The organism is Gemmobacter denitrificans, from assembly GCF_036964905.1.
GTDB classification, from domain to species: Bacteria; Pseudomonadota; Alphaproteobacteria; order Rhodobacterales; family Rhodobacteraceae; genus Gemmobacter; species Gemmobacter denitrificans.
On sequence record NZ_JBALHR010000011.1, the window covers coordinates 1 to 57,156 of the forward strand.

At 62.3% G+C, this 57,156-nt stretch carries 53 protein-coding genes and 1 tRNA gene (1 of these 54 only partly in view); 19 read left to right on the plus strand and 35 right to left on the minus strand.

The window, feature by feature from the left end; translation table 11 throughout:
• Window positions 1-162: 162 nt before the first annotated feature.
• The 13 genes from fusA to secE all read right to left on the minus strand — a co-directional run bounded on the left by fusA (window position 163) and on the right by secE (window position 17,428).
• Window positions 163-2,289 (minus strand): elongation factor G, encoded by a 2,127-nt coding sequence (gene fusA / locus V6590_RS15505; protein WP_335424593.1) that lies wholly within the window; start codon window positions 2,287-2,289, stop codon window positions 163-165.
• Between the two features lie 9 nt (window positions 2,290-2,298).
• Window positions 2,299-2,769, minus strand: coding sequence for a 30S ribosomal protein S7 (gene rpsG, locus V6590_RS15510; RefSeq protein ID WP_335424594.1), 471 nt, complete (start codon window positions 2,767-2,769; stop codon window positions 2,299-2,301).
• A gap of 11 nt (window positions 2,770-2,780) precedes the next feature.
• Window positions 2,781-3,152, minus strand: a complete 372-nt coding sequence (gene rpsL, locus V6590_RS15515) for a 30S ribosomal protein S12 (RefSeq protein ID WP_091303734.1) — start codon at window positions 3,150-3,152, stop codon at window positions 2,781-2,783.
• 303 nt (window positions 3,153-3,455) lie between these two features.
• A complete protein-coding gene (locus V6590_RS15520; RefSeq protein ID WP_335424596.1) occupies window positions 3,456-4,331 on the minus strand; it encodes a DMT family transporter in 876 nt (291 codons plus the stop codon).
• Window positions 4,332-4,390: 59 nt separating this feature from the next.
• Entirely contained in the window at window positions 4,391-5,203 is an 813-nt protein-coding gene (locus tag V6590_RS15525; RefSeq protein ID WP_335424597.1) for a glycosyltransferase, read from the minus strand.
• A 104-nt stretch (window positions 5,204-5,307) separates the two neighbouring features.
• Window positions 5,308-9,549 (minus strand): DNA-directed RNA polymerase subunit beta', encoded by a 4,242-nt coding sequence (gene rpoC, locus V6590_RS15530; RefSeq protein WP_335424598.1) that lies wholly within the window; start codon window positions 9,547-9,549, stop codon window positions 5,308-5,310.
• An 85-nt stretch (window positions 9,550-9,634) separates the two neighbouring features.
• Complete coding sequence (gene rpoB, locus V6590_RS15535; protein ID WP_335424599.1) at window positions 9,635-13,768, minus strand: DNA-directed RNA polymerase subunit beta; 4,134 nt, start codon at window positions 13,766-13,768, stop codon at window positions 9,635-9,637.
• Between the two features lie 253 nt (window positions 13,769-14,021).
• The gene (gene rplL / locus V6590_RS15540) at window positions 14,022-14,396 is read right to left on the minus strand and encodes a 50S ribosomal protein L7/L12 (protein WP_151718384.1); all 375 of its coding nucleotides are present in this window, start codon (window positions 14,394-14,396) and stop codon (window positions 14,022-14,024) included.
• Between the two features lie 83 nt (window positions 14,397-14,479).
• Window positions 14,480-14,995: a 50S ribosomal protein L10 gene (gene rplJ / locus V6590_RS15545; protein ID WP_335424600.1), complete on the minus strand. Its 516-nt coding sequence runs from the start codon at window positions 14,993-14,995 to the stop codon at window positions 14,480-14,482.
• Window positions 14,996-15,248: 253 nt separating this feature from the next.
• Window positions 15,249-15,944: a 50S ribosomal protein L1 gene (rplA, locus tag V6590_RS15550; RefSeq protein ID WP_335424601.1), complete on the minus strand. Its 696-nt coding sequence runs from the start codon at window positions 15,942-15,944 to the stop codon at window positions 15,249-15,251.
• A 5-nt stretch (window positions 15,945-15,949) separates the two neighbouring features.
• A complete protein-coding gene (gene rplK / locus V6590_RS15555) occupies window positions 15,950-16,402 on the minus strand; it encodes a 50S ribosomal protein L11 (protein WP_335424602.1) in 453 nt (150 codons plus the stop codon).
• Between the two features lie 95 nt (window positions 16,403-16,497).
• Entirely contained in the window at window positions 16,498-17,031 is a 534-nt protein-coding gene (gene nusG / locus V6590_RS15560; protein WP_335424603.1) for a transcription termination/antitermination protein NusG, read from the minus strand.
• A gap of 196 nt (window positions 17,032-17,227) precedes the next feature.
• Entirely contained in the window at window positions 17,228-17,428 is a 201-nt protein-coding gene (gene secE, locus V6590_RS15565) for a preprotein translocase subunit SecE (RefSeq protein WP_335424604.1), read from the minus strand.
• 279 nt (window positions 17,429-17,707) lie between these two features.
• Here secE and V6590_RS15570 point away from each other — a divergent pair, with 279 nt between their 5' ends.
• A complete protein-coding gene (locus V6590_RS15570) occupies window positions 17,708-18,367 on the plus strand; it encodes a hypothetical protein (protein WP_335424605.1) in 660 nt (219 codons plus the stop codon).
• Between the two features lie 5 nt (window positions 18,368-18,372).
• Here V6590_RS15570 and V6590_RS15575 read toward each other — a convergent pair.
• Window positions 18,373-18,448 (minus strand) — tRNA-Trp (locus tag V6590_RS15575).
• Between the two features lie 105 nt (window positions 18,449-18,553).
• Window positions 18,554-19,285: an N-formylglutamate amidohydrolase gene (locus V6590_RS15580; RefSeq protein WP_335424606.1), complete on the minus strand. Its 732-nt coding sequence runs from the start codon at window positions 19,283-19,285 to the stop codon at window positions 18,554-18,556.
• A 436-nt stretch (window positions 19,286-19,721) separates the two neighbouring features.
• Between V6590_RS15580 and pyk the strand changes: the two genes are divergently transcribed.
• The 4 genes from pyk to rplT all read left to right on the plus strand — a co-directional run bounded on the left by pyk (window position 19,722) and on the right by rplT (window position 22,162).
• Window positions 19,722-21,167: a pyruvate kinase gene (gene pyk / locus V6590_RS15585; protein ID WP_335424607.1), complete on the plus strand. Its 1,446-nt coding sequence runs from the start codon at window positions 19,722-19,724 to the stop codon at window positions 21,165-21,167.
• A 33-nt stretch (window positions 21,168-21,200) separates the two neighbouring features.
• On the plus strand, window positions 21,201-21,422 hold the full coding sequence (locus tag V6590_RS15590) for a hypothetical protein (RefSeq protein ID WP_335424608.1): 222 nt from the start codon (window positions 21,201-21,203) through the stop codon (window positions 21,420-21,422).
• Between the two features lie 164 nt (window positions 21,423-21,586).
• Window positions 21,587-21,787, plus strand: a complete 201-nt coding sequence (gene rpmI / locus V6590_RS15595) for a 50S ribosomal protein L35 (RefSeq protein WP_197642512.1) — start codon at window positions 21,587-21,589, stop codon at window positions 21,785-21,787.
• A 12-nt stretch (window positions 21,788-21,799) separates the two neighbouring features.
• Complete coding sequence (rplT, locus tag V6590_RS15600) at window positions 21,800-22,162, plus strand: 50S ribosomal protein L20 (protein ID WP_335424610.1); 363 nt, start codon at window positions 21,800-21,802, stop codon at window positions 22,160-22,162.
• 32 nt (window positions 22,163-22,194) lie between these two features.
• On the opposite strand, the gene V6590_RS15605 is transcribed toward rplT, so the two are convergent.
• Window positions 22,195-23,214: a helix-turn-helix domain-containing protein gene (locus tag V6590_RS15605; RefSeq protein WP_335424611.1), complete on the minus strand. Its 1,020-nt coding sequence runs from the start codon at window positions 23,212-23,214 to the stop codon at window positions 22,195-22,197.
• 124 nt (window positions 23,215-23,338) lie between these two features.
• Here V6590_RS15605 and V6590_RS15610 point away from each other — a divergent pair, with 124 nt between their 5' ends.
• The 6 genes from V6590_RS15610 (at window position 23,339) to V6590_RS15635 (ending at window position 27,444) form a co-directional block, all read left to right on the plus strand.
• Window positions 23,339-24,364 (plus strand): alpha/beta hydrolase family protein, encoded by a 1,026-nt coding sequence (locus V6590_RS15610; protein ID WP_335424612.1) that lies wholly within the window; start codon window positions 23,339-23,341, stop codon window positions 24,362-24,364.
• A 31-nt stretch (window positions 24,365-24,395) separates the two neighbouring features.
• On the plus strand, window positions 24,396-25,229 hold the full coding sequence (locus V6590_RS15615; protein ID WP_335424613.1) for a GNAT family N-acetyltransferase: 834 nt from the start codon (window positions 24,396-24,398) through the stop codon (window positions 25,227-25,229).
• Window positions 25,230-25,232: 3 nt separating this feature from the next.
• Window positions 25,233-25,817, plus strand: a complete 585-nt coding sequence (locus tag V6590_RS15620; protein ID WP_335424614.1) for an MOSC domain-containing protein — start codon at window positions 25,233-25,235, stop codon at window positions 25,815-25,817.
• A 3-nt stretch (window positions 25,818-25,820) separates the two neighbouring features.
• Window positions 25,821-26,303 carry a GNAT family N-acetyltransferase gene (locus V6590_RS15625; protein WP_335424615.1) on the plus strand — a complete coding sequence of 161 codons (483 nt, stop codon included), beginning with the start codon at window positions 25,821-25,823 and terminating at the stop codon, window positions 26,301-26,303.
• 71 nt (window positions 26,304-26,374) lie between these two features.
• Window positions 26,375-26,731 (plus strand): CidA/LrgA family protein, encoded by a 357-nt coding sequence (locus V6590_RS15630; RefSeq protein WP_335424616.1) that lies wholly within the window; start codon window positions 26,375-26,377, stop codon window positions 26,729-26,731.
• A complete protein-coding gene (locus V6590_RS15635; RefSeq protein ID WP_335424617.1) occupies window positions 26,728-27,444 on the plus strand; it encodes an LrgB family protein in 717 nt (238 codons plus the stop codon). Before V6590_RS15630 ends, V6590_RS15635 begins: the two co-directional genes overlap by 4 nt.
• Here the strand turns inward: V6590_RS15635 and V6590_RS15640 are convergent.
• Window positions 27,438-29,687: a PBP1A family penicillin-binding protein gene (locus V6590_RS15640; RefSeq protein ID WP_335424618.1), complete on the minus strand. Its 2,250-nt coding sequence runs from the start codon at window positions 29,685-29,687 to the stop codon at window positions 27,438-27,440. The genes V6590_RS15635 and V6590_RS15640 overlap by 7 nt on opposite strands.
• 263 nt (window positions 29,688-29,950) lie before the next feature.
• Between V6590_RS15640 and V6590_RS15645 the strand changes: the two genes are divergently transcribed.
• Both V6590_RS15645 and V6590_RS15650 read left to right on the plus strand, forming a co-directional pair.
• On the plus strand, window positions 29,951-30,289 hold the full coding sequence (locus V6590_RS15645; RefSeq protein WP_335424619.1) for a P-II family nitrogen regulator: 339 nt from the start codon (window positions 29,951-29,953) through the stop codon (window positions 30,287-30,289).
• Between the two features lie 28 nt (window positions 30,290-30,317).
• Window positions 30,318-31,679, plus strand: coding sequence for an ammonium transporter (locus V6590_RS15650; RefSeq protein ID WP_335424620.1), 1,362 nt, complete (start codon window positions 30,318-30,320; stop codon window positions 31,677-31,679).
• Between the two features lie 77 nt (window positions 31,680-31,756).
• Here the strand turns inward: V6590_RS15650 and V6590_RS15655 are convergent, their stop codons facing one another.
• The 8 genes from V6590_RS15655 to dapA form a co-directional block, all read right to left on the minus strand.
• The gene (locus tag V6590_RS15655; RefSeq protein ID WP_335424621.1) at window positions 31,757-32,839 is read right to left on the minus strand and encodes a Hint domain-containing protein; all 1,083 of its coding nucleotides are present in this window, start codon (window positions 32,837-32,839) and stop codon (window positions 31,757-31,759) included.
• A 229-nt stretch (window positions 32,840-33,068) separates the two neighbouring features.
• Window positions 33,069-34,253, minus strand: a complete 1,185-nt coding sequence (locus V6590_RS15660; RefSeq protein ID WP_335424622.1) for an amino acid aminotransferase — start codon at window positions 34,251-34,253, stop codon at window positions 33,069-33,071.
• 4 nt (window positions 34,254-34,257) lie between these two features.
• On the minus strand, window positions 34,258-35,118 hold the full coding sequence (sseA, locus tag V6590_RS15665) for a 3-mercaptopyruvate sulfurtransferase (RefSeq protein ID WP_335424623.1): 861 nt from the start codon (window positions 35,116-35,118) through the stop codon (window positions 34,258-34,260).
• Window positions 35,119-35,253: 135 nt separating this feature from the next.
• Entirely contained in the window at window positions 35,254-35,538 is a 285-nt protein-coding gene (locus V6590_RS15670) for a hypothetical protein (protein ID WP_335424624.1), read from the minus strand.
• A 142-nt stretch (window positions 35,539-35,680) separates the two neighbouring features.
• On the minus strand, window positions 35,681-36,151 hold the full coding sequence (smpB, locus tag V6590_RS15675; RefSeq protein WP_335424625.1) for an SsrA-binding protein SmpB: 471 nt from the start codon (window positions 36,149-36,151) through the stop codon (window positions 35,681-35,683).
• 53 nt (window positions 36,152-36,204) lie between these two features.
• The gene (locus tag V6590_RS15680; protein WP_335424626.1) at window positions 36,205-36,765 is read right to left on the minus strand and encodes a Hint domain-containing protein; all 561 of its coding nucleotides are present in this window, start codon (window positions 36,763-36,765) and stop codon (window positions 36,205-36,207) included.
• Window positions 36,766-36,945: 180 nt separating this feature from the next.
• Window positions 36,946-37,821: a DMT family transporter gene (locus tag V6590_RS15685; protein ID WP_335424627.1), complete on the minus strand. Its 876-nt coding sequence runs from the start codon at window positions 37,819-37,821 to the stop codon at window positions 36,946-36,948.
• A 109-nt stretch (window positions 37,822-37,930) separates the two neighbouring features.
• Complete coding sequence (gene dapA, locus V6590_RS15690) at window positions 37,931-38,803, minus strand: 4-hydroxy-tetrahydrodipicolinate synthase (RefSeq protein WP_335424628.1); 873 nt, start codon at window positions 38,801-38,803, stop codon at window positions 37,931-37,933.
• 150 nt (window positions 38,804-38,953) lie between these two features.
• Here dapA and V6590_RS15695 point away from each other — a divergent pair, with 150 nt between their 5' ends.
• Window positions 38,954-40,885 (plus strand): lytic transglycosylase domain-containing protein, encoded by a 1,932-nt coding sequence (locus V6590_RS15695; RefSeq protein ID WP_335424629.1) that lies wholly within the window; start codon window positions 38,954-38,956, stop codon window positions 40,883-40,885.
• Here V6590_RS15695 and V6590_RS15700 read toward each other — a convergent pair.
• From V6590_RS15700 to V6590_RS15740, 9 genes are all read right to left on the minus strand, one after another.
• Window positions 40,882-41,079 carry a hypothetical protein gene (locus V6590_RS15700; protein WP_335424630.1) on the minus strand — a complete coding sequence of 66 codons (198 nt, stop codon included), beginning with the start codon at window positions 41,077-41,079 and terminating at the stop codon, window positions 40,882-40,884. The two genes, V6590_RS15695 and V6590_RS15700, sit on opposite strands and share 4 nt — an antisense overlap.
• 207 nt (window positions 41,080-41,286) lie before the next feature.
• Entirely contained in the window at window positions 41,287-42,501 is a 1,215-nt protein-coding gene (locus V6590_RS15705; RefSeq protein WP_335424631.1) for a phenylacetate--CoA ligase family protein, read from the minus strand.
• Between the two features lie 14 nt (window positions 42,502-42,515).
• Entirely contained in the window at window positions 42,516-43,364 is an 849-nt protein-coding gene (locus V6590_RS15710) for an ABC transporter ATP-binding protein (protein ID WP_335424632.1), read from the minus strand.
• A 55-nt stretch (window positions 43,365-43,419) separates the two neighbouring features.
• Entirely contained in the window at window positions 43,420-44,715 is a 1,296-nt protein-coding gene (locus V6590_RS15715) for an ABC transporter substrate-binding protein (protein WP_335424633.1), read from the minus strand.
• Between the two features lie 103 nt (window positions 44,716-44,818).
• Window positions 44,819-45,895, minus strand: a complete 1,077-nt coding sequence (locus V6590_RS15720; RefSeq protein WP_335424634.1) for a branched-chain amino acid ABC transporter permease — start codon at window positions 45,893-45,895, stop codon at window positions 44,819-44,821.
• Window positions 45,896-45,898: 3 nt separating this feature from the next.
• Window positions 45,899-46,885: a branched-chain amino acid ABC transporter permease gene (locus tag V6590_RS15725; protein WP_335424635.1), complete on the minus strand. Its 987-nt coding sequence runs from the start codon at window positions 46,883-46,885 to the stop codon at window positions 45,899-45,901.
• The gene (locus V6590_RS15730) at window positions 46,878-47,699 is read right to left on the minus strand and encodes an ABC transporter ATP-binding protein (RefSeq protein ID WP_335424636.1); all 822 of its coding nucleotides are present in this window, start codon (window positions 47,697-47,699) and stop codon (window positions 46,878-46,880) included. The genes V6590_RS15725 and V6590_RS15730 overlap by 8 nt, the downstream gene beginning before the upstream one ends.
• Window positions 47,696-47,998, minus strand: coding sequence for a hypothetical protein (locus V6590_RS15735; RefSeq protein WP_335424637.1), 303 nt, complete (start codon window positions 47,996-47,998; stop codon window positions 47,696-47,698). The genes V6590_RS15730 and V6590_RS15735 overlap by 4 nt, the downstream gene beginning before the upstream one ends.
• Before the next feature lie 23 nt (window positions 47,999-48,021).
• Window positions 48,022-49,986 carry a long-chain fatty acid--CoA ligase gene (locus V6590_RS15740; protein ID WP_335424638.1) on the minus strand — a complete coding sequence of 655 codons (1,965 nt, stop codon included), beginning with the start codon at window positions 49,984-49,986 and terminating at the stop codon, window positions 48,022-48,024.
• Between the two features lie 242 nt (window positions 49,987-50,228).
• On the opposite strand from V6590_RS15740, the gene ctaA reads away from it, so the two are divergent.
• Both ctaA and V6590_RS15750 read left to right on the plus strand, forming a co-directional pair.
• A complete protein-coding gene (gene ctaA / locus V6590_RS15745) occupies window positions 50,229-51,377 on the plus strand; it encodes a heme A synthase (protein WP_335424639.1) in 1,149 nt (382 codons plus the stop codon).
• Between the two features lie 4 nt (window positions 51,378-51,381).
• Window positions 51,382-52,863, plus strand: a complete 1,482-nt coding sequence (locus tag V6590_RS15750; RefSeq protein WP_335424640.1) for a carboxypeptidase M32 — start codon at window positions 51,382-51,384, stop codon at window positions 52,861-52,863.
• Window positions 52,864-52,911: 48 nt separating this feature from the next.
• On the opposite strand, the gene V6590_RS15755 is transcribed toward V6590_RS15750, so the two are convergent.
• On the minus strand, window positions 52,912-53,952 hold the full coding sequence (locus V6590_RS15755; RefSeq protein WP_335424641.1) for a dipeptidase: 1,041 nt from the start codon (window positions 53,950-53,952) through the stop codon (window positions 52,912-52,914).
• 166 nt (window positions 53,953-54,118) lie between these two features.
• On the opposite strand from V6590_RS15755, the gene V6590_RS15760 reads away from it, so the two are divergent.
• The 3 genes in view from V6590_RS15760 to nikC are tightly spaced (at most 43 nt apart) and all read left to right on the plus strand, a layout consistent with a single transcriptional unit that may run on beyond the window.
• Complete coding sequence (locus V6590_RS15760; RefSeq protein ID WP_335424642.1) at window positions 54,119-55,717, plus strand: ABC transporter substrate-binding protein; 1,599 nt, start codon at window positions 54,119-54,121, stop codon at window positions 55,715-55,717.
• 43 nt (window positions 55,718-55,760) lie between these two features.
• Window positions 55,761-56,822, plus strand: a complete 1,062-nt coding sequence (locus V6590_RS15765; protein ID WP_335424643.1) for an ABC transporter permease — start codon at window positions 55,761-55,763, stop codon at window positions 56,820-56,822.
• Between the two features lie 4 nt (window positions 56,823-56,826).
• A protein-coding gene (nikC, locus tag V6590_RS15770) for a nickel transporter permease (RefSeq protein WP_335424644.1) crosses the window boundary here: on the plus strand, window positions 56,827-57,156 show its 5' portion. The gene runs 576 nt beyond the window's last position; only the first 330 of its 906 coding nucleotides appear in the window; the start codon lies at window positions 56,827-56,829; its stop codon lies beyond the right edge, outside the window.

The following is a 57,156-nucleotide window of genomic DNA, read 5'->3' on the forward strand; positions in this document are numbered from 1 at the left end:
TTTTGCCGTGGTCAACGTGGCCGATCGTGCCGATGTTGACGTGCGGTTTCGTCCGTTCAAACTTTGCCTTTGCCATTTGGCAAACTCCTCAATTCGTTGCGATGCACCGGGAGGGTTCCCGGCCTACGGGGTGGTAGGGCGGGGTTCCCCCCGCCGCACCGATCAGGCGTATTTCTTCTGGATCTCTTGCGAGATGTTTTCCGGCACGGCGTCGTAATGGTCGAATTCCATCGAGAACACGGCACGGCCCGAGGTCATCGAGCGCAGCGTGTTGATGTAACCGAACATATTGGCCAGCGGCACCATCGAAGAGATGACGTTCGCGTTGCCGCGGCTGTCCTGGCCCGTCACCATGCCCCGACGCGAGGTCAGGTCGCCGATCACGCCACCGGTATATTCTTCCGGGGTCACGACTTCGACTTTCATGATCGGTTCCAGCAGCTTTGCGCCGGCCTTTTTCAGACCTTCGCGCATGGCGGCGCGCGATGCGATTTCGAAGGCCAGCACGCTCGAGTCGACGTCGTGGAACGCACCGTCGATCAGCTGAACCTTGAAGTCGATCACCGGGAAGCCAGCGAGCGGGCCCGAATCCATGACGGACTTGATGCCTTTTTCGACGCCGGGGATGTATTCCTTCGGCACCGCACCGCCCACAATCTTGGATTCGAACGAATAGCCTTCGCCCGGCTCCGTCGGCGAGATGATCAGCTTCACGCGCGCGAACTGGCCGGTACCACCGGTCTGTTTCTTGTGCGTGTAGTCGATCTCATGCTCGCGCGAAATGGTTTCGCGGTAAGCCACCTGCGGCGCACCGATATTCGCCTCGACCTTGAACTCGCGGCGCATACGGTCCACGAGGATGTCGAGGTGAAGTTCGCCCATGCCCTTCATGATGGTCTGGCCGCTTTCGAGGTCAGTTTCCACACGGAAGGACGGGTCTTCGGCAGCCAGACGGGCCAAAGCGATGCCCATCTTTTCCTGGTCGGCCTTGGTTTTCGGCTCCACCGCGATCTCGATCACCGGGACCGGGAAGGTCATGGTTTCGAGAACGACGGGCGCGTTCGGATCACACAGGGTGTCCCCGGTGGTGGTCTCTTTCAGACCGCCAAGCGCGATGATGTCGCCCGAGAAGGCTTCGGTGATTTCCTCACGCTCGATGGCGTGCATCATCATCATGCGGCCAACGCGCTCGCGGCGCTGCTTGGTCGCGTTCATCATCGCGTCGCCCTTGGCCAGCTTGCCCGAATAGATCCGGGTGAAGGTCAGCGAGCCTACGAAGGGGTCGTTCATGATCTTGAACGCCAGCGCCGAGAAGGGCTGTTCGTCATCGGCCGAACGGGCGATGTTGCGGGTCTCGGTCTCGTCGCCCGGTGCGAAGCCCATATAGGGCGGCACGTCCAGCGGCGAGGGCAGATAGTCGATCACGGCGTTCAGAAGGGGCTGCACGCCCTTGTTCTTGAACGCGGAACCGGCCATCACCGGGATGAAGTCGATGGCGAGCGTGCCCTTGCGGATCAGCGCGCGCAGCTCTTCAGCCGACGGCTCATTGCCTTCGAGATAGGCTTCCATCGCGGCATCATCCTGGCCGACGGCGGTTTCCAGCAGGTTCAGGCGCCATTCATCGGCCTGATCCTTCAGCTCCGCACGGATCGGCTGACGCTTCCAGGAAGCGCCCAGATCTTCGCCCTCATAGACCCATTCTTCCATGGTCACGAGGTCGATGATGCCTTCCAGCTTGTCTTCCGCACCGATCGGCAGGGCGATCGGCATTGCATTCGCGCCGGTCCGGTCCTTGATCATCTTCACGCAGTTGAAGAAGTCAGCGCCGGTCTTGTCCATCTTGTTGACGAACACGATGCGCGGAACCTTGTAGCGGTCAGCCTGACGCCACACGGTTTCGGTCTGGGGCTCCACGCCGGCGTTGCCGTCGAGCAGAACCACAGCGCCGTCCAGAACGGCCAGCGAGCGTTCGACTTCGATGGTGAAGTCCACGTGGCCGGGGGTGTCGATGATGTTGAAGCGGAACTTGGTCGCCTTGTCACCAACGCCCGACGTGGGGTCGATCTGACGGTTCCAGAACGTGGTCGTGGCAGCCGAAGTGATGGTAATGCCGCGCTCTTGTTCCTGCTCCATCCAGTCCATCGTGGCGGCGCCGTCATGGACTTCGCCGATCTTGTGGGACTTGCCGGTGTAGTAAAGGATACGTTCCGAAGTCGTGGTCTTGCCCGCGTCGATATGGGCAATGATCCCGAAGTTCCGGTAACGCTCAAGCGGATAGTCGCGTGCCATGGCGCCCTCTTACCAGCGGTAATGGCTGAACGCTTTGTTCGCGTCGGCCATCTTGTGGGTGTCTTCCCGCTTCTTCACTGCGGTGCCGCGGTTGTTCACGGCATCGGCCAGTTCGGCGGCCAGACGTTCTTCCATGGTATTCTCGTTGCGCTTGCGGGCAGCGATGATCAGCCAGCGGATCGCCAGAGCCTCGCGGCGCTCTTGACGCACTTCGACCGGAACCTGGTAGGTTGCACCACCGACGCGGCGCGAACGCACTTCGACGGAGGGCTTCACATTGTCCAGTGCCTCATGGAAAGCCTGAACCGGCTCGCGCTTCAGGCGGGCCTGAACGCGGTCAAGGGCGCCATAAACGATCGATTCCGCGATGGACTTTTTGCCATCCAGCATCAGGTTGTTCATGAACTTGGTCAGAACCCGATCGCCGAACTTGGCATCGGGAAGGATTTCGCGCTTTTCGGCGGCGTGACGACGGGACATCTCTCAGTTCCTCACTTCGGACGCTTCGCGCCGTATTTCGAACGACGCTGACGACGGTCTTTGACGCCCTGGGTATCCAGAACGCCGCGCAGGATGTGGTAACGCACACCGGGAAGGTCTTTCACGCGGCCGCCACGGATCAGCACGACCGAGTGCTCTTGCAGGTTGTGCTTTTCACCGGGAATGTAGCTGATGACCTCGAAGCCGTTGGTCAGGCGCACCTTGGCGACTTTCCGCATAGCGGAGTTCGGCTTTTTCGGGGTCGTGGTGTACACACGGGTGCACACGCCACGCTTCTGGGGGCAGGATTCCAAGTGCTGCGACTTGGACCGCGTCTTCCGTGCTTCCCGCGGCTTGCGGATCAGCTGTTGGATCGTCGGCATTAAACTAGCCTCTGTCTTGCAACCCGTTCAATCACCGCTCGTCAACGGCGTTTCCGGGGGCATGTCTTCATCTGGTGCCCTGCGCGTCCGCAAAACACAAAAACCGCACGCACCCCCATGCCGGAGGCCGCCGCGGTGGAATCTCAGAGGATCGAGGCTGTCGCCCGGATCTTGTCCACATCCATACGAATAACCCGCCCTGCGCCGGGCGCAGATCGAGGTAGGCGCGCTATAGGGGGAGTCGCGGGGCTTGTCAACAGCGGCGGGGGTGGGGCCAGGTCCGGCCTGCAATCGCCCGTCCGGTCAGGCTGTCCGGCGCTGACGCCGCAGCCGGTCAGCCAGCAAGGTAAACAGGCCCGAAGCCACGACGATGGCCGAACCGATCAGGGTCAGCCCGTCAGGCCAGGCACCAAAGACCCCTGCCCCGATCAGGATTGCCCAGAGAAGGGCCATATAGCGGAAGGGCGCGACGACGCCAATATCCCCCACCCGCATCACCATCACCACGGTGAGATAGCCGATGATAAGATTGACCGTTGCCCCGGCCAAAAGCGCAGCTTGTGTCAGACTGACCGTTTGCCACCCCTGCTGCAAGGTCACCACGCCCCCCATCACTGCCACCGCCAGAGCCGCCCAGACCGCAACCGCGCTGGAAGGCACGGACCGGCTCAGCCCCCGCGTCATCAGGTCGCGCAGGGTCACAAAGGCCATCGAGGCCAGCCCCAGCAGGGCCCAGCGATCAAAGCCTTCGGTGCCGGGGCGGATGATCAGCAACACGCCGGCAAAGCCGATCATGATTGCCAGCAGACGTGCGGCATCCAGCCTTTCGCCAAACCATAGTGCCGCGCCCAGGGTCACAGCCAGTGGCAGGGCCTGCATGATGGCCGAGAGATTGGCAATCGGCATATGGGTCAGCGCCAGCAGAAATGTCGCGGTTGAGACAACCTCGGCCAGAGTGCGCCAACCGATGCGCGCACGGTCCCCCGGTCCCGGAACAAAGCGCAGTTGCCCCTGCATCGCCGCCAGACCCAGCAGGGCCAGCGTGGTCGCCACCCCGCGCAGGAAGATCGCCTGAAACAGGGGCAGGGTCTCGCTGACAGCCTTCATGCACGCATCGTTCAGCGTGAAGGCAAGCATCGCCACATTCATCAAGAGGATCGCGCGCGTGTTGTCGGTCATTCCCGGGATCCCCTGTTGCCCGAACCGATCTAGCAGGGCTGGTCAGCACCTTCCAGCCGTCAAAGCGCCTGCAACTGCGCTGCCGTAAACGGGAAATGTTCGGCAATCAGCGGTGCGGCCGTTTCCCAATCCGCCGTCTCGATCTGACCCGAGGCATGGGGGTCGCTGTCATTATCGGTATGGATGGTGCGGATATAGGCAGGGATATTGGCATCGGTATAGGTATTGTAGAACTGGGTCACAAAGCGGTGGTTGCGGCGGAAGATGTTCTCGCTGCTTCCGGCAGGGCGTGTCATGGCCAGCCCCTGCGCCCCCGGAGCCTTTTCAATCACATGAAACAGGGCGTGGCCCTCGGGCTTGAATTCCAGAAAATATCCGCGATGGCAGCCAGTCACCAAAGGCGTGTCCAGCCCCGCCACCGGCAGCAAGGCGTTCACCGTTGCCCGCATCCGGGCGACGTGATTGATATCCAGCGCGTCATCATCATCCAGACGGAACCCCGTTACATGTGTGGCAGCATCCGGCGTGGCGAAATTGAAGGCGCGCCGCACCGCCATGTAATGCGGAAGCGAAGCCAAAGCGACCACCCGCGCGCCCTTCAAAGGAGCAATCACATCATTCAAACGGTCGCGCCATTGTGACGGAAGGCTCTGACCGACCAGAAAAACCATGCGGAAATCCTGATCCGACTGTGCCAGCAGCGATGGCAGGGCGAGATTTTCGAACAAATGGAACCGGCGTTCCAGCCGGGCATCCTCATAAAGCCGCGCCTCGATCTGGTCCGCGCTTTCGTTCTTCGTCACAAATCCCCCAAGCGAAGGATAGGAAAACCGCATCAGCCCGATGATCTGGTTCTTGTACCTGCTACCCATGGTCCACCTGCCCTTTCGGGAAAGGTTTGCCGCGTCGGGGGCGTGCTGTCAAAATGAAAAGCCCCCCGGTTTCCCGGGGGGCCATTCCTGCATGTCAGGAAAGATCAATCGCGGCTTTCGACCGTATCGACCAGACCGGAATCTTCCGCACCGTCCATCACGTCAAAGCTCGGCGCGGCCAGACGGGCCGCCCCTTCCGCTTCGGTGCGGCGGGCTTCGATCACGACGCTGTCGCGGTCATGCGCGATCTTCTTAACGCGGCTGGTGGCACCACCGGTACCGGCCGGGATCAGACGACCCACGATGACGTTCTCCTTCAGGCCGACCAGCTTGTCGCGCTTGCCCTGAACCGAAGCTTCGGTCAGAACACGGGTCGTTTCCTGGAACGAGGCCGCCGAGATGAAGCTGCGGGTCTGCAGCGACGCCTTGGTGATCCCGAGCAGGATCGGCTCGCCCACGGCCACGCGCTGACCGCGCGCTTCCGCCTTGGCGTTTTCTTCGTCCAGTTCGGCCTTGTCGACAGTTTCGCCCTTCAGAAGCGTCGTTTCGCCCGAGTCCAGAATTTCGTATTTCTGGAGCATCTGGCGAACGATCACCTCGATGTGCTTGTCGTTGATCTTCACGCCCTGCAGGCGATAGACGTCCTGCACTTCGTCGATCATGTAGTTGGCCAGCGCCTCGACACCCATGATGCGCAGGATGTCATGCGGTGCCGGGTTGCCGTCCATGATGTAATCACCCTTCTGGACGAAGTCACCTTCCTGAACCGGAATGTGCTTGCCCTTGGGGATCATGTATTCCATCGGCTGCAGCGTTTCATCGACGGGTTCAACCGTGATGCGGCGCTTGGACTTGTAGTCCTTGCCGAAGCGTACATAACCATCGGCCTCGGCGATGATCGCGTGATCTTTCGGACGACGGGCTTCGAACAGTTCCGCCACGCGGGGAAGACCCCCGGTGATGTCCTTGGTCTTGGCACCTTCGCGCGGAATACGCGCCACCACGTCACCGGCCTTCAGCTCCTGCCCGTCTTCGACCGACAGAATGGCATCGACCGACATCGGATAGGTGATCGGATTGCCCTGATCGTTGCGCATCGGTTCGCCCGTTTCCGGGTTCACGATGACAACCTCCGGCTTCAGATCGCCGCCCTTCGGCGCCGACCGCCAGTCGGACACGATCTTCTGGGTCATGCCGGTTGCGTCATCGGTTTCGTCACGCACCGAGATACCCGAGATCAGGTCAAGGAAGCGTGCGACACCGGCCTTTTCGGCGATGATCGGCAGGGTATAGGGGTCCCATTCGAACAGCTTGACGCCGCGTTTGACCATTTCGCCTTCCTTGACGTGCAGCTTTGAGCCGTAGGTCAGCTTGTGGACAGCGCGCTCGGCACCGGCTTCGTCGATGATGGCGATCGACATGCTCCGCCCCATGACGATCTGTTCGCCACGGTCATTGGCCAGCACATTGCCATTGCGGAACTCGATCTTGCCTTCCTGGCTTGCTTCCAGGAAGGACTGCTGGCCACCCTGGGCCACGCCGCCGATGTGGAAGGTCCGCATCGTCAGCTGGGTTCCCGGTTCGCCGATCGACTGCGCCGCGATGATGCCCACCGCTTCGCCCTGGTTCACCAGCGTGCCGCGTGCAAGGTCGCGGCCATAGCACATGGCGCAGACGCCCTCTTCAGCCTCGCAGGTCAGCGGGCTGCGGATGCGGCAGTGCTGCACGCCATTGACCGCGATCAGATCGGCACGACGTTCGTCGATCAATTCGCCCTTGCGCACCAGAACCTGTTCGGTTCCCGGCACAAGGATGTCATCGGCAGCCACACGGCCCAGCACGCGTTCAGCCAGCGATGCAACCACTTCGCCATCATTGACCGCTGCTTCGGCATTGATCGCCCGCTCGGTGCCGCAATCATGGCTCCGCACGATGCAATCCTGCGCCACGTCCACCAGACGACGGGTCAGGTAACCCGAGTTCGCCGTCTTCAACGCGGTATCCGACAGACCCTTCCGGGCACCGTGGGTCGAGTTGAAGTATTCAAGAACGGTCAGACCTTCCTTGAAGTTCGAGATGATCGGCGTCTCGATGATCTCGCCATTCGGCTTGGCCATCAGGCCGCGCATCGCGCCCAGCTGCTTCATCTGCGTGACCGAACCCCGGGCCCCGGAGTGCGCCATCATGTAAACCGAGTTTGGTTCTTTCTCGGCGCCGTTCTCATCGAACTTGGCAGCCGAGATGGTGGCCATCATCGACTCGGTCACCTTGTCGTTGCACTTCGACCAGGCGTCCACGACCTTGTTGTACTTCTCGCCCTGGGTGATCAGACCGTCCAGATATTGCTGTTCGAAATCAGCAACCTGCGCCTTCACCTCGTTGACGATTTCCCACTTGTTCTCGGCGATCACCATGTCGTCCTTGCCGAAGGAAATCCCGGCGCGGAAGGCTTCGCGGAAGCCCAGACCCATGATCTGATCGCAGAAGATGACCGACTCTTTCTGACCGCAATAGCGATAGACAGTGTCGATGACGGTCTGCACGTCTTTCTTCCGCAGCAGGCGGTTCACCAGTTCGAACGGTGCCTTGGCGTTCAGCGGCAGCAGGTTGCCAAGACGCAGACGGCCGGGCGTGGTTTCAAACCGCTTCCAGACGATATTGCCTTCGCCATCGACCTGACGCAGACGCGCCTGGATCTTGGCGTGCAGATGCACCGCACCGGCGGCCAGCGCATGTTCGACTTCCTCGATATCGCGGAAGACCATGCCTTCGCCAACCATGCCCTTGCGTTCCATGGTGACGTAGTACAGGCCCAACACCATGTCCTGCGACGGCACGATGATCGGCGCGCCGTTGGCGGGCGACAGCACGTTGTTCGTGGACATCATCAGCACGCGGGCTTCCAGCTGGGCTTCCAGCGAGAGGGGCACGTGCACAGCCATCTGGTCGCCGTCAAAGTCGGCGTTGAAGGCCGAGCAGACCAGCGGGTGCAGCTGAATGGCCTTGCCTTCGATCAGGATCGGCTCAAACGCCTGAATGCCCAGACGGTGCAGCGTTGGCGCGCGGTTCAGCAGCACCGGATGTTCGCGGATCACCTCATCAAGGATATCCCAAACTTCCGGGCGCTCTTTCTCGACCAGCTTCTTCGCCTGTTTCACGGTGCTGGACAGGCCCTTGGCCTCAAGCCGCGAATAGATGAAGGGCTTGAACAGTTCGAGCGCCATCTTCTTCGGCAGACCGCATTGGTGCAGCTTCAGCTCCGGACCGGTCACGATGACCGAACGACCCGAGAAGTCGACGCGCTTACCCAGCAAGTTCTGACGGAAGCGGCCCTGCTTGCCTTTCAGCATGTCGGACAGCGATTTCAGCGGGCGCTTGTTGGTGCCCGTGATCACGCGGCCCCGACGGCCGTTGTCGAACAGCGCGTCCACCGCTTCTTGCAGCATCCGCTTTTCGTTGCGCACGATGATATCGGGCGCACGCAGTTCGATCAGCCGCTTCAGGCGGTTGTTCCGGTTGATGACGCGACGATACAGGTCGTTCAGGTCAGAGGTCGCAAAACGACCGCCATCCAGCGGCACCAGCGGGCGCAGTTCCGGCGGGATCACCGGCAGCACGGTCAGGATCATCCATTCCGGCCGGTTGCCCGATTCCAGGAAGGATTCAACGATTTTCAGCCGCTTGATGATCTTCTTCGGCTTCAGCTCGCCCGTGGCTTCCTTCAGCTCTTCCCGCAGCTGTTCTGCCGTCTGATCCAGATCAATGGCCGCCAGCATTTCGCGGATCGCCTCGGCACCGATATTGGCGGTGAAGGCGTCAGCGCCATATTGGTCCTGCGCGTCGAGGAATTCTTCCTCGGTCATCAGCTGGCCATAGGTCAGGTCGGTCAGACCGGGTTCGATCACGACGTAGTTTTCGAAATACAGGATGCGTTCCAGATCGCGCAGCGTCATGTCCAGCATCAGGCCGATGCGGCTGGGCAGCGATTTCAGGAACCAGATATGCGCCACCGGCGCGGCCAGTTCGATATGGCCCATGCGCTCGCGGCGCACCTTCTGCAAGGTGACTTCCACGCCGCATTTTTCGCAGACGACGCCGCGATATTTCATGCGCTTGTATTTGCCGCAAAGGCATTCGTAATCCTTGATCGGGCCAAAGATACGGGCGCAGAACAGACCGTCACGCTCTGGCTTGAACGTGCGGTAGTTGATGGTTTCCGGCTTCTTGATCTCGCCGTAAGACCACGAGAGGATCCGCTCGGGCGAAGCCAGCGAGATCTTGATCTCGTCAAAGGTCTTCACCGGCGCAACCGGGTTGAACGGGTTGGTGCTGAGTTCCTGGTTCATTTCCAAATCCTTGAAAGGGGGCGGGGCGAAGTGGGGGGCGGGAAGACCCCGCCCCACGTCGATCGGGGGTTAACCCGACCGCCGCTCACTCCTCCTCCGCATCCAGGAGTTCCATGTTCAGGCCGAGGCCGCGGACTTCCTTCACGAGCACGTTGAAGCTCTCGGGAACGCCCGCTTCGAAATTGTCCTCGCCCTTGACGATCGACTCGTAGACCTTGGTCCGGCCTGCCACGTCGTCCGACTTCACCGTCAGCATCTCTTGCAGGGTATAGGCGGCGCCGTAAGCTTCCAGAGCCCAGACCTCCATCTCCCCCAGACGCTGACCGCCGAACTGCGCTTTACCGCCCAGCGGCTGCTGGGTGACAAGGCTGTAAGGCCCGGTCGAGCGGGCGTGCAGCTTGTCGTCGACAAGGTGGTGCAGCTTGAGCATGTATTTCACGCCCACGGTGACACGACGCTGGAACTTCTCGCCGGTGCGGCCGTCAAAGACTTCCGACTGGCCGGACTTGTCAAAGCCCGCCCGGATAAGTGCGTCATTCACGTCCGCCTCTTTGGCCCCGTCAAAGACCGGGGTGGCAATCGGCACGCCGCGCGTCACGAAACCGGCCTTTTCGACCAGGTCGCCTTCGTCCAGATCGCCGAAGGCACCTTCATACGTCTCGTCGCCATAGGCGAAGCGCATCGCCTCACGCACCGGGGTCAGGTCACCCGACCGGCGATACTCTTGCAGAGCCTCGTCAATCTTCAGGCCCAGACCGCGCGCGGCCCAGCCCATATGGGTTTCCAGAATCTGCCCGACGTTCATCCGCGACGGCACGCCCAGCGGGTTCAGCACAAGGTCAACCGGGGTGCCATCCGCGAGGAACGGCATGTCCTCCATCGGCACAACCTTGGAGATAACCCCCTTGTTGCCGTGACGACCGGCCATCTTGTCGCCCGGCTGCAGCTTGCGCTTCACCGCGACAAAGACCTTGACCATCTTCATCACGCCCGGAGGCAGATCGTCGCCACGACGCACCTTTTCGACCTTGTCGTCGAACCGGTGATCGAGCGCGCGCTTCTGCGCTTCGAACTGGTCATGCAGCGCCTCGACTTCCTTGGCCTCGGCTTCTTCGCCAAGGGCAAGCTGCCACCACTGGCCGCGCGACAGCGTGCCCAGCAGTTCGTCATCGATGGTCGAACCGGCCTTGATGCCCTTCGGGCCCTTGACCGCCACCTTGCCCATGATGAGCGATTTCAGACGCGCATAGATGTTGCGTTCCAGAATGGCGAATTCGTCGTCGCGGTCCCGCGCCAGACGCTCGACTTCTTCCCGCTCGATCTGCAGGGCGCGTTCATCCTTGTCCACGCCGTGACGGTTGAACACGCGCACTTCCACCACGGTGCCATAGGCCCCCGGCGGCAGACGCAAGCTCGTATCGCGCACGTCGCTGGCCTTTTCACCAAAGATGGCGCGCAGAAGCTTTTCTTCCGGCGTCATCGGGCTTTCGCCCTTCGGGGTGATCTTGCCGACCAGAATGTCGCCCGGCTGCACTTCGGCGCCGATATAGACGATCCCGGCCTCGTCGAGGTTGCGCAGCGCTTCCTCACCGACGTTCGGAATGTCGCGGGTAATCTCTTCCGGCCCCAGCTTGGTGTCGCGGGCCGCGACTTCGTATTCCTCGATATGGATCGAGGTGAACACGTCATCGCGCAGGATGCGTTCCGAAATCAGGATCGAGTCTTCGTAGTTGTAGCCGTTCCACGGCATGAAGGCCACGATCACGTTCCGGCCAAGCGCCAGTTCGCCCATGTCGGTGCAAGGGCCATCGGCCACCACCTCGCCACGCGCGACCGTATCGCCCACCTTCACCAGCGGGCGCTGGTTGATGCAGGACGACTGGTTCGACCGTTTGAACTTGCGCAGACGATAGATGTCCACGCCCGGCTCGCCGGGTTCCAACAGTTCGGTGGCCCGGATCACGATACGGGTCGCATCGACCTGATCGATGATGCCAGCCCGGCGTGCCATGATCGCTGCGCCGGAATCGCGGGCCACGACGGCTTCGATCCCGGTGCCCACGAAAGGCGCATCCGATTGCAGCAGCGGCACGGCCTGACGCTGCATGTTCGACCCCATCAGCGCGCGGTTGGCGTCGTCATTCTCCAGGAAGGGAATGAGCGAGGCGGCAACCGACACCAGCTGCTTGGGCGACACGTCGATCAGGTCGATCGCATCCGGCGGATTGAGCATGAATTCCCCGGCCTTGCGGCTGGAAATCAGGTCATCCTGGAAGCGGCCTTCTTCGTCCTGCGCGGCGTTGGCCTGTGCCACCGTGTGGCGCATTTCCTCGGTCGCGGACATATAGACCACGTCGTCGGAAACCTTGCCATCGATGACCTTCCGGTAGGGGGTCTCGATGAAGCCATACTTGTTCACGCGGGCAAAGGTGGCCAGCGAGTTGATCAGACCGATGTTCTGACCTTCCGGCGTCTCAATGGGGCACATCCGGCCATAGTGGGTCGGGTGAACGTCGCGCACCTCAAAGCCCGCACGCTCGCGGGTCAGACCGCCCGGCCCAAGGGCCGAAAGGCGGCGCTTGTGGGTGACTTCCGACAGCGGGTTGGTCTGGTCCATGAACTGCGACAGCTGCGAAGAGCCGAAGAATTCACGCACCGCAGCGGCGGCGGGTTTGGCGTTGATCAGGTCTTGCGGCATGATCGTGTCGATTTCCACCGACGACATGCGCTCCTTGATCGCGCGCTCCATGCGCAGCAGGCCGACGCGATACTGATTTTCCATCAGCTCGCCCACCGAACGCACCCGACGGTTGCCAAGGTGGTCGATATCGTCGATCTCGCCCTTGCCATCACGCAGTTCCACCAGCGCCTTGATGCAGGCGACGATGTCGTCACGGTCCAGCGTCCGCTGGGTATCAGGCTTGCCCAGGTCAAGGCGCATGTTCATCTTCACCCGGCCCACGGCGGACAGGTCATAGCGTTCGCTATCGAAGAACAGGGTGTCAAACAGCTGGCTTGCGGCCTCGACGGTCGGCGGCTCACCCGGGCGCATGACGCGGTAGATATCCATGAGCGCGGTGTCGCGGCCCATGTTCTTGTCGGCAGCCATGGTCGAACGAATGTAGGGGCCGACATTGACATTGTCGATGTCCAGCACCGGAATATCGGTGATGCCCTGATCCAGCAGCAGCTTCAGCGTGCCGCCCTTCACTTCGCCATCGCGGTCGTAATCCATGGTCAGCTCGTCGCCGGCTTCGACCCAGATTTCACCCGTCTGCTCGTTGATGATGTCCTTGGCGACATAGCGGCCGATGATATGGTCGAAAGGCACCAGAAGCTCGGTGACCTTGCCTTCATCCTTCCACTTTTTCACCATGCGCGGCGTGGCCTTGTCGCCCGCCTTGAGGATCACCTCGCCGGTTGCGGCATCCACCAGATCATAGCTCGGCCGCGTGCCCGACACGCGGCTCGGGAAGAAGCGGGTGACCCAGCCCTTGTTCTTCACATGGCGGAAATTGATCGTCTCGTAATAGGCATCCATGATGCCTTCCTGATCCATGCCAAGCGCATAAAGCAGGGTCGTGACCGGCAGCTTGCGGCGGCGGTCGATACGGGCAAAGACGATGTCCTTGGCGTCGAATTCGAAATCGAGCCAGCTGCCGCGATACGGGATGATGCGGCAGGCAAACAGCAGCTTGCCCGACGAATGGGTCTTGCCCTTGTCATGGTCGAAGAACACGCCCGGGCTGCGGTGCATCTGGGACACGATCACCCGTTCGGTGCCGTTCACGATGAACGTCCCGTTCGGCGTCATCAGGGGCATGTCGCCCATGTAGACGTCCTGTTCCTTGATGTCCTTGACCGACCGGCTGCCGGTGGTTTCATCGACATCGAACACGATCAGGCGCAGCGTCACCTTCAGCGGTGCCGCATAGGTCAGATCGCGCTGCATGCATTCTTCAACGTCGAACTTCGGCTTTTCCAGTTCGTATTTCACGAATTCCAGAACGGCGGTTTCGTTGAAGTCCTTGATCGGAAATACCGACTGGAAGACGCCCTGAATGCCCTCGCCATCACGGGCCTTCGGGCCATCGCCCGATTTCAGGAACAGGTCATACGAGGATTTTTGAACCTCGATGAGGTTCGGCATTTCAAGGACTTCACGGATCTTGCCATAATAGCGGCGGATCCGCTTCTGGCCAACGTAGCTCTGAGCCATGCTCATCGTCACCTTTCTGTTTCGCCGATATGCGGTCCGTCGGGTCGCGGGCGCATAGCGTTTGCGATCAGGGGGGAGGCTCCATTCATGCGGCCCCTCCCGAAGGGCCGCTCCCGAACCTCGAACCACGCCTGGGAAGGGGCTGCACGCAGCCACTTCCAAGCCGGGGTCACAGACGGCGCAAGCTGGGCCTGACACAAGGTCAGACCCAGCCCGGTCCGTCAATCCTTTTGGTGCGATTGCACCAACAAGATTACTTCAGCTCGACCTTGGCGCCAGCCTCTTCGAGCTTCTTCTTCATCGCTTCGGCGTCAGCCTTCGAAGCGCCTTCCTTCACCTTGCCGCCAGCTTCGACCAGGTCCTTGGCTTCTTTCAGGCCAAGACCGGTGATCGCGCGCACTTCCTTGATCACGTTGATCTTGTTGGCGCCGGCATCGGTCAGGACGACGTCGAATTCGGTCTTTTCTTCTTCAGCCGGGGCAGCAGCTGCTGCCGGGCCAGCAACCATCACAGCGCCGCCAGCAGCGGGCTCGATGCCATACTCATCCTTCAGGATGGTTTTCAGTTCCTGCGCTTGCAGCAGGGTCAGACCGACGATTTGTTCGGCAAGAGCTTTGAGATCAGCCATTTTACACTTCCGTTCAGTTAAGATGGGGTTCCAACGAGATTGGGTCAACCCACGCGAGTATCCCGAAGATCAAACCGCAGCGATCAGGCTGCGGCTTTTTCCTCGATGGTTTTGAGGATGCCAGCGATGTTCGAAGCAGGCGCGCCAATGGCACCGGCGATGCTGGAAGCAGGCGCACCGATCATCGACACGATCTGAGCAATAAGCTCTTCGCGCGACGGCATCGAGGCGACGGCTTTCACACCGGCCGTGTCCAGAACCGTGTCGCCCATTGCCCCGCCCAGCAGAACGAACTTGTCGTTCTTCTTGGCATAGGCATCGCAGACCTTCGCCGCAGCGACTGGGTCTTCCGAATAGGCCATCACGGTCATGCCCGTCAGCAGGTCACCCATCTTTGCAGCGGGCTTCCCTTCCAGGGCGATCTTGGCGAGCTTGTTCTTGGCAACGCGTACGGAACCGCCGACGGCGCGCATTTGCGCCCGCAGGTCCTGCATCTCAGCAACCGTGATACCCGCGTAGTGTGCAACCACAACCACGCCAGAGCTTGCGAAGATCTGGCCGAGTTCCTCGACCACTTTCTCTTTCTGGGCTCTATCCACAGTTTCACTCCAAGTTTGGGGGTTTCCCCCCGGCTCGTATGTGCCCCCGTTGCCGGGGGCGTTCGGGTCCGCTTTGGGTCCCGAGGCCAAGATCGCCGCAAGCGGCGCCTCAAATCTCGATCACCCATCTCAGGCAGGACATTAAGGCGTTTGCGCGCCACCCACCGTCTCGGACAGGACGGGGCATTTCCGCCCCATCATCCCCTTGTTTCCAAGAGGAATTTCGTTTGGCCGGGCAGACCCGGCCCTAAGATCAGGCCGAGGTCGATGCCAGATCGACCGCCACGCCCGGGCCCATGGTGGAGCTGAGCGAGACCTTCTTCACATAGGTGCCCTTTGCACCGGCCGGACGGGCCTTGGTCACAGCTTCCACAAAGGCGCGGACGTTCTGCGCCAGTGCTTCTTCAGTGAACGAAACCTTGCCGATGCCGCCATGAATGACGCCGGCCTTTTCGACCTTGAACTGCACTTCGCCGCCCTTCGCCGCAGCCACAGCCGTTTTCACGTCCATGGTCACGGTGCCGACCTTCGGGTTCGGCATCAGGTTGCGCGGGCCGAGGATCTTGCCCAGACGGCCGACCAGCGGCATCATGTCCGGGGTGGCGATGCAGCGATCGAATTCGATCTTGCCCGACTGGATGGTTTCCATCAGGTCTTCCGCACCCACGATATCCGCACCGGCGGCCTTGGCTTCATCAGCCTTGGCGCCACGGGCGAACACGGCCACGCGCACGGTTTTACCGGTGCCGTTCGGCAGTTGTACCACGCCGCGGACCATCTGGTCTGCGTGGCGCGGGTCAACGCCCAGGTTCATCGCGATTTCCAGCGTCTCGTCGAACTTGGCCGAAGCAGCCGACTTGATCAGGGCCACGGCGGCCTCGACCGAAATCAGGTCCTTGCCTTCGAAGGCCGCGCGGGCAGCTTTGCTGCGCTTACCGATTTTCGCCATGGTTCTCAGCCCTTCACTTCGATGCCGCAGGACTTGGCCGAGCCAAGGATGATCTGCATCGCGGCCTCGATCGAGTTCGCGTTCAGGTCTTTCATCTTGGCCTCGGCGATCGCACGGATCTGTGCGGCCGACACCTTGCCAGCGACTTCACGGCCCGGCTTGGGCGAACCCTTGGCGCGGTTGCGCTTGCCGACCGGCGGCAGACCGGCAGCCTGCTTGAGCAGGAACGAGGCCGGCGGGGTCTTCAGTTCAAGGCTGAACGACTTGTCCTGATAGTAGGTGATGATCACGGGCGTCGGGGTGCCCGGGGTCAGATCGGCGGTCTTCGCGTTGAATTCCTTCACGAAGGCCATGATGTTCAGACCGCGCTGACCGAGCGCGGGACCGACCGGCGGCGACGGGTTGGCCTGACCGGCCTTCACTTGCAGCTTGAGGCTGCCGATAATCTTCTTGGCCATGGGCCATCTCCTTTGTCACCGTGCCCGACACAGGGGCACATGGTTTAGTGGTCCGGTCCGGGGCGCGAACACCCCTCGCCTCCCACGTGATGCACTCAGATCTCTTTCGAGACCTGCGTGAATTCCAGTTCAACCGGGGTGGCGCGACCAAAGATCGACACAGTCACCTTCAGGCGGCTGTGGTCGGCATCCACGTCCTCGACCATCCCGTCAAAGCCTTCGAACGGCCCGTCGGTCACCTTGACCTTTTCACCAATGTCGAAGCGGATCAGATTGCGCGGCGCTTCCTGACCTTCTTCGACCCGGTTCAGGATCGCATTCACCTCGGCATCGCGCATCGGCATAGGCTTGCCTTGCGGGCCAAGAAACCCCGTCACGCGGTTAATCGACGAAATCAGGTGATAGCCCCGATTCGACATCTCCATCCGCACCAGCACATAGCCCGGCATGAAGCGGCGCTCCGACGACACTTTCTTGCCGCGGCGCACTTCGATCACTTCCTCGGTCGGGACGAGAACTTCCTCGATCTCATCCTCGAGACCGTTTTCCGTCACGGCCTGCCGGATCTGCTCGGCGACTTTCTTCTCGAAGTTCGAGAGCACGCTCACCGAATACCAACGCTTGGCCATCTTGCCGCCTTCACCTTTGCCACCGGGCGCGCACACCCGGATCATCCTGCCATTTCAAGGACTTGAACGTCCTCGCCGGGAACAAAAAACAGCGCGCAACACGAATCGCTGCGCGCCGGTTTGCCCTTGTTGCGATGGGCAATAGCCCCAGATACCCGCAAATACAAGGAAATTCGGCACTGCGCGGCGCAGTGGATCAGCCGCCAAACCCGTTGATGACGGCGCTCAGCCCGCTGCGGATGCCCAGATCGACCAGACTGAAGAAGGTTGCGGCCAGCGCGGCAAGGATGAACACCATGACCGTGGTCAGCACGACTTCGCGGCGCGACGGCCATACGACCTTGCCCACCTCGGTGCGCACCTGCTGGATGAACTGGAGGGGGGAGACCTTCGCCATGACTTCAACTTCCCATGAAGGCGCCCTGCGCCCTGCGTCCTTGCCCGGGGGCATTATGTGGCCTGCCCCGCAGGCACGCCGTCCGCACAGGCAGATACGCCTTCCGGGGAACAGATTCAAGCGCCCTGCCCCAGGCTCCGCCCGGCCCCTTCCCAAATGCGGGCGGGCGGCACCGCCCGAACGACCACTGTCGCGCGGGGCTCCCACCCGCACCGCCCATTTCTGACACTCTTGGCTGGCACATGCACGGGCGGGAATGACCGTACCGAAGGACAAGCCATGTCGGACAGTTGCAGCTTCGAGGAACGCGCCCAACAGGTTCTCGCGCGGCGGGGCCGAGGCGAATTGCTGATCGGCCCTGATGAACGCCTTGTGCTGCCTGCAACCAACTTCGGCGTCAGGCGCAAGCCGTCACAGGCGGGCCAAGGCAGCATTGTTGTTCGTCTGTTGGCCGTTTTCGCGATTGGCGCCCTTTCGGCGGCGCTCGGTCACTATGCGCTGTTTCTGACCCTGGACGGGCGGGCCGATGCAGCGCTTGACCCGCCCGCACTTGGGCTTGTCACGGGCGGCGGGCTTGTGCTCGGCCTCCTTGGAATACGGATTATCAGGATGAAGGGCATGGCTTGCCAGGCGATGCTTGGCCTTGCGGTCGTGGCGGCAACCTGCACCTTTCACAATCTGTTCCATTGGATGCCGGGTCCGACGGCCATGGCGTTCTCGCCGGACCATGTCGCGCAGATGCAGCAGTTGGCCCCCGCAAACTCGATCCGCCTTTATGGAACGTTGATCGCGCTTGGCGCGACGTCGTCCGAAACGGCTCTGCTCCAGCTCCCGATCGCCGGGCAATCGGCCTGCGATCCGGCTGTGCTGATGACAGAAGGCAAAACAGCAGAGGGCGCGCGCTGGCTGGCTGCGCCTGAACGGCAAAACTGTGAATGAGGATTTGGCAGGGGCAGCAGGGTTCGAACCCGCGACCTACGGTTTTGGAGACCGTCGCTCTACCAGCTGAGCTATACCCCTAGGCCTGCGGCGGGAGTTACGGCACCCGTCGGGGGAAATCAAGGGGCTACCTGAAAGAGCTGCGCAGAATTTCTGCCCCCGCCCCGGCCCCTCCCCGCAGACAGGTCAGGTCTCCAGCCCAGACAGCACCTCGGTCAGGATCGGCGCCAAGCGTGCTGCCCATGCCTGCTGTTCGTCTGCTGTGCCGATCAGATCATTGCGCAACTCGATCAGCGTATTGTGGCGTCCGGTCTGCAAGGCATGGCGATCCACAGCATCCCCCGGCAAATGGCCGGAATAGGGCTGGTTGTCGCCAATGCAAAGATCGGGCTCGGCCCGCAAGCGGGCAATCAATGGCCGCGACAGCCGATCATCCAGATGGCTGTACAAAACGCCCACATGCCAGGGCCGCGGTTCGCGCCCGCGCAGGCACGGTGTGAAACTGTGGATGGCCAGGATCACCGTATCGGGCCGCCGCGCCGCCAGACAGGCCAAGGCCGCATGATAGGGCCGGTAAAGCGTCTGCAGCCGGTGTTCGATTTCTGCCTCGGGCAGGTGCCGGTTGGCCGGGATGATCGTTCCGTCATACAACCGCATCACCAGGGTCGGGTCATCCTCGCCCCGGTTTGGGTCAATCACCAGACGCGAGAAATCCGAGCAGATCACCGGGCTGTCTAGGGCGACACCAAGGGCCTGCGCCACCCCCGCCGCACCGACATCATAGGCGATATGGCGTTCCATATCCTCGGCCGCGATGCCAAGCCCGCCGATCATCGTATCCGGCACCCGGTTGCTTGCATGGTCGCAAGTCACCAGCCAACGGCCGGGCCGGTCCTCACCTGAAATCTGGAACGCCATTCTGAACTGATCCCTTACCGCAGTGGTGGTTCAGGTTTAGAAAATCCACCGGCTTAAGGGAATCGGCAAAACGTGGATCTTTGCTGTTTCACTGGGGAAAGGGCCGGCAACCAGTCCCACGAGATCAGCGGAGCGAGAACGCGGCCCCGCGCAAGAGCGGTTGCCATATACGCGTAGGCAATAACGTGACAGGTCTGCCTGCCACTGCCCCGACCAAAGGACTGTCGCATTGCGCAAAAATTCAGCGCCCTGCGCAACGCGATCGTTACCAAGATGCGGCATTCCTGCATGAAAGGCCTGTCCGACTGCGGGAATCATCCCATTTTCGAACAGGTCATGTTATCGCTAACAAATGCAGCGTTGCCGCGACGGTCAATTTCCGCCATAAGGTCGGCGGCCCGTGGAAACCGACATGACAGATCAAGGAACCGGCAGCATGAGACGGATGCGCAATGTGAAAATCGTGGCCACCCTGGGGCCCGCCTCGTCCGATTACGCGATGATCCGGGCTTTGTTCGAGGCTGGGGCCGACGTGTTCCGCCTGAACATGAGCCACGGCACCCATGAAGACATCCGCGCCCGGCATGAGATCATCCGCAAGGTCGAGGCCGATCTCTCCCGCCCCATCGCGATCCTTGCCGATTTGCAGGGTCCCAAGCTGCGGGTCGGAACTTTTGCAGATGGTTCCGCCGAGCTGGTCGAAGGCGCAGCCTTCCGCTTTGATCTTGATGCCGAACCGGGCACAGCGCAGCGCGTGAACCTGCCCCATCCCGAGATTTTCGCCGCGCTCGAGGCAGGATCGACCCTGCTGGTGAATGACGGCAAGCTGCGGCTGCGGGTGGAAACCTGCGGCAAGGATTTTGCCGATTGCATCGTCGAAGTCGGCGGCACGATTTCCAATCGCAAAGGCGTGAACGTGCCGGATGTCTTGTTGCCGCTGGCCGCGCTGTCGCAGAAGGACAGGGTCGATCTTGAATTCGCCTGCCAACTGGGCGTGGACTGGCTGGCTCTTTCCTTTGTGCAGCGCCCCGAAGACGTGATCGAGGCCCGCGCGCTCGCCAATGGCCGCGCCGCGATTCTGGCCAAGATCGAAAAGCCTGCCGCCGTGAAATCCTATGACGCCATCCTTGCCGTTGCCGATGGCATCATGGTGGCGCGCGGTGATCTGGGCGTGGAATTGCCAGTCCATGCCGTGCCGCCGATCCAGAAACAACTGGTCCGCAAGGCCCGCGCCGCCGCCAAGCCGGTGATCGTTGCCACCCAGATGCTGGAATCCATGATCGAAAGCCCGGTGCCGACCCGTGCCGAGGTGTCGGATGTCGCCACCGCCATCTATGAAGGTGCGGATGCGGTGATGCTTTCAGCCGAAAGCGCCGCAGGCAAATTCCCGATCGAGGCCGTGACCACCATGAACAATGTGGCGATCAGCGTTGAAAGCGACGCCACCTATCGCGACATCATCGAAGCCAGCCGCCGCGTCACCCGCACCACGGTCGCCGACGGGATCGTGGCCGCGGCCCGCGAGATCGCCGAAGCGACCGACATCAAGGCGATCTGCTGCTTCAGCCAGACCGGCACCACGATCAGCCTTGTGGCGCGCGAACGGCCCCGGGTGCCGATTGTCGGCCTCACCCCGCTGGTTGGCACCGCGCGCAGGCTCTGCCTGACCTGGGGGGCGCATTGCGCGATCACCGAAGAGCAGGATCGCTTCAAGGGCGCGGTTCTCGCTGCCGTCAAGGTGGCCCGCGAAGGCGGGTTTGCCACTGAAAAGGACCAGATCGTCGTTACGGCGGGTGTACCTTTCAATGTGACCGGCACCACCAACATCCTGCGGGTTGCGCCTTGTGATGAACGGTTGATTCATCGCGCCGACCCCGAGTAAGCTTGCCCCAAGGTCATTGTCGAGGAGGCGGGGTTGAATTCGGATCTTTATCTGGTGATCGGGATCACCCTCGTCATTCTGGCCATCCCCTCGATGTTTTCGGCCTTTGTGGATGGCCGCGCCCCGCGCGCGGCCGCCATCATTCTCCTGATCGGGGGTGGCCTGATGGTCACCGGCTTCAGCATGAAACCCGGCGGCTATGAAGTGCAGGATATCCCGAACGCCTTTTTCCGGGTGATCGGGCGTTTCTTCTGACTGGCTGAATTTGCGCCGGGCGGCGGAAAACCCGCGCGTAACCGTTGGATTCGGGTTGCATCGCCGCCAGACCCGGCCTATACGCCCCCCTCTATACCCCGCGCGGCCGGCCGATGTGGCATTGCCGAGTCGTGCGTTCACCCTCAAGACAGAGGAGACAAAATATGCCCAAGATGAAGACCAAGTCGGCGGCCAAGAAGCGGTTCAGCTTCACCGCCTCGGGTCGTGTGAAGGCTGGCCCGGCGGGCAAGCGCCACGGCATGATCAAGCGCACGGCGAAATTCGTCCGCGACGCATCGGGAGCCATGATCCTGTGCGACAGCGATGCGAAGATCGTCAAGAAATACATGCCCTACGACCGCTGAGGAGCCTGAACAATGTCCCGCGTCAAATCCGGCAAGGTCACCCACGCCCGCCACCGCAAGGTCATCAAGCAGGCTGCTGGCTACTACGCCGCCCGCTCGACCAATTTCCGCACCGCCACTCAGGCTGTGGACAAGGCGAACCAGTACGCCACCCGCGACCGCAAGACCCGCAAGCGCAACTTCCGCGCCCTGTGGATCCAGCGCATCAACGCGGCCGTGCGTCTGTTCGACATCGAGATGACCTATTCGCGTTTCATCAACGGTCTGGCGAAAGCCGGGATCGAGGTGGACCGCAAGGTTCTGGCCGATCTGGCCGTGCATGAGCCCGAGGCGTTCAACGCCATCGCCGCTCAGGCCAAGGCCGCTCTGGTCTGATTTCAGGCCTCTTGTCTTGTGAAAGGCCCCGCCTAGGCGGGGCCTTTTGCGCTTTCGCGACGCAGCCAGTCGCTGGGGGCAAGGCCGGTTACCCGCAGGAATTCGCGGTTGAAGTTCGATTTCGTGTTGAAGCCGGAGTCCAGCATGGCCTGGGTGACACTGGCGCCGCCCAGCAGCAGACCGCAGGCATGGGCGATGCGCATCCCGTTCACCACCCGGCTGACATTTTCGCCTTTCACCCGGTTGATCGCTGCAGACAGGGCCTTCACCGGCACGCGCAGCCGACAGGCGATCTGGGACAAAGTCAGGCTTGGGTCAAGAAACAGTTGCCGTTCCGCCAGCAATGCTTCCATCTGCGCAACCAGCGCTGCATCGCTTTCCGACGGACCAGCACTGGCAATCTCGGGCGCAGCTTCATCTGGCGGCGTATCGTCACCCGGGGCCAGCACATCGGACAAGGCCAGCCCGGCAATGGCCAGCAAGGTGCCCCCCCACATCAGGCTGACGACATGGCCACGCCAGCCGCCCAATCCCGCCATTTCCATCGCGACAAGTATCACATCACTGCAACCTGACAGGATCAGGGCCACCCCGATCCAACGCCAGATCCGCACCGGGGCCTCACCACTGTCCAGCCGGGTTCGCTCCAGCATGTCGCGCCCGCCCCGCAAGGCCAGCAGCAGCGCCGTGCCATAACCAAAAAAACTGGCCAATACCGCATGATCCAGCATGGGCGGGGCCTGAACCACGCAAAACACCGCAAAGGCCGGCCCTGCCAGATGCCACAGATCACCCGAAACCAGATGGCCGCGCCGCGCCACGATCTGAAAGGCCAGCCAGGCCAGCGGAGGTATCGCCATGGCCAGCACCGGCTGAACCGGAGCCAACCAGCCGATTCCATAATGCTGCCGCCCCGAGATCACCATGCCCTGCACCGCCTCTGCGGCGATCAGCACCAGAAGCGGCCAGCGCACAGTCTGGCGCAAGGCGGCGCGTGCCACCAGAAAGATCAGGATCAAGCTGGCCACCAAAGGCACGGGCAGGGTCAACATCAGGGCACCTCCTGCGCTTCGCATAGGCCGAAATCCGGTTCCTGGCGACCTGAAACCGGAAAAAGGACGCCAGCCGCCCCCCGATTGGCTCAGATCGGCCTATCACAACGCCATGGAGGCCAAGATGTTGAAACCGCTGATCCTTGCCACGATGACCCTGCTGCCAATGATGGCGGCTGCCGACAGTCTGCCCGGATATGACCATATCCAGGTCGATGCCCCCCACCGCCCCCGGGTGATGGAGGCAGCCGTCTGGTATCCGGCCGGAGGCGAAAGCTATACCATCCCGCTCGGGGCCAACCCGGTGTTTACCGGCACCCGCGTCAGTTTTGCGCCTCGCATTGCCGAAGGTCGGTATCCGCTGATCGTTGTGTCGCATGGATCGGGCGGCAATATTGATGGTCTGGGCTGGCTGGCCGGGCCGCTCGCAGTGAAAGGTGCCATCGTCATCGGCGTAAACCATCCCGGCACCACATCACGCGACAGCTCTCCCCGTCGCACTGTGCAGGTGACCGAACGCGCCCGCGATATTCCGGCCATCATCGACGCAGCGCTTGCGCATCCCGATTTCGGCCCGATGATCGACCCGGATCAAATCACCGTTCTGGGGTTCTCGCTGGGCGGGGCCACCGCATTGCATGTTGCCGGGGCGCAGATGGACCGCGCTGCCTATGGGGCCTATTGCGACCGATTTGCCGATGCGTCGGATTGCCGGTTTCTGCAGCGCGGCGGCGTCGACCCGCATGATCTGCCCGCGGAATGGGAGGCAACAGACATGGCCGATCCGCGTGTGTCAGCAATGGTCGCGGTCGATCCGGGCTTTGGCTATGCCATGACCGATGACAGCCTGTCGCGCATCACGGCCCGCAGCCTGATCATCAATCTGGGCGATGAGAAAACCCAATGGGATGCAACAGAGGCCGGTCCCGCAGGCGCCAATCTTGTGGGGCGCATTCCGGCAGCAACGCTGACCCGCCTCGCACCGGCCTGGCATTTCTCGTTCCTTGGGGAATGTACCGCCGAAGGCCCTGCCTTCCTTGAGGCAGAGAAGGACGATCCGATCTGCGGCGAACCGGAAGGCGGCAATCGCAAGTCGCTGCATGACAAGGCGATTGCCGAGATTGCGGGCTTTCTGTCCCTGGGCGATTGACCTTGTCTGGGGCGGGGTGCAGGCTGGTTGCATGACCCTGACCCCACCCTTTTCCGGCCACTGCCTGTGTGGCGCAACACGCTGGCGCGCCGAGGCCCTGCCGCTCTGGCAGGGTCATTGCCATTGCGACAGTTGCCGCCGGGCGACCGGCGCGGCGATGGCCAGCTATGTCGGGCTCGATCCGAATTCCGTGGTCTGGCAGGGTCCACCCCCCGTTGTGCATCAGTCCAGCCCAGGCACGCGTTGGCACCGCTGCGCCACTTGTGGCAGTCCGCTGGCCTATTTTGCTGACCGCTTTCCGAATGAAATCCATCTTCATGCGGCCACGCTGGATGAGCCTGCCGCCTTTGCACCCGAACAGCATTTTCACGCGGGCGACCGCTTGGGCTGGCTGCATCTGGCCGATCACCTGCCCTATCGCATCGGCCCCAAGGACGATCTGGCACAGGTGCTGGCGCTGATCCGCGACACCTTTGCCTATATGGAAGGGCGGATTGATCCGCCCTCGTCGCTCAACCGACTGGATCTTGCAGCGCTGCGCAATCTGGCCGCGCAGGCCGAAATCTGGGGGATCGGGGGGCCGCTTTTGGGCTGCGTGGTGCTGACACCGGGCGCGGATCACCTTTATCTTGGCAAGGCGGCGGTGGCCCGATCAGCCCGCGGGCAGGGCATTGGCCGCGCTTTGGTCAGCCATGCGGAAACCCGCGCCCGCGCCCTTGGCCTGCCGGAATTGCGCTTGCAAGTCCGCGTCGAACTGACCGAGACACAGGCCATCTGGGAAAGGTTGGGCTTTCTGCGCACCGGTGCCACGGCGCATGACGGCTATGATCGCCCCACAAGCTACAGCTATGCAAAGAAGGTCTGATCCATGCCTGCCCTGATCCCGACCGAATATGCCGGCACGATCACCTGGCTTGGGGTAGTGGCGGATCGTGACGCCGCGCTGGAAAGTCAGCCGCGCGACAGCCTGATTGCCAGTTTCGCCGGGCCTGAGGGCGAGGCGCATGGCGGATTGACCCGGCCTGCCTGCAGCAGGGTGCAGGCGCAATATCCGCGTGGCACCAAGATCCGCAATGCCCGGCAGTTCAGCCTGCTGGGCGCCGAAGAGCTGGCAGCGATTGCTGCCGAAATGGGGCTGGAACTGCTTGATCCGGCCTTGCTGGGGGCGACCATGGTGATTTCCGGCATCCCCGATTTCAGCCACCTTCCGCCTTCGTCGCGGCTGCAGGGGGCGGGCGGCGCAACGCTGGTTGTGGATATGCAGAACCGCCCCTGCACCCTGCCTGCCCGTCCGATCGAAACCCGCCACCCAGGGCATGGCCGCGCCTTCAAACCTGCGGCCCATGCGCGGCGTGGTGTCTCCGCATGGGTCGAACGCGAGGGCATCTTCACCTTGGGGGAAACGATCCGCCTGCATATTCCAGACCAGCGGCCCTGGGCCCCCTTGGCCTGAGGGATGCCGGATACCCGCATCGACATCAGGCCATTGGCCGCAGACGATTACCCCGCCGTCGGGCGCATCTTCTTCTGTGCAATCCACGAAGGCACCCGGGCTGCCTATGACGCCGCACAGCGGCTGGCCTGGGCCGGGGAAACCATCGACCTTGACCGCTGGAAAGCCCGGGTTGCCGCACTGACCGGATTTGTCGCCGAATGCAAAGGGGAGCCGGTCGGTTTCATCACAATAGACCGATCCGGCTATGTGGATCTTGCCTTCGTGCTGCCTTCGACAGGTCGGTCCGGGATTGGCGGAAGGCTGCTTGGTGCAGCCGCGGATTGGGCCAACGCACATGGTGCCCGCCAGATGACGACCGAGGCCAGCCTTGTTGCCCGGCCTTTCTTTGAAAAGCATGGCTGGCATGTCGTGGAAGAGGAAACCGTACTGCGGATGGGTGTGGCGCTGCGCCGGTTCCGCATGCGCAGGGATCTGATCATTTAGTCTGTGCCGGGCTTCCGTCTGGCACGGGCAGGGCGCATGGTGCGCCAAACGATCCTGCAGCCGGAGGCCCCATGATCCCCGCCCTTCTGACCTTGCTTCTGTCACAGCTTGCCGGTGAGGTATTGACCCGCGCGACCGGTCTTCCGCTGCCCGGACCGGTGGCGGGGATGCTGATCCTGCTGGCAGGTTTCGCTGTGCTGCCTGCGCTGGTCGATGTGGTGCGCCCCCTGGCCAGCGGGATACTCGGCCATCTGTCGCTTCTTTTCGTCCCGGCAGGAACCGGGGTGATCGGGCATCTGGACAAGTTGGCGGCGCAAGGGCCTGCGCTGGCGGTGGTACTGATCCTGTCGACTCTGCTGGCCATCGCAGCGGGGGCCCTGGCCTTTGCCGCCGTTGCGCGACTGATGGGCACGGAGCCGGAAGCATGACCGATTTCACCGAGATCTGGTCCTACCTTGCAGAAGGCCCCCTGCTCTGGCTGACGGCGACGCTGGCCGCCTATGCGATCGGCAATGCCTGCTTTCTGGCTGCGGGGCGGCGGCCTTGGGTGAATGCCGTGCTGATTGCCGTTGTGCTGTTGGCCGGGCTGCTCTGGGCGACGGGCACCAGCTATGCGACCTATTTCGAAGGCGCACAATTTGTGCACTTCCTGCTGGGCCCTGCGACAGTGGCGCTGGCTCTGCCGCTGTGGGACAATCTGGGCCATGTGCGGCGCGCGGCTTTGCCATTGCTGGCAGCCTTGCTGGCCGGATCGGTTACTGCGGCAGGATCGGCCCTTGGCATAGCCTGGGCGCTTGGCCTGCGGGGCGAGGTGCTGGCTTCGCTGGCCCCCAAATCGGCCACCGCGCCGGTGGCCCTTGGCATTTCCGGCAGTCTGGGCGGATCGCCGACACTGACCGCCGTTCTGGTGATCCTGACCGGCATCATCGGCGCCATCTGCACCACACCACTGCTCAATGCCCTGCGCATCCGTGACTGGCGGGCCCGTGGCTTTGCCACCGGGGTCGCAGCCCATGGGATCGGCACGGCCAGGGCCTTTCAGGTGCATCCGACTGCCGGGGCTTTTGCCGGGCTGGGCATGGGGCTGAATGCGGTATTGACCGCCTTTCTGGCCCCCGCCCTGCTGCGGCTGTTTCAGTAAAGCCCCGAAGAAACCCCAAGTGCGTCGCGCAGTGCGTCCTGAATCGGGTCACCCGTCGAAGGCTGGGGCTGCGCCGGAGTTGCGCCGGGGCTTGCGGGCTGTTCTGCCGCCGGAACACCCGGCACTTCCAGCGACGAGGCCGAAACGCCCGAAGCCGGTGGCTGACGTGGCGCAGGTACGACCATGGGCAGCGGCGTGACCGGAATCCCCTTATGAACCCGCGCCATCACCTCTTGCCAGATCTGGGCCGGCAGCCCCCCGCCCGTCACCTCTTTCAACGGGGTGTTGTCGTCATAGCCCATCCAGACGCCGCTGACGTAATGGGCAGAAAAACCGATGAACCAGGCATCGCGGGCGGCGCTGGTGGTGCCGGTCTTGCCCGCCACCGGATGATCGCCGAGCCGCGCCCGTTTCCCCGTGCCGCGTTCGATGACCTGCGACATCATGTAGATCAGCTCTTGCGCCGCTTCCTGCCGGATGACCCTTTCGCCGATCCCGCCGGTCTGGCCGATCAACTCCCCCTCTTCGCCCTGCAGTTTCAGCTCGATCAACCCATAGGGTTGCACCGATGATCCGCCATTGAGGATGCCCGCATAGGCCCCGGTCATTTCCAGAAGCGTGCTTTCGCTGGCCCCAAGTGCAAGCGCCGGGCCAGCCGCCAGATCGGATTTCACCCCGAACTGTTCGGCCACCTGCCGCACTGCATCGCGCCCCACCGCCTCGGACACCCGCACGGCCGGGATGTTCCGGCTTTCGGCCAGCGCCTGGGTCAGCGTGATCATTCCCTTGAATTCCTTGTCGTAATTCGCGGGGGTCCAGGGGCCGGAGCCCTTGATGTTGATGGTCAGCGGCGTGTCTTCGACATAATCTGACGGGCTGTAACCCAAATCCAGCGCCGCGGCATAGACAAAGGGCTTGAACACCGAACCGGTCTGACGCAGCGCCTGGGTCGCACGGTTGAAACTGCCTGCCGCCTCGATCTTGCGCCCGCCCACCATGGCGCGCACTGCGCCATCCGCGCTCATCACCACGATCGCAGCCTGCGCCTTTGACCCTTTGGATACCTTGGTTGCGAACACATCTTCCAACGCAGCCTCGGCCTGGCGCTGGATGGTCTGGTCCAGCGTGGTGCGGATGATGACATCCTCGGTCGTGTCCTTGGTCAGGAAGGCCGGGCCGGATTCCATCACCCAATCGGCAAAGAATCCCCCCGCATTGCGGGCTGCCGCTTCGGACAATTGCGCCGGATTGGCCCGCGCCTCATCGGCGGTGGCCTTGTCCAGATAACCTTGTTCTTCCATCAGCCCGATGATGACATTTGCCCGATCCTGCGCCCGTTTCAGATTGGCGGTCGGCGCATAGCGTGACGGGGCCTTCAAGAGCCCTGCCAGCATCGCGGCTTCGGCGGCCGTGACATTGGCGGCCGATTTTCCGAAATAGCGCTGCGCTGCGGCTTCGAACCCGCGCGCACCCGCCCCCAGATAGGCCCGGTTGAAATAGATCGTCAGGATATCGGCCTTGGAATACTTCCATTCCATCGCCATGGCGAAAGGGATTTCCTTCACCTTGCGCCAGATGCCCCCGCTGCGGCAGTCTTCCTCATATTCCGCCTCGGTCTTCCACTTCGTCGCGTCATATTGCACGCCGAGGCACAGCAACTTGGCCACCTGCTGCGTGATGGTGGACCCGCCATTGCCCTCCAGCGGGCCGCGTCCTTCGGACAGGTTGATGCGGATGGCGCTGGCAATCCCGCGCGGGCTGACCCCGAAATGGCCGTAAAAACGCTTGTCCTCGGTCGCCACCACGGCATTGCGCAAATGATCCGACACATGATCCGAGGTGATCATGCCGCCGAAGGTTTCGCCACGCCAGGCAAAGACCTGACCGTCACGATCCAGCATGGTGACCGATCCGCGCGCGCGCGCGTCCACCAGATCGGTGACCGAGGGCAATTGTTGGTGGAAATAGAAGACCACCCCAAACAGCACCAGCGCCGACACAACGCCAAGCCGCCAGCCCACGCCCCAGATCACCCGCCAGATCAGGCCAAGAAGCCCAAGGATCAGCCCGACAATCAGCCCATGCTTCCGGGCAGGTTTGCGCGATGCGGGCTTTCGGGGGGAAGCCGGTTTTTTCGGCGGTTCGGGCTTCTTCGGCGGTCCGCCGCGCCCAGATCCCCCGCCCGAAGACGGATAGCGGCGATCCGCCACCAGCGGTGCCCCCCGTTTGCCCGATCCACTCATTGCCCGATACGCCCGTCTTCTGGTCTTTGTTCTGCCGGAATCTTACCCTGACATGCCGCTCTTGTGGAGTGGGTGCGGACACGATTCGCAGACCGGTTTCGCACAATAATTCGGCACATGGCGCAATTCGTGCAAAAAATGTGCAACAAGCCCTGAAATCCCCCCCGACGAAGCCGCGCATTTCTTGTGCAGCTGCAGCATTCGCCGCCTTCTTGACCGGCAAGCCCGCGACAGGGGCGAATGGCAAGAAAAAGGGGACGCATGTGAAACTGATCATTGCAGCAATCAAGCCGTTCAAGCTTGAGGAGGTCCGTGAAGCCCTGACCACCATCGGCGTGCGCGGCATGATGGTGACCGAGATCAAGGGCTTCGGGTCGCAGTCCGGCCATACCGAGATTTATCGCGGTGCCGAATATGCCGTGAACTTCGTACCGAAGGTGCGGCTGGAAATCGTTGTTGCTGACGCGCTGGCCGAACAGGTGGTGGAGACGATCCGCACCACGGCACGTACCGACAAGATCGGTGACGGCAAGATCTTCGTTCTGGATGTGGAACATGCGGTGCGCGTCCGTACGGGCGAAACCAATGACGACGCGCTGTGAGACAAGGGTGGAAGGGGAACACGACACCATGAAAACAATGAACAAACTCTCCGGCCTTGCGGCGATTTCGGCGCTGACGGCCCTGCCCGCATGGGCGCAGGAAGCCACGGCCGAGGCCGCCGCTGCCACCACCGAAACCGTTGCCGAAGTCGTCCCCGTGATGGACAAGGGCGATGTGTCCTGGATGATGACCTCCACCGTGCTGGTGCTGTTCATGACGCTGCCGGGTCTGGCGCTGTTCTATGGCGGCCTGGTGCGCAGCAAGAACATGCTGTCGATCCTGATGCAAACCACGCTGATTGCCTGCGTGATGATGCTGATCTGGGTGATCTATGGTTACTCCTTCTCCTTCGGCGGCAGCGACTCGCCCTATTGGGGCGGCCTGGGCAAGCTGTTCCTGGCTGGCGTGACGGCTGACAGCATGTCGGCCACCTTCTCGGCTGGCTATGTCATCCCGGAATATCTGTTCATCGCCTTCCAGATGACCTTCGCGGCGATCACACCTGCGCTGATCATCGGGGCCTTTGCCGAACGCATCAAGTTTTCGGCGGCGCTGCTGTTCTCGGTCCTGTGGGGCACTTTCTGCTACTTCCCGATGGCCCATATGGTCTGGGATGCGAACGGCCTGCTGTTCAAGCACGGCGCGATCGACTTTGCCGGCGGCACTGTGGTGCATATCAATGCCGGTGTAGCGGCCCTGATCGGCGCCATCGTGATCGGCAAGCGTGTGGGTTACGGCAAGGAAAACATGGCGCCGCATTCGATGGTGATGACCATGATCGGCGCTTCGATGCTGTGGGTCGGCTGGTTCGGCTTCAACGTCGGGTCCAACCTGGAAGCCAATGGCGGCGCGACGCTGGCCATGATCAATACCTTCATCGCCACCGCTGCTGCCGCAGTTGTCTGGTCGGCGCTGGAAGGCGCACTGCGGGGCAAGGCTTCGATGCTGGGGGCTGTTTCGGGCATGGTCGCCGGTCTGGTGGCAATCACCCCCGCTTGCGGCACGGTCGGCCCGATGGGCGCCATCCTGCTGGGGGCGATTGCTGCGGCCGCCTGCTACTTCTTCGTCACCGTGGTGAAGATCAAGGCCGGCTATGACGACAGCCTTGACGTGTTCGGCATCCATGGCGTGGGCGGCATCATCGGCGCCATTCTGGTCGGTCCCTTCTCGGCGGCCTCCTTCGGTGGCGTGAAGGGCGAAGACTATGCGATCGGCGCGCAGACCTGGATTCAGATCGAATCCGTTGCGCTGACCGTGGTCTGGACCGGCGTGCTGTCCTTCCTGCTCTTCAAGCTGGTGGATATGGTGATCGGCCTGCGGGTGGATACCGACAGCGAACGTCAGGGCCTGGATCAGGTCTCGCATGGTGAAAGCGCCTATCACGGCTGATCGACCACTTCCCCACAAACAGCAAAGGCCCGCGATCCCTGCGCGGGCCTTTTCGCATGATGGGTCTCCAATGCCGTTCAGGCGACCAAAGCCAGCCCGTTCTTGCGGTGGCGTTGCAGCAAACGATCCAGCCGGGCGTTGCGGATACAGGGCCGGGCGGGCAGCACCGGATGCGCAATGAGTTCGGGAAAAAGCAGAGCCAGTTCCGACGCAGCTTCGGCACCGACGGCACGCATGGCCTCGGCTCCGGTCAGCAGGGTTTCGCTTGGCGCACCTTCGGCAAAGATGATCTGATGCGGTTCGGTCAGCAGGTGAAACCAAGTGACCTGCGTCGGCACCTCGGTCACCGCGATACCGGGCAATCCGATCAGCTTGATTGCGGGCACCAGGATTTCAGGCGAACCAAACATCCGCTCGGCCACGCGCGAGCGCAGCAACATCCGATGCTGCCGGGAAACATACAGGTCGCGCAGGGGCAGGCCCTGCCCAAGCGCCCCCCGGGCGATACGCACCGGGGCCAACCGTCCCTGCCCCATAACGGTGCTGGCTCCGATCCACAGGATCGGCTGCGGCCCATTGTCCCTGGTCATGACAAGATCGCCCGGTTGCAGGGTCTCGATCAGCTTTTCTCCCTGCGGGGTCAGAATACGGGTGCCGCGCAGATAACAGGTGACCACGTTCCATGTCTGCCGGTCCCCCGTCATCCCCGAGAAGGTGGCACTGTTGAGACTGTCAAGCGTCAGGCTGCGGATCGGTTGCGCCTGCATTGCTGCCTGATCGGCATTTGCGGCGAATTCAGGGGCCCAATAGGTATTGCCCGCCGTATCCTGAAAGATGACAGCCGTGACCGTGGCGGTCGTGCCATCGGTATATGTAATGGTCGCATTGTACACGACCGAGGAATCGAAGGTCTGTTCCGCCCCGCCATTGATGAGGAAGGTTTCGGCAGGTGCGTTGGTCTGATCATAAGCATTCGTGGTGCCACCGGCGAAACCGGTCGAACCGGGCGAGAACGTCTGCTGATTGTTGAGCAAGGCATTCTGCACCCCGCCGAAGGTCAAACCGACCAGGGCACCAGCATTCTCTGCCAGTGTATTGCCTTCGGTCGTATCAATATCCGCCTGATTCCCCAGCGAAAACACATTGAAGGTTGTTGGCATTCTGCCTCTCCGCAATCAAGGCGCAGGGCAGGAACTGCCCAATTCACCTCATGAGAGAGTGCCGGACCGACCGGGCGAAAGCGTGGCACCTTCATGAAGAATACGGGTCAGATGGCCAGATTGATCCGTGCCACAGAACAAAGAGACTGCGATTTTCCCGCAATCGAGCCTGCATGCAGGCAAAAGGATGGCGCGGCGGTGTCAGGGCCCGCCGCGCCAGAAAACGTGATTAACGGATCACCTCGGCAACCGCCCGGGCCAGAACCGGCACGGTGGCCGCGTTCAACCCGGCAATGTTGATGCGCGAGTCGCTGACCATGTAGATGCCGAATTCTTCACGCAGCCGCATGACCTGCGCTTCGGTCAGGCCCAGCAATGAAAACATGCCGCGATGCCGGGCCACGAAATCGAAGCGGTCGGTATTGGTGGCCCTGCGCAGTTCCTCGGCCAGTTGGGCGCGCAGACCCAGCATCCCGCTGCGGGTTACCTCCAGCTCTTCCTTCCAGTCTGCCTCCAGCGCCGGATCATCCAGCACGGTCATCACCGCGCGAATGCCATGATCGGGCGGAAAGCTATAGGTCTGGCGGTTGAGGAAGCTCAGATTGCCCTGGGTGATCTCCGCCTGCGCCGCATCGGCGGATACGGCGACCAAGACCCCGGCGCGGTCGCGATAGACGCCGAAATTCTTGCTGCACGAGGCCGCGATCAACAGTTCCGGGAAAGCCTGCGCAATCATCCGTGTCGGTGCCGCGTCCTGATCCAGACCGTCGCCAAATCCCTGATAGGCCAGATCGACCATCGGGAAGGCCTGCCGGTCCTTCAGGATGGCGATCACCTCCTGCCACTGGTCCAGCGTCAGGTTCGCCCCGGTCGGATTGTGGCAGCAACCATGCAGCAAGACCACATCGCCCGGCTTCACCTGCCCCAGATCCGCCTTGACCGCTGCAAAATCCACTTCGCCCGATTCCGCATTGAAATAGCGGTATTCGGCGACGGGAAGCCCCACGAACTTGATGATCGAGATATGGTTGCCCCAGGTTGGGCGCGATACCCAGACCGTTGCCCCGGGATTGAACATCTTGGCCAGATCAACCCCCAGCCGCACAGCCCCGGTGCCGCCCGGAGTTGCAATCGACGACAGCCGGTCAGCCGCCACCGCGTCGCCCAGGATCAGCTTGCGCATTGCCATGTTATAGCCGGGCTCGCCCGTCAGCGCGGTATAGGTCTTGGTGTCCTGGGTTTCCCAGATCTTCTTTTCAGCAGCCTTGATCGCCCGCATCACCGGGGTCAGACCCGTCGCATCCTTGTAGACGCCCACGCCGAGATCGATCTTGTCGGTTCTCGGATCATCCTTGAACATCTGGATCAGCTGCAGAATCTTGTCCTGCGGCTGCGCCTTCAGTGCTTCCAGCATCGCCTTATCCTTTTGCGACTTTCAGATCGTCATACATGCCCCATTCGGCCCATGAGCCATCATAGAGCGACCAGTTCCTGTGCCCGATCCGTTCCAGCGCCAGGGCCAGAACGGCAGCCGTAACCCCCGATCCGCAACTGGTAATGGCGGGCTTGGCAAGATCCACCCCCGCTGCAGTGAAAACGGCACGCAGGGCGGCCAGGTCCTTCATCGTGCCATCGGGCTGCAGAAGATCGGTGAAAGGCACGTTCTTCGATCCCGGAATGTGACCCGACCGCAAACCGGGGCGCGGCTCGGGCACTTCACCGCGAAAGCGCGGCGCGCTGCGGGCATCAATGATCTGCGCCTCGCCCAGCTTGCTGGCATGGGCAACCTGCGTCACATCCTTCACCAGCGCCGCCTGACGGCTGACGGTGATGTGACGGTCACGCAGGATCGGCGCCATGTCCTCAAGTTCGCGCCCTTCGGCCTTCCACTTGGGCAGGCCACCATCCAGCACGGCGATGTCGGTCTTGCCCATCAGCCGGAACAGCCACCACACGCGGGCCGCGGAAAACAGGCCCATGCCGTCATAAACCACCACCTGATGGCCGTCGCCCACGCCCATGGCGCGCATCCGGCTGATGAACTTCTCGACTGGTGGTGCCATATGCGGCAGGCTCGACCTCTGGTCGCTGATCTCGTCGATATCGAAGAACCGCGCACCGGGGATATGGCCGGCGGCATATTCGGCCTTCGCGTCCCGGCCCATATCGGGCAGATACCAGCTGGCATCCAGAACCCGCAGATCGGGGTCTTTCAGATGGGCATCAAGCCAGGCGGTGGACACCAGTGTCCTGGGATCATCTTGAAAAGCGGAAGTCATGGCGCGGGCTCCTGCATCTTTGATCCCGCTTTATCACAGGGGCGCAGTCAGGCAAGCGGCAAGCCACCTGTTAGCGCCCAAAGCAAAGGGCGCGCAGCCGAAACGGCGCGCGCCCTTTTTCCAAAGCTGCCGGGTTCAGCGCCCCAGAACCCCCTTGATCACGCCAACAACCGCCAGCAGCACCCCGCCGCCGACGCCACCGCTGGCAAGGCTGCCAACGATGGACGCGATATCCGTGCCGCCACCCGCCGCAGCCGCAACGCCCCCCGCGCCCAGCATGGCCAGAATCTGGCCGCCCACGCCGCCACCAAGGATTCCGACGATCGAATTGCCCAGCGTCCCAAGGCTCAGGTTCTTCAGAACCGCCCCGGCAGCATTGCCCCCCACAGCCCCGGCAATCAGGCTGATGATAAGTTCCATGTCACTCGTTCCTTTCCCGGCGCGATGCCTTGGGCAATCGCGCATGTTGCCCGGGACAAACACCCCCGGATGCGCCAAACAGTCGCATATCTTGGGTCAGGAACCAAGCTTGACGCAAGATCAAGTCAGATTTGTTGACAGATCAACCCTGCTTGAGCAGCCGTTGCTTCTGGCGATCCCAATCGCGCTTGGCCTCGGTCGCGCGCTTGTCGGCCAGCTTCTTGCCCTTCGCCACACCCAGCTTGACCTTCACAAGGCCACGGTCATTGAAATACCACTTCATCGGCACGATGGTCATGCCTTCGCGCGCAGTCGCGTTCCACAGGCGCGACAGTTCTTTCTTCGACACCAGCAGCTTGCGGCGGCGACGCTCTTCATGGCCCCAGGTCTTGGCCTCGCGGTAAGGGGCCACATAGCTGTTGATGAGCCACAATTCGCCACCTTCGACGCTGGCATAGCTTTCACCCAGGTTCGATCCGCCCTGCCGCAGCGATTTGACTTCAGACCCATACAGCATGATCCCGGCCTCAAGGTCGCTTTCGATATGGTAATCGAAACGCGCCCGGCGGTTTTCGGCGATCATCTTGGAATTGGGGTCTGCGTGCTTGGCCATGATCGCTCCGAAATAGGCGAGCGATCGCGGAAAGTCCAGCCACCGGGCAGATGTCAGGCCAGACGCCGTTCCAGAAATGCGGCGCTGCGCGGCTGGCTCAGCTGAACGAAATCGGCACTCATCAGGGCGGTTTCAGGATGCGCCACCGATGCCCCATGCAGCATGACACCGCTTTGGGCCCAGAACACCTCTTCCTCATCGAACATCAGCCGAAGCAAAGGTTGCGGGCGCGGCAGGGCGCGGCGCGTGATCCCCCGCCGCCCGACCAGCGCCGCAGCAGGCACGAGAACCTCCATCGCGTCCGGCACATCCGGATCGCCAAGGGTGTCCAGCAGCACCAGCTGGCTTTCGCCCAGCATCAGGTCTTCGCAATTGTCCAGCACGCCGCCCGGCACATGAATTGCCGTTCCGCTGGCTGGCGCATCGGCCCAGATCGCGACCAGCGGGCGCAGACCGCCGCCCGACACCTGCAGACGTTGGCCTGGATACAGGCTTTCCACGGGTGCCCAGCCGGTTTCGGTTTCCACCAGCGCCCCGGGCATCAGCCCAAGCGACGGCGCCGCAATTGCATCGGCCAATGGGGCTTCACGGCGCAGGATATCGGTCAGGAACATCTGGGCATCCTCTCTGTTAAGCTTTGTGGCAGTCGGTGCTGCCTTACGCCCCAGAAAGCGCTGAATTCTGCCCATTTTTTGACATGGAAGCGGCTCAATCACGACACTGTCACCCATACAGAAACATTTACCAGGACCTCACACAAACTGGCCGCGGAAAGCCCCCATACAAACCAAACCTTAACCCTTTTGCGAAGCCACCTTTCGGCTGCGCAAAAGCGTATACAACCCGGCCGCGACCACAATTCCCGATCCGAGAATCGTCTGAAGGTCAGGGCGCTCCCCAAAAACAACCATGCCAAGAACAAGCGCAAAAACAAGTCTTGTGTATCGGAAGGGGGTTACGGCACTGACTTCGCCCAACCGCATGGCAACGGTCAGCGCCCAATAGGCAAAGACCCCGAAGCCAATCGCCACGGCCAATTGCCCCCAGGCAACCGCATCGGGCCAGACAGCACCGCCCTGCCAAAGCATCAACCCCAAGCCGGTCGGCACCATGGCCAGAAACCCGTAAATGCCCAGTTGCAGGTTGCTCAGCACCTTTGGCGCGGCCCGTGTCGCCAGATCGCGGCCCGCAAAGCCGATCAACCCCGCCACAGCCAGCAAGGACAGGGCGTTGAACCCTTCCAGACCGGGGCGCAGGATGACCAGAACGCCGCACAATCCGGCAAGAATGGCCGACCACCGCCGCCATCCTACCTTTTCGCCAAAGATCAGCGCCGCCCCGGCAACAACAACCAGCGGGGTGGCCTGCAGGATGGCACTGGCCGTGGACAGCGGCGTCAGCGCGATGGCCAGCGTATAGAACAGCCGTCCCATCACCTCGAACCCGGCTTTCAACAGCATGCGTGGCCCGATGACTGCCGGGTGCCACAGCGGCTGCCCAGCCCGCCGCGTCAGGGCCGCAAAGACCAGCGCTCCGCCCGCACCGAAGATCAGCAACACCTGCCCCACCGGCAGGCCAGCCGCGGACACGCGCTTGAGCAGCATGTCCTCGATGGCAAATCCCAGCATGGCCGCCACCATGAATCCCGCGCCGCGCAGATTGTCGTTCATTCCGCATCTCTCCAACGGCAAAAGGGCCCCGCACCGGCAAGGCCCTTTGTCTTGTTCCAAATATCCCGGCGGAGCCCGGAACGGGCGGGGGCAAAGCCCCCTCTTGCCCTCAGATCAGCCCGGCGAACTGCATCGCGGCCTTGATCCGCGCCTTGGTGCCATCGGTCAGCCCGACCAGCGGCAGGCGGACCTCCTCGCTGCACAGGCCCAGCAGCGACAGGCCATATTTCGCGCCGACCAGCCCCGGTTCAAGGAAGATCGCCTCATGCAAGGGCATCAAGCGGTCCTGATACTCCAACGCGGTCGCGTAATCGCCGCGCAGCGTGGCCTCCTGGAATTCGGCACACAGGCGTGGCGCCACATTGGCGGTGACCGAAATGCAGCCCACGCCACCATGGGCGTTGAAGCCAAGTGCCGTGGCATCCTCGCCTGACAGCTGGATGAAATCTTTCCCACAGCTGGCGCGCTGCTGGCTGACCCGCTCGATCTTGCCGGTCGCATCCTTCACACCCACGATGCGGGGCATCTTGGCAAGCTGGCCCATCGTTTCGGGGGTCATGTCCACAACCGACCGGCCCGGGATGTTGTAGATGATGATCGGCAGGTCGCTGGCGTCATGCAGCGCGGTGTAATGGGCGATCAGACCCGCCTGTGTCGGCTTGTTGTAATAGGGCGTCACCACCAGCGCCGCATCGGCCCCGGCCTTTTGCGCATGCTGGATCAGGCCAATCCCTTCGGCCGTGGCATTCGATCCCGCGCCTGCAATCACCGGAACCCGACCTGCAGCGGTTTCCACCACAATCTCGATCACCCGGCCATGTTCCTCATGGCTCAGCGTCGGGCTTTCACCCGTGGTCCCCACCGGCACGATGGCATGACTGCCCTCGGCAATGTGCCATTCCACAAGTTTCTTGAGCGTGTCCACATCGACAGCGCCGTTCTTGAACGGCGTGACAAGGGCAGGCATGGACCCTTTGAACATGACACGCTTCTCCTGATTGCTGGGCAGACTCGCCCGGTTGACCTTGGCTTCCTTATCGCCCAAGCGGCAGCTTGCCAAGCGGGGGCTTCCTGTCGGCGATGTGAGTTGCAGCGCTGCCGCCCTTCGGGCAGGTTCCGCGCCATGATGCTGATGCGCCCCCTTGTCCTTTCGCTGTCGCTGGTCCTGCTTGGCCCCCTGCCTGCGGTCGCCCAGACCGACCCGGCCGCCGCCCTGCGTCTGGCCCTGAATGAATCGGGGCGCCAGAATTGGGCCGAGGCCGAACGGCTGGCGGTGGATGCCGGTGCAGTCGGGGCCGATGTCATCCTGTGGCAGCGGTTGCGCGCGGGAGAAGGCAGCCTGACGGAATACGAGGATTTTCTGGCCCGCCGCCCCGAATGGCCGGGCCTTGCCTTGCTGCGCAAGGCGGGGGAAGAGGCCGTTGCGCGATCCAGCACCCCGTCGCGGGTTCTGGCATGGTTCGGAACCACACCGCCCCAGACGGCCACCGGATCGCTGGGTGCCATCCGCGCCCTGCAGGCGACAGGGCGCGCGGCGGAAGCCGAGGCAGAAGCCCGCCGCGCATATATCGAACTGCCCCTGACGGGCGAAGAGGAGGCCGCGCTGTTGGGCCTTTATCCGGGTCTGGTGGCGCTGTCGCGGGACCGGCTGGAACATCTGCTCTGGGAGGGCGAAAAGGCCGCCGCCCGCGCCTTGATCGATCGTGTCGGGCCGGATTGGGCGGCGCTGGCGCGGGCCCGGCTGGCGTTGTTTGACCGCGCGGCCAATGTCAATGATCTGGTCAAGGCCGTGCCCGCTGCGCTCGCCAATCATCCATTATTGGCACAGGCCCGGGTCGATTGGCGCATTTCCAAAGACCTCTGGCCCGAAGCAGCGGCGCTGATGCTTGATCATTCGGCCAGCGCCGATCTGTTGGGCCGGCCCGAAATCTGGGCCAAACGCCGGGCGCAACTGTCGCGGCAGTTGCTGCGCGATGGCGAGGCTGCGCAGGCCTATCGCATTGCCGCCCGCCACCATCTGACGGCGGGCAGCGATTATGCCGATCTGGAATTTCTGGCCGGGTTCATTGCGCTGCGCCATCTGGGCGATGCCCAGACAGCGCTGACCCATTTTCGCCATCTGGAATCGGCGGTCGTTACGCCCATCTCGGTATCACGCGCCCTTTACTGGCAAGGCCGCGCTCTCGAAGCGGCAGGCGATCCGGCGGCCCAGACCGCCTATGCCAGTGCGGCGCAGCACCAGACAGCCTATTACGGCCTGCTGGCTGCTGAACGCCTGGGGCTTTCGTTGGACCCGGGGCTGATTGCCCTGCAGGGCCGCACCAAGTGGCAAGATCGCCCCTTCGCGCGTTCATCCGTGCTGGAAGCCGGGCTTTTGTTGCTGAAGGCCGGGGACCGGACGCAAGGCAAGCGATTCCTGCTGCACCTGGCCGAAGGCCTGTCGCCAGATGATCTGGCCGCACTCGCCGATCTGGCCCTGACGATCCATGAACCGCATATCGCCGTCTTGCTGGCCAAGCAGGGGGCCGAACGCGGGGTGATCCTGCCCGAGGCCTATTTCCCGGTGCCGGACCTGATCCCCGAAACCGGGCTGGCGGTTTCGCGGGCCTTTGCGCTGGCGATTGCCCGGCGTGAAAGCGAGTTTGACCCCGCAGCACGCAGCAGCGCCGGGGCCCGCGGGTTGATGCAATTGATGCCGGAAACGGCCGAACGCACGGCGAAGTCGCTGGGCCTGCCTTTTGATCTGGGCCGCCTGACCCGCGATCCGGCCTATAATGCGACCCTGGGCAGTGCCTATCTGGCGAAACTGGTTGAAGAATTCGGTCCCTCGGTCGCGCTGGTGGCTTCGGGCTACAATGCCGGACCGGGACGCCCGCGCCGCTGGATCACCGAATTCGGCGATCCGCGCAGCGCGGCTGTGGATGTGGTGGATTGGGTGGAAATGATCCCGTTTTCCGAAACCCGCACCTATGTGATGCGGGTGACCGAGTCACTGGTGATCTATCGCGCCCGCCTGCGCGGCACGGCTGGCCCGGTACGGATCACGGCGGAACTGAAGGGCTAGGCCTGCAGCGGCACCTTCACATCCCGAGACAGTTTCAACCAGGCGATCATGCCAGTGAAGAAGCCAAGCGCCGCAAGCAGCAGGGCAATCACCATCTGGCTCTGATCCTCGATCCGGGCCGACAGTGCCAGATAGCCAAAGGCCCAAAAGCCTGACCAGCTGATCACGCAGATCAGGGCAATCATCTTGTTCATGTGGTTCCTCCCAAAACCGTGCGCGCGCCTGTCCACATTGGGACATCTTGTCGCAGCACGCCAGAAGATTCGCGGCCATCCGACATGACTTCGCACCGTGCCTTGTCATATCCGCCCACCGGGACGCAAAAAACCGCGCCCGGATTGCGGGCGCGACAGGTTCAGGGAGGATGAGGGGGGACAGAAACTCCCTGTATTGACGGCGGCTCAGCCGTAAGTGCGGCGATCCTCGATCACCTTGCCATCATTGGGCAGGCTGCCAGGGGCAACGATTTCCACCCGACCGCGCAGCTTCAGCACTTCCAGCACCGAACCTTCATACAAGGCGGGATTGGTGGCGCGGCTTTCCACCTGCACCGTCATCGCATCCATCTCGCCCTCGCGGCTAGCGATGACCCGGGCGCGTGATACCTCCTCGTGACGGGCCACGAACTCGGCCACCTGTTCGGGGCGCACGAACATGCCCTTGATCTTGGTGGTCTGATCGGCACGGCCCAGCCATCCCTTGATGCGCAGGTTGGTGCGCCCGCAGGGCGATTGACCGGGCATCAGCGCCGACAGATCACCGGTGGCAAAGCGCACAAGCGGGTAATCGCGGTTGAGCGTGGTGACCACCACCTCGCCCACTTCGCCCATCGGGACGGGATCGCCCGTGCCGGGGCGCACAATTTCGACGATCACCCCTTCATCCAGGATCATGCCTTCCTGCGCCTCGGATTCATAGGCGATATTGCCCAGATCGGCGGTGGCATAGCATTGCAGGCAGAGGATGCCGCGATCCGCATATTCGCGACGCAGGCTGGGGAACAAGGCCCCCCCGCCCACAGCCGCTCGGGTGATCTTCAGCCGCTCGCCCATCTCATCGGCGCGATCAAGGATGATCTTCAGATAATCCGGCGTGCCGGCATAGGCGGTGCTGCCCACATCTACCGCCGCCCGCACCTGCAGGTCGGTCTGGCCGGTGCCCGCAGGCAGCACGGCAGCGCCAACGGCTCGCGCACCGGATTCAAAGATCATCCCGGCAGGCGTCAAGTGATAGCCAAAGCAATTCTGCACGATATCGCGGGGCCCCACACCGCAGGCGTGCAGAAACCGGCCCATGCGCCACCAGTCGTGCCCGGTGCGGCCAATCTCATAGATCGGGCCGGGCGATTGGAACACGTGTTCGAACCGCCCACCTTCGGGCAAAAACCCCCCAAGTGGTGGGTGCTTCTTCTGCGCACCGGACAGATCGGCCTTGCGGATCACCGGCAGTCGCGCCAGCGCGGCAAGGCTGGTGATCTGCGCCGGATCGACACCGGCAAGACTGCTGGCCATGGCCGGGGCCGTCATCGCATGCGCAATCAGCGCAGGCAGGTCGCGGGCCAGATCGGCAGCACGCTGGTCGGCAGAGCGGGTTTCAAGGGCATCGAAATGGGCCATGGCCTGATCCCCCTTCATGCCAGCCACCGCTTGCGGCGGCGATAGCTGCGCACATCGCGGAACGATTTGCGGCCCTTGTCCGACATGCCCAGATAGAATTCAGCCACATCCGGGTTTTCGCGCAATTCCTGCGCCGTGCCTTCCATCACCACCCGGCCACTTTCCAGAATATAGCCGGTATGGGCATAGCGCAGCGCGACATTAGTGTTCTGTTCGGCCAGCAGGAAGGTCACACCCTCGCCCGCATTCACGGCCTTCACGATTTCAAAGATCTGTTCCACCAGTTGCGGGGCCAGACCCATGGACGGTTCATCCAGCAAGATCATCTCGGGGCGCGACATCAGCGCACGGCCCATTGCCGTCATCTGCTGTTCCCCTCCCGAAGTGTAGCCCGCCTGCGATTTGCGGCGCTCTTTCAGGCGCGGAAAATAGGTATAGACCATCTCAAGATCGGCCATGATCGCCGCCTTGCCATCGGTGCGGGTATAGGCGCCGGTCAGCAGGTTTTCCTCGACCGTCAGGTGTTCAAAACAATGGCGGCCTTCCATCACCTGAATGACCCCCATCTTCACTAGGTCTGACGGATTCAGATCCTGGATCCGCTGGCCACGATAGGTGATCTGCCCCTTGGTGACAGCCCCCCGTTCAGAGTGCAGCAGGTTCGATACGGCCTTCAACGTGGTGGTCTTGCCCGCGCCATTGCCGCCCAGCAGCGCGGTGATCCCGCCCTTGGGCACAGAAAGGCTGACACCTTTCAGCACGAGGATGACGTGATTGTAGATCACCTCGATATTGTTGACCTCCAGCAGGGTCTCGCCTGGCTTCGGATCGGTGGAAAGGGCGGTTTGGGTCGCGTCAAGCATGGCTCTGGCCTCGCAGCAAGGGGTGCGGGGGCGGGATTGCCGCCCCCGCCGCGCATCAGTTGCAGCGCTCGGTGATCGAGTTTTCGGCGGCAAAGGCAGCCGAATCTTCCATCACCAGCGGCACCAGAACCTCGTCATCCGGGGCGATGAAGCCCGAGATCAGGTTCCATTTCTTGGCAGCGGCATCCCATTGCTGGATCATCGCCGCACCCGGGCCGCCATGGTCTTCGCAGGTTGCCTTGAAGGGCTGGCCGAAATTCGGCAGACCCAGTTCGGCCATGCGCGCCTCAGTGATTTCCAGCTGTTCAAAGCCGTCACGCACCTGCTTGGCGTTCACTGCCGCCGTGCCATGGATTTCCTGCGCCTTGCGGATCGCCTCGGCGATGACCATGGCCGCATACATGCCGCGCGAATACAGCACCGAGCCCACCTGATCGCCCGCGCCTGCCGCCTTGCCGGCGTCATGGACGTATTTCTTCAGGTCGGCATAGACCGGATAGTCCATACCTGTGCCGTGCATGGCCAGCGACTTGTAGCCATTGGCCCCGTCACCCGCCGGAAGCACGTCGTTTTCCGACCCGGACCACCAGATGCCGATGAAGTTCTCCATCGGGAAGCGGATATTCGCGGCTTCCTGAATGGCGACCGAGTTCATCACGCCCCAGCCCCAGAACAGCACATAATCCGGCTTGTCGCGGCGCACCTGCAGCCACTGGCTTTTCTGTTCCTGTCCGGGGCTGTCGATCGGCAGTTCGGCCAGCGTGAAGCCATGCTTCTTCGACAGTTCCTGCAGGGTGCGGATCGGTTCCTTGCCATAGGCCGAGTTGTGGTAAAGCAGCGCGATCTTCTTGCCTTCCAGGCTGCCGCCATTCTGATCCAGAAGATGCTTGATGGCCACGCTGGCGCCATCCCAGTAATTGGCCGGGTAGTTGAACACCCATTCGAACACCTTGCCATTCGCCGCCGAGGTGCGGCCATAGCCGGGGGTGTAAAGCGGGATGCCATCGACCGCGACCTTGGGGATCAACTGATAGGTGATGCCGGTGGACAGCGGATTATAGACCAGCGCGCCCTGGCCCTTGGTGGCCTCATAGCATTCCACGCCCTTTTCGGTGTTGTAGGCGGTTTCACATTCCGGCACCTGCACCTTTTCGCCGCCGATGCCGCCATCGCGTTCATTCAGCAGGGTGAAATAGTCCATGAACCCGTCGGCATAGGGGATGCCACCGGCGGCAAAGGGCCCGGTGCGATAGCTCAGGTTCGGCACCACCAGTTCGGCGGCAGCCGGGGTCGCAAGGCCCGCAGTTGCAGCAATCGCCGCAGCCGCCAGCATGGTGAAAGTCTTTTTCATGTCGTTCTCCTCCCGGTTTTTTTTCAGATATGAGCCGGTTTCCCGGCCTGTCCGTCCCGCCGGGGCCGCCTCCCGCGCCCCCGGCATTTCCGCGCCCGCCCCGTCAATGCGGGAAGGGCCAGAGCCGCAATTTCTCTTTCGTCACCCGCCAAAGCTGAGCCAGACCATGCGGCTCCAGGATCAGGAAGGTGATGATAAGCCCGCCCACGATCATCAGTTCGATATGGGCGGCCAGATCGGTGGGCCAGCCAAGGCCGCCGACCAGCACGTTCTTCAGAAACACCGGCAGCAGCACAAGAAAGGCCGCCCCGGCGAAGGCGCCGAAGATCGACCCCAGCCCGCCGATGATGATCATGAACAGCACAAGAAAGCTCTTGTTGATCCCGAAGGCTTCGCCCACTTCGGCCGCGCCCAGATAGACCGCAAAGAACAGCGCCCCCGCCACACCGATATAGAAGCTGGACACCGCGAAAGCCGAGAGCTTGGTGGTCAGCGGGTTCACCCCGATGATTTCGGCGGCGATGTCCATGTCGCGGATCGCCATCCATTTGCGCCCCACCATGCCGCGTGTCAGGTTGCGCGCCAGCCAGGCGAGAGAGACCAGCAGCACAAGGCAGAACAGATACTTGGCCCAAGCCGGGGTATTCGCACCGGTGACAGCCACCCCCAGCATCGTGCGTTCAGGCGCCGTGATCTGCCCCGAGGCGGAGTAGTTGTAGAACCACGGCACCTTGTTAAACAGCCAGACAAGGAAGAACTGCGCCGCCAGCGTGGCCACGGCCAGATAGAAGCCCTTGATCCGCAGCGAAGGCAGGCCGAACAGCACCCCCACACCCGCCGTAACCAGCCCGGCCAGCAGCACGTTGATCAGCATCGGCATGTCAGGGAAGGCCGTCATCAGCTTGTAGCAGGCATAGGCCCCCACCGCCATGAACCCGCCCGTTCCAAGACTGACCTGCCCGCAATAACCGGTCAGGATATTCAACCCGATGGCGGCAATCGCATAGATCAGAAAGGGCACGAAAATCGCATTGGCCCAGTAATCGTTGATCAGAAAGGGCACCACGCCGAAGGCGACTGCCAGCAGGGTGTAATAGGCCATCCGGTCAAAGCGGATCGGAAAGGTCTGGCTGTCCTTCACATAGGACGTCTTGAAATCACCGGCTTCTCTGTAAAGCATCGGTCACACCCTTTCGATGATCTTCTCGCCAAACAGGCCCTGCGGCCGGAAGACGAGGAAAATGAGCGCCAGCACATAGGCGAACCAGTTCTCGGTCGCGCCGCCGATCAGCGGCCCCATGAAGAATTCGAACAGCTTCTCGCCCATGCCGATGATGAGCCCGCCGACAATCGCACCGGGGATCGAGGTGAAGCCACCCAGCATCAGCACTGGCAGCGCCTTCAGCGCGATCAGCGACAGGCTGAACTGCACCCCGGACTTGGACCCCCACATGATGCCCGCCACCAGAGCCACAAAGCCCGCGATGGACCAGACCAGAACCCAGATGAAGCGCAGCGAAATGCCCACCGACAGCGCAGCCTGATGGTCATCGGCCACAGCGCGCAGGGCGCGGCCATATTTGGTGTACTGGCTGAAGGCGGTCAGCGCAGCCACCAGCAGCGCTGCAACCACCGCCGCAACGATATCCAGCCGGTCGATGAAGAAGCCATAGCCGAACAGGTTGAAGGTCACGCTGTCGATGGTTTCCGAAATGCCCTGCGGCAGACCGACATCCAGCTTCTTGATATCGGCCCCCCACATCACATCGCCCAGACCTTCCAGGAAATAGGCAAGGCCGATGGTCGCCATGAACAGGATGATCGGCTCCTGATTGACTAGATGTTTCAGCACGAACCGTTCAATGGCCCAGGCCATGCCCACCATCACAAGCGCCGTCAGCGCAATGGCCACAAGGGCAGGCAGATGCCAGCCGAAATGATGCAGATCGGTGCCAAAGGTTGCGTTGATCACATGGGCAAAGGGGATCTGCCCATCCTGCAGCCCGACCAGCGTCAGCGCCGCGAACAGCGCCAGCACCCCCTGAGCATAGTTGAAGATGCCGCTGGCCTTGAAGATCAGAACGAAGCCAAGCGCGACAAGGGCATACATGATCCCGGCCATCAGCCCGTTGAGCGAAACCTCGATCGCGTAAAGAAGCTGGTCAGGCATGGGCGACCCCCAGATAGGCGTTGATCACGTCTTGGTTGTTGCGCACTTCATCGGGCGGACCGTCCCCGATCTTCTTGCCGTAATCCATCACGACCACCCGGTCCGACAGATCCATCACCACGCCCATGTCATGTTCGATCAGCACGATGGTGGTGCCGAATTCGTCGTTCACATCTAGGACAAAGCGGCACATGTCCTCTTTCTCCTCGACGTTCATGCCCGCCATCGGTTCGTCCAGCAGCAGGATCTTCGGTTCGGCCGCAAGCGCACGGGCCAGTTCGACCCGCTTTTTCAACCCATAGGGCAGACGGCCCACCGGGGTCTTGCGGATATGCTGGATTTCCAGAAAGTCGATGATCTTTTCGACCTTGGCGCGGTGTTCGGTTTCCTCGCGCTGTGCGCGGCCCCACCACAGCGCCTGATCCAGCAGGCCGGTCTTCATCAGGGTCAGCCGCCCTGTCATGATGTTGTCCAGCACGGTCATGCCTTCGAACAGGGCGATGTTCTGGAAAGTGCGGGCAATGCCCTGCTGTGCCACCTGATAGGGCTTCATCTGCGCCCGCTTCTGGCCGCGGAACCAGACCTCGCCTTCCTGCGGAACGTAGAAGCCGGAAATCACGTTCAGCATCGAGGATTTGCCCGCACCGTTCGGCCCGATGATGGCGCGGATCTCGCCTTCGCGGATGTCAAAGCTGATATCGGTGATCGCCTTCACACCGCCGAAACGCAGGGTGATGTTCTTCATTTCCATCAGCACGCCGCCGATCTTGCGGCCATCTGCGGTGATATAGCTGTCAGTCGTCTGAGCACTCATGGCAGGCTCCTTCCAGAATGAAATTCCGCCAGCAGACGCCCGCTAACGTAGTTGCGAACGTCTGCTGAAGGTGAGTGCATCCGAGGAGCGATGAAGATGTCGCAATTGGAAGGCTCCACCAATTGCGGAGTGATTCCATGCCCCATCAGCCCGACCTGTTTATCGAAGGTGCAGCAGCGATATTCCGTGACGCCTTTACCGACCCTTTGTACGCGCTGCAGGAAATTTGTAGGGACAACGGCATTAGTCCGAGTGCCGACTGTGACCTCCGAGAACGGATCAGACAAGCTGTCTGCCATGCTTATCGTCGCAGCTAGCAAGTTCATGCGGCGGCCCTCCGGTCTGTGCTGTGGGTCGGGGCAACCCGGGCATCCATCATGCGGACATTGGCACGAATGGCCCCTTTGCGGCCATCTTCATAGGTGACTTCCGTTTCGGTCTGCACACTGCTTGCCCCGGAATAAAGCCCGTCGATCAGATCTGCGAACTTGGTTTCAATGATGTTCCGGCGCACCTTGCGGGTACGGGTCATTTCGCCGTCATCGGCATCCAACTCCTTGTGCAGGATGCAGAAACGGTGAATCTGGCAGCCCGACAGCATCGGGTCTTGCGCGACCGAGGCATTCACCTCCTCCACATGCGCCCTGATCGTGTCATAGACGCGCGGATGACCGGCCAGTTCCTGATAACTGGAATAGGCAATGTTGTTGCGTTCCGCCCAGTTGCCCACCGCCGTCAGGTCGATGTTGATGAAGGCGGTACAGCGGTCGCGGCCATTGCCGAAAACCACAGCCTCCAGAATGTTGGGATAGAACTTCAGTTTGTTTTCCACATATTTCGGCGCGAACAGGCGGCCATCGGCCATCTTGCCCACATCCTTGGCGCGGTCGATGATGCGCAGATGGCCGGTCTTTTCTTCGAAGAACCCGGCATCCCCGGTGGCCACCCAGCCCTCGGCATCCTTGGTGGACGCGGTGCTTTCGGGGTTCTTGTAGTAAGACATGAAGGTACCGGGGCTGCGGTAGAACACCTCGCCATTTTCAGCGATGCGCACCTCCACGCCCGGGCTGGGCACCCCCACGGTATCCGACCGCACTTCGCCATCGGGTTGCTGGGTGATGAAGACCGATGCCTCGGTCTGGCCATACAGCTGTTTCAGGTTGATCCCCAGCGAGCGGTAGAAATCAAAGATTTCCGGCCCGATCGCCTCGCCCGCCGTATAGCCCACGCGGATGCGGCTGAAGCCCAGCGTGTTCTTCAGCGGGCCATAGACCAGCTTGTCACCGATCCAGTAGGCCAGACGGTCGCCAAAACCCACCTTCTTGCCATCCAGAATGGCCGGGCCCACACGCCGCGCGACTTTCATGTAATGGTCGAACATCCGCTTTTTCAGCCGACCCGCATCTTCCATGCGGATCATCACCTGGGTCAGTTGCCCTTCGAACACCCGGGGCGGGGCAAAGAAATAGGTCGGCCCGATTTCGCGCAGGTCGGTCATCATGGTGGCGGCGCTTTCGGGGCAATTCACGCAGAACCCCGTCCACATCGCCTGCCCCACCGAAAAGATGAAATCCCCCACCCAGGCCATCGGCAGATAGGCCAGCACGTCATCGCCCGGGCGCAGCTTGTCGAATGCCGATGAATTGCGCGAGGTTTCGATGATGTTGCGGTTCGACAGGACCACGCCCTTGGGCTTGCCCGTGGTGCCCGAGGTGTAGAGCATCACGCAAGTGCTGTCGTAATTCAGCTCGGCAATGCGGGCCTCGAGTTCGGCGTCAAAACGGAAATGGCCGGCCTTGCCCTCGGCCTCCACATCGGCCAGCGCATTCATCTGGCTGTGGTCATATTTGCGCATTCCGCGCCGGTCCACATAGATGATCTGTTCGATCATCGGCAGGCGGTCCTGGATTTCCAGCACCTTGTCCACCTGTTCCTGATCGCCCGCCACAACGAAGCGCGCGCCGCAATGATCCAGCACATAGGCCATCTCTTCGGCGACCGCGTCCTGATACAGCGGCACCGGCACGGCCCCGCACATCTGCGCCGCCACCATCGACCAATACAATGCTGGGCGATTGCGGCCGATGATCGCCACATGGTCCCCCCGGTTCAGACCAAGCGCCATGAAGCCAAGCGCAATGCCACGGATTTCCGCCGCGCCTTCGGCCCATGTCCAGCTTTGCCAGATGCCGAATTCCTTTTCGCGCCAGGCGGGCTGACCGCCATAAAGGCGGACATTGCGCGCCAACAGCGCCGGGATCGAATTGAGCCCGTCCGTTTCTGCCATCCGTCTTCCTCCCTCGCGCCCTGTTCCGGGCGTCCTGCGGCGGGGCGATTCCTCCCGACCCCGCCGCGCTGACCATAGGGATGGTCACCAATGCTTGCGCGACTTTTTCGCAATCCTTGCGAATTGTAACAGGCAAGGCTTCCCGTCAAATCTGCAAAGGCCAATGGCCAAACGCCGGGCGGGGCTTGTCCATCCCCGGGCGCGGCCCTAGTCTCCGCGCCAGTATCAGGAGACGGCCCGCGATGACCCAGAAACGCAGCATTTTCGAGGATGTCGGCAGTGACGCACAGCGCCCCGCCGCCCCGCAACCGGGGCTGATCGACCGGGGCACCGGCGCGCGCGGGGCAATCCGGGCCTGGCTTGTGGTGCTGTTCGCGCTGGTCGCCAGCATGATCGTGGTGGGCGGGCTGACCCGGCTGACCGACAGCGGTTTGTCGATCACCGAATGGGCCCCGATCCATGGCGCGATTCCGCCTCTGTCCGATGCTGACTGGGCCGAAGAATTTGCCAAATATCAGGCCAGCCCGGAATATCAATTGCAGAACAAGGGCATGGCGCTGGAAGATTTCAAGGTGATCTTCTGGTGGGAATGGGGCCACCGCCAGTTGGGCCGGGTGATCGGCCTGGTCTGGGCGGCGGGCTTTGCCTTCTTCTGGGCCACGAACCGCATCCCTGCGGGCTGGACCGGGCGGCTTTTGACGCTGGGCGCGCTTGGCGGGCTGCAGGGCGCGGTGGGCTGGTGGATGGTATCCTCGGGCCTGAAAGGCAGCATGGTTGATGTATCTTCAATCCGGCTTGCCACCCATCTGGGGCTGGCCTTTGTCATTCTGGGGCTGATCGCCTGGCATGTGCTGGCGCTTGGCCGGACCGAGGCGCAACTGCTGCAGGCCCGTCGCGGGCGCGAAGCGAAATTGTTCGGCCTGTCCACCGGGCTGATGCATTTCGCATTGCTGCAGATCGTGTTGGGCGCCCTTGTCGCAGGGATTGACGCCGGACGGGCCTTTCCGACCTGGCCTGACATGAACGGCAGTTTCTTCCCCGCAGACGCCTTCTATGTGCCCGGCAAATCAGCGGTATGGGCCTTTGTCGAAAATCCCGGGCTGGTGCAGTTCCTGCACCGGGTGGCAGGGTATCTGCTGTTTGCCTTCGCCATCATGGTTTTTGTCAAAAGCCGCCGTTCGGCCTATGCCGCCACGCGCACGGCCTTTCTGGCTGTGCTTTGCATGATGGCGCTGCAGGTTACGCTGGGCGTGGTAACCGTACTGACCTCGGCCCATCTTCATGTGGCCATCACCCATCAGGTGGGGGCCATTCTGCTTTGGGTGCTGATCCTGCGCGCCCGCCATCTTTCGCAATACCCGGTGGCCGGTTCCATCCGGGAGGGAGTTTGATTTCATGACCAAGCATTTGACAGATTTTGACAAGCTGATGGCCTTCCAGCGCGAGACCGAGGCCCTGGCGCAAATCGCGGGCCGCCTTGGCTGGGATCAGGAAACCATGATGCCGCGCGGTGCCGCCGAACAGCGCGGTGAGGAGATGTCGGCCATCGAAGGCGTGCTGCATGCCCGCCGCACGGATGGGCGTCTCGCCGAATGGCTGGATCGTGCCGAAGCGCCGGACCCGGTCGCCGCAGCGCAGTTGCGGTTGATCCGCCGGTCCTATGCCCGGGCGACCAAGATCCCTGCCGATCTGGCGCAGACACTGGCTCGCGTGACCTCGACCGCGCAAGGCATCTGGGCAGCCGCGCGTGCCGCCGACAAGGTGGCCGATTTCCTGCCGACCCTGGCCGAAGTCATCGCGCTGAAACGCGAAGAGGCGGCGGCGCTGGCACAAGGTGGCGATCTTTACGATGCGCTGATGGATGATTACGAACCCGGTGCCACGGCAGCCGTGATCAGCGCGATGTTCGACCGGATGCGCCCGCGTCTTGTGCGGCTGCGTGCGGCCGTGCTGGAGGCAGCGCAGCCCCCGAAATTGAACCATCGCTTCGGGCAGGATGGGCAGATGCGCTTTGCCCGCGATCTGGCGCTGGCCTTTGGCTATGATTTTGACCGCGGACGGCTGGATCTGGCCGTGCATCCGTTCAGCTCGGGGTCAGGGAACGATGCGCGCATCACCACCCGCGTGGTGGAAACCGATCCGTTCAACTGCTTCTATTCCACCATCCACGAAGTCGGCCATGCCTGCTACGAACTGGGTATCGACCCCGACTATCTGCTCACGCCGCTGGGCAATGGCGTGTCCATGGGTGTGCATGAAAGCCAAAGCCGCATCTACGAAAACCAGTTGGGCCGCAGCCCCGCCTTTACCGGCTGGATGTTCCGTCAGATGCTGGACCGTTTCGGCGATTTCGGCGTGGCCAGCCCCGAGGAATTTGCACGCATCGTCAACAGTGTGCAGCCCGGCTTCATCCGCACCGAGGCCGATGAGGTGCATTACAACCTGCATGTGATGATGCGCTTCGATCTGGAACGCGCGCTCATCAAGGGCGATCTGCAAGTTCCCGATCTGGAGGCCGCGTGGAATGACCGGTTCCTCGCCGATTTCGGTGTCGCGGTGGATCGCCCGGCCCATGGGTTGTTGCAAGACGTGCATTGGTCCTGCGGGCTGTTCGGCTATTTCCCGACCTATACCTTGGGCAATGTCTATGCGGGCTGCCTGCATCAGGCCTTGCGCGCGGATATTCCGACGCTGGACGATCAACTGGCCAAGGGCGACACCTCGGCCGCGACCGGCTGGCTGCGCGAGAAGGTGCAGCGCCATGGCGGGCTGCACGAACCCCGCGCCGTCATCTCGTTGGCCTGCGGGTTTGAACCGACCGAGGCGCCGCTTCTCGATTACCTCGACGCGAAGTTCGGCGCGCTTTACGGGCTTTGATCCCGGGGCACTTTGGCCCCCCGCACTTAAGTTCCGCCCCCGGCCCGATCAGCCGGGGGTAAACACCCGTGACAGCAGGTTCAGCCAGTTACCCCAGCACAGCCGCGCAATCAGATCGGGGCCATAGCCTGCCCGCTCCATCCCAGCCACCAGAAGCGGCAGGCCCGCAGCCGACCCCATCCATCCGGGGATCATCGTGCCGTCGAAATCCGACCCGAGCGCGACGCCCCCCTCGCCCAAATGCAACATCAAATGATCCAGATGGCGGATCATCACTTCGACCGGGCAATCGGGGTTCTTGATCCCGTCGGGGCGCAGGAAACCCACGCCGAAATTGAGCCCCACCAGCCCGCCACGTTCGGCCATGGCATCCAGTTGGCGATCGGTCAGGTTGCGGGTCGAAGGGCAGATCGCATGGGCGGCGGAATGGGTGGAGACAAGCGGCTTGTGGCTGCAGGCCGCGACATCCCAGAACCCCGCCTCGTTCAGATGCGCCAGATCAACCAGCACACCCAGCCGGTCACATTCCACCACCAGCCGTTTGCCCGCATCCGTCAGGCCCGGGCCGGTATCGGGGCTTGCCGGGCAATCGAAGGGCACGCCATGGCCAAAAATGTTGGAGCGGCTCCAGACGGGGCCAAGGCTGCGCAAACCCGCAGCATGCAACACCTGCAATTCATCCAGGCTTTCGCCAATGCCTTCGCAACCTTCCAGATGCAGGATGGCAGCAAAGGCACCCACCTGCCGCGCGGCCTCGATCTCGGCCACGGTCCGGCACAGGCGGATTGCATCGGGCCGCGCAGCAGCCATGCGGATCAGGATTGACGCCTGTTCCATCGTGACCCGATGGGCCTTTTCCACACTGATCGCCGGAAAGGCCCGGTAACGCGCCATCGGATCGGGCGCATCTGCCACCTCACCCGGCACCCAGATCGCAAAGAAGCCCCCGGCCATGCCCCCTGCCCGGCAATTCTCCAGCGAAATATCGCCCGCGCGCCCGGCAAAGAAGCTGTCACCACCCCGGTCATTCATCGCCCACAGGCGCGACAGAAGATCATTGTGCCCGTCAAGGATCAGGGTCTTGGTCATATTGCCTCCGTTTCCCGCAGTTGGCGCGCACCGATCACGTCATGTTTCTTGTCAGTTGACAAGAGCAGCCCAAAGTTGCCCAATCGGTCAAGATTTCCGGCCATCGTTTCAGTCTCAAACTGCCGGGATCGCAAGAACAATGAAAAACCAACCTAGGGAGTTCCAGATGCTGATTGATCCGACCCTTCGCCGGGTGGGTGCCTTTGCCCTTTCTGCCCTGATGCTGGGCACTGCCCCTGCTGCCCTGTTTGCCGAAACCCCCGCCGATACGCTGGTGATTGCCGATGCAATTGATGACATCGTGTCGCTTGACCCGCATGAGGCCTATGAATTCTCCGGCCTCGATGTGGTGAACAACGTCTATGACGGGTTGATCGAGCTTGACCCCGCGCAGCCCACCGGCCCGCAGCCGGGCCTCGCCGAAAGCTGGGCCGTCAGCGAAGATGGGATGACCTTCACCTTCAAGATGAAGTCGGGCATCACCTTCAGCAGCGGCAATCCGGTGACCGCCGCCGATGCGGCCTATTCGCTGCAACGTGCGGTGAAGATCAACAAATCGCCCGCCTTCATCCTGAACCAGTTCGGCTGGACCGCCGAGAATGTGGATCAGATGGTGACCGCCGAGGGCGATACCGTCACGCTGAAAACCGACAAGGCCTATGCGCCAACCTTCCTGTATAACTGCCTCACCGCCGGGGTGGCCTCCATCGTCGATATGAAGACGGTGATGGAGCATGACGTGAATGGCGACATGGGCAATGAATGGCTGAAAACCAATTCGGCCGGGACCGGCGCCTATATCCTGCGTTCTTACAAGCCGAATGAAGGCTATATCCTGCAGGCCCGCGAAGGCCATTGGCGCGGCGATGCGCCGATGAAATCGGTGTTCATGCGCCATGTGCCCGAGGCCGCGACGCAGCGCCTGCTGCTGGAGAAAGGCGATATCGACATCGCGCGTGAACTGACCCCGGTGGATATCGAAGGCATCACCGGCAATGCCGATCTGAAGATCCAGAAGGATGTGGGCGGCCAGATCTTCTATCTGTCCTTCAACCAGAAGAACGAGCTGTACAAGAACCAGAAGTTTCTGGAAGCAATGCGCTATGCCATTGATTATCAGGGGCTGGCCGAAACCGTGCTGAAGGGCAGCATGGTGCCGCATCAGGCATTTTTGCCCAACGGCTATCTCGGCGCGCTGGAAGATACCCCGTTCAGCTTTGACGTGGAGAAGGCCAAGGCCGCGCTGGCCGAAAGCGGTGTGAGCGATCCGAAGATCGTGATGGATGTGCGCAATGCCACCGACCGGATGGAAATGGCGCAGTCGATCCAGAACACCTTTGGTCAGGTGGGCATCACGGTGGAGCTGAACATCGGTGAGGGGGCCGAGCAGCTGAAACGCTATCGCGCGCGCCAGCATGACGCCACGCTGCAAAGCTGGGGCCCGGATTACCCCGATCCGCAGACCAATGCGGGTTCCTTCGCCTGGAATGACAACAATGCCGATGATGCGGGCACCGGCACGCTGGCCTGGCGCAACGCCTATGATCCCGGCCCGCTGAATGACATGACGGCGGCGGCGGTGATGGAGCGTGACGGCGACAAACGCGCGGCGATGTACAAGGATCTGCAAGAACAGCACCGCACCACCTCGCCCTTCATCGTCATGTTCCAGATCGGCTACAATTCGGCGATGCGCAGCAATGTGAACGCCTTCTATACCGGCGGCGCGATTGACAGCGCGGCCTATTGGCTGGTCACCAAGTAAGGACAGGCGCCCCCGGCCCATCCGCCGGGGGCGCGCTTACCCCATGACCCCGGCTTCCGCCCCCGCCACTCCCTCTCCCTGGCCCGCGCGTTTGCGTGGCCTGTTCGGCGCGCTGCTTTCGCTGGCGCTGACCCTGCTGGGCCTGTTGTTCGTCACCTTCATCATCAGCCGCGTGGTACCCATCGACCCGGTGCTGTCGATCATGGGGCAGCGCGCCTCAGATGCGCAGATCGAGGAGGCGCGCATCGCGCTCGGGCTGGACAAGCCGATGTGGCAGCAATTCCTGATCTATGTCTGGAATGTGCTGCAAGGGGATCTGGGCACGTCCATCGGCTCGGGCGAGCCGGTGTTGCAGGCGGTCAGCCGCGCCTTCCCCGCCACGCTGGAACTGGCCACACTCGCCACCATTCTGGGCGTGCTGGCCGGGGTGCCTGCAGGTGTGCTGGCCGCCACGCGGCCCGGCAGTCTGGCCGACCAGATCGTACGGCTTGTGGGTCTTATGGGCTATTCCATGCCGGTGTTCTGGCTGGGGCTGATCGGGCTTTTGCTGTTTTACGGCATTCTGGATTGGGTCGGCGGGCCGGGGCGGCTGGATGCCATCTATGACATGCAGTTCGAGATGGAAGGCATGAGCCGCAGCGGCATGATCCTGCTGGATACCGCGCTGGCCGGAAATTGGGAGATGTTTTCCAATGCGTTCAGCCACATCATCCTGCCCGCCGCTTTGCTGGGCTATGTCTCCATGGCCTATATCAGCCGGATGACCCGCAGCTTCATGATGAACGAGTTGAGCCAGGAATATATCACCACCGCCCGGGTGAAGGGCATGCCCGAATGGCGGGTGATCTGGGTCCATGCCATGCGCAATGTGCTGGTGCCGCTGATCACGGTCATCGCGCTGTCTTACGCCTATCTGCTGGAAGGCTCGGTGCTGACCGAGACCATCTTCGCCTGGCCCGGCCTTGGCAGCTATATCACCGAGGCCCTGGGCCGCAACGACATGCCCGCCGTGCTGGGCGGCACCATCGTCGTGGGCGTGGCCTTCGTCACGCTGAACCTTCTGTCTGACCTGCTGTACAAGCTGGTCGATCCGCGCGCGAGGTAAGGGCATGAGCACGCTGACCACATGGCTGCGCGACCCCAACCCAAGCTCGCGCCGGCAGGCCAAGCTGGGGCAGGCTTACCTGGGCTGGCTGCGCCTGCGCCGCAATCCGCTTGCGATGGCGGGGCTGGTGATCATCGGCCTCTTGCTGGTGGTTGCGGCCTTTGCGCCCTGGCTGGCGCCACATGATCCCATCGCGCAGAACCTGCAAAACCGCCTGATGCCGCCGGGCACGGCGGGGCATGTGCTGGGCACCGATGATTTCGGGCGCGATATCCTGTCCCGCATCCTTTACGGCGCGCGCATCACGCTGGCGGTGATTGCGCTGGTGGCGGTG

Excerpts from the sequence above, each read along its gene's own strand:
- fusA (WP_335424593.1), bottom strand. The coding sequence starts at position 2,289 with ATGGCACGCGACTATCCGCTTGAGCGTTACCGGAACTTCGGGATCATT.
- rpsG (WP_335424594.1), bottom strand. The coding sequence starts at position 2,769 with ATGTCCCGTCGTCACGCCGCCGAAAAGCGCGAAATCCTTCCCGATGCC.
- rpsL (WP_091303734.1), bottom strand. The coding sequence starts at position 3,152 with ATGCCGACGATCCAACAGCTGATCCGCAAGCCGCGGGAAGCACGGAAG.
- V6590_RS15520 (WP_335424596.1), bottom strand. The coding sequence starts at position 4,331 with ATGACCGACAACACGCGCGCGATCCTCTTGATGAATGTGGCGATGCTT.
- V6590_RS15525 (WP_335424597.1), bottom strand. The coding sequence starts at position 5,203 with ATGGGTAGCAGGTACAAGAACCAGATCATCGGGCTGATGCGGTTTTCC.
- rpoC (WP_335424598.1), bottom strand. The coding sequence starts at position 9,549 with ATGAACCAGGAACTCAGCACCAACCCGTTCAACCCGGTTGCGCCGGTG.
- rpoB (WP_335424599.1), bottom strand. The coding sequence starts at position 13,768 with ATGGCTCAGAGCTACGTTGGCCAGAAGCGGATCCGCCGCTATTATGGC.
- rplL (WP_151718384.1), bottom strand. The coding sequence starts at position 14,396 with ATGGCTGATCTCAAAGCTCTTGCCGAACAAATCGTCGGTCTGACCCTG.
- rplA (WP_335424601.1), bottom strand. The coding sequence starts at position 15,944 with ATGGCGAAAATCGGTAAGCGCAGCAAAGCTGCCCGCGCGGCCTTCGAA.
- rplK (WP_335424602.1), bottom strand. The coding sequence starts at position 16,402 with ATGGCCAAGAAGATTATCGGCAGCCTCAAGCTGCAAGTGAAGGCCGGT.
- nusG (WP_335424603.1), bottom strand. The coding sequence starts at position 17,031 with ATGGCCAAGCGTTGGTATTCGGTGAGCGTGCTCTCGAACTTCGAGAAG.
- secE (WP_335424604.1), bottom strand. The coding sequence starts at position 17,428 with ATGGCGAAGGTCTCCCCCCTCCAGTTCATCCAGCAGGTGCGCACCGAG.
- V6590_RS15570 (WP_335424605.1), top strand. The coding sequence starts at position 17,708 with ATGTCGGACAGTTGCAGCTTCGAGGAACGCGCCCAACAGGTTCTCGCG.
- V6590_RS15580 (WP_335424606.1), bottom strand. The coding sequence starts at position 19,285 with ATGGCGTTCCAGATTTCAGGTGAGGACCGGCCCGGCCGTTGGCTGGTG.
- pyk (WP_335424607.1), top strand. The coding sequence starts at position 19,722 with ATGAGACGGATGCGCAATGTGAAAATCGTGGCCACCCTGGGGCCCGCC.
- rpmI (WP_197642512.1), top strand. The coding sequence starts at position 21,587 with ATGCCCAAGATGAAGACCAAGTCGGCGGCCAAGAAGCGGTTCAGCTTC.
- rplT (WP_335424610.1), top strand. The coding sequence starts at position 21,800 with ATGTCCCGCGTCAAATCCGGCAAGGTCACCCACGCCCGCCACCGCAAG.
- V6590_RS15605 (WP_335424611.1), bottom strand. The coding sequence starts at position 23,214 with ATGTTGACCCTGCCCGTGCCTTTGGTGGCCAGCTTGATCCTGATCTTT.
- V6590_RS15610 (WP_335424612.1), top strand. The coding sequence starts at position 23,339 with ATGTTGAAACCGCTGATCCTTGCCACGATGACCCTGCTGCCAATGATG.
- V6590_RS15615 (WP_335424613.1), top strand. The coding sequence starts at position 24,396 with ATGACCCTGACCCCACCCTTTTCCGGCCACTGCCTGTGTGGCGCAACA.
- V6590_RS15620 (WP_335424614.1), top strand. The coding sequence starts at position 25,233 with ATGCCTGCCCTGATCCCGACCGAATATGCCGGCACGATCACCTGGCTT.
- V6590_RS15625 (WP_335424615.1), top strand. The coding sequence starts at position 25,821 with ATGCCGGATACCCGCATCGACATCAGGCCATTGGCCGCAGACGATTAC.
- V6590_RS15630 (WP_335424616.1), top strand. The coding sequence starts at position 26,375 with ATGATCCCCGCCCTTCTGACCTTGCTTCTGTCACAGCTTGCCGGTGAG.
- V6590_RS15635 (WP_335424617.1), top strand. The coding sequence starts at position 26,728 with ATGACCGATTTCACCGAGATCTGGTCCTACCTTGCAGAAGGCCCCCTG.
- V6590_RS15640 (WP_335424618.1), bottom strand. The coding sequence starts at position 29,687 with ATGAGTGGATCGGGCAAACGGGGGGCACCGCTGGTGGCGGATCGCCGC.
- V6590_RS15650 (WP_335424620.1), top strand. The coding sequence starts at position 30,318 with ATGAAAACAATGAACAAACTCTCCGGCCTTGCGGCGATTTCGGCGCTG.
- V6590_RS15655 (WP_335424621.1), bottom strand. The coding sequence starts at position 32,839 with ATGCCAACAACCTTCAATGTGTTTTCGCTGGGGAATCAGGCGGATATT.
- V6590_RS15660 (WP_335424622.1), bottom strand. The coding sequence starts at position 34,253 with ATGCTGGAAGCACTGAAGGCGCAGCCGCAGGACAAGATTCTGCAGCTG.
- sseA (WP_335424623.1), bottom strand. The coding sequence starts at position 35,118 with ATGACTTCCGCTTTTCAAGATGATCCCAGGACACTGGTGTCCACCGCC.
- V6590_RS15670 (WP_335424624.1), bottom strand. The coding sequence starts at position 35,538 with ATGGAACTTATCATCAGCCTGATTGCCGGGGCTGTGGGGGGCAATGCT.
- smpB (WP_335424625.1), bottom strand. The coding sequence starts at position 36,151 with ATGGCCAAGCACGCAGACCCCAATTCCAAGATGATCGCCGAAAACCGC.
- V6590_RS15680 (WP_335424626.1), bottom strand. The coding sequence starts at position 36,765 with ATGTTCCTGACCGATATCCTGCGCCGTGAAGCCCCATTGGCCGATGCA.
- V6590_RS15685 (WP_335424627.1), bottom strand. The coding sequence starts at position 37,821 with ATGAACGACAATCTGCGCGGCGCGGGATTCATGGTGGCGGCCATGCTG.
- dapA (WP_335424628.1), bottom strand. The coding sequence starts at position 38,803 with ATGTTCAAAGGGTCCATGCCTGCCCTTGTCACGCCGTTCAAGAACGGC.
- V6590_RS15695 (WP_335424629.1), top strand. The coding sequence starts at position 38,954 with ATGCGCCCCCTTGTCCTTTCGCTGTCGCTGGTCCTGCTTGGCCCCCTG.
- V6590_RS15700 (WP_335424630.1), bottom strand. The coding sequence starts at position 41,079 with ATGAACAAGATGATTGCCCTGATCTGCGTGATCAGCTGGTCAGGCTTT.
- V6590_RS15705 (WP_335424631.1), bottom strand. The coding sequence starts at position 42,501 with ATGGCCCATTTCGATGCCCTTGAAACCCGCTCTGCCGACCAGCGTGCT.
- V6590_RS15710 (WP_335424632.1), bottom strand. The coding sequence starts at position 43,364 with ATGCTTGACGCGACCCAAACCGCCCTTTCCACCGATCCGAAGCCAGGC.
- V6590_RS15715 (WP_335424633.1), bottom strand. The coding sequence starts at position 44,715 with ATGAAAAAGACTTTCACCATGCTGGCGGCTGCGGCGATTGCTGCAACT.
- V6590_RS15720 (WP_335424634.1), bottom strand. The coding sequence starts at position 45,895 with ATGCTTTACAGAGAAGCCGGTGATTTCAAGACGTCCTATGTGAAGGAC.
- V6590_RS15725 (WP_335424635.1), bottom strand. The coding sequence starts at position 46,885 with ATGCCTGACCAGCTTCTTTACGCGATCGAGGTTTCGCTCAACGGGCTG.
- V6590_RS15730 (WP_335424636.1), bottom strand. The coding sequence starts at position 47,699 with ATGAGTGCTCAGACGACTGACAGCTATATCACCGCAGATGGCCGCAAG.
- V6590_RS15735 (WP_335424637.1), bottom strand. The coding sequence starts at position 47,998 with ATGGCAGACAGCTTGTCTGATCCGTTCTCGGAGGTCACAGTCGGCACT.
- V6590_RS15740 (WP_335424638.1), bottom strand. The coding sequence starts at position 49,986 with ATGGCAGAAACGGACGGGCTCAATTCGATCCCGGCGCTGTTGGCGCGC.
- ctaA (WP_335424639.1), top strand. The coding sequence starts at position 50,229 with ATGACCCAGAAACGCAGCATTTTCGAGGATGTCGGCAGTGACGCACAG.
- V6590_RS15750 (WP_335424640.1), top strand. The coding sequence starts at position 51,382 with ATGACCAAGCATTTGACAGATTTTGACAAGCTGATGGCCTTCCAGCGC.
- V6590_RS15755 (WP_335424641.1), bottom strand. The coding sequence starts at position 53,952 with ATGACCAAGACCCTGATCCTTGACGGGCACAATGATCTTCTGTCGCGC.
- V6590_RS15760 (WP_335424642.1), top strand. The coding sequence starts at position 54,119 with ATGCTGATTGATCCGACCCTTCGCCGGGTGGGTGCCTTTGCCCTTTCT.
- V6590_RS15765 (WP_335424643.1), top strand. The coding sequence starts at position 55,761 with ATGACCCCGGCTTCCGCCCCCGCCACTCCCTCTCCCTGGCCCGCGCGT.